Genomic DNA, 57,671 nt, shown 5'->3' on the forward strand with positions numbered 1-57,671 from the left:
GCAGGATGACGCTGCTCACCACGCTGGTCTCGGGCAGCACGTGCGAGGCCAGTGCGGACAGGCCGGTGGCGGCGCCGACGCAGGAGATGGCGAGGGCCACGGGCACGCCGGCGGCGATGATCGCGCCGAAGACGACCAGCAGGATCAGCATGGTCAGCGGAAGGCTGATGAACTCGGCCTTCTCGAAGTCCTTGCCCAGGGTCTCGGTGAGCCCCTTCGCGGTCGAACCCGTGCCGACCTGGTCGATCCGCAGGCCCTGGTGGGCGTTCTGGACCGCCGCGCTCTCGCGCAGGTAGCTCGCGACCTTGGTGCGCTGGTTCTCGTACACCCCGCGCAGCTCACCGTCCAACACCGCACGCATCTCCCGCAACGCCTCGGCCTGGGTCGCGAAACCGCCACGACGGCGGACCCGACGCCGGCCCTCGTCCCTCCCGAGATCCACGGCGTACGTCCACGTCCCGTGCTTCGGATCACCGGCCAACCGGGGGCACCACGGACGCAGCTGCTTCCGGTTCTCGTCCGAACAACCACACCGCCGGTAGACCCGGCCGCGCTGCGCACGCTGTCCCATGTGTTCTCCTCTTGAACTCGGTGAGCTTGAGTCCAAGGTTGTCGTCCGCGTGGGTGTGTCGGCAGAGCGCGCGGGGCGGGGCGCGAGGCATGTCAGACCCAGTCGGGGAGGACACGCTCAAGGCGACACACCGCCTGGAAGGTCACGCCGCTGGGGGTCAAGGGGTCGCAGGTTCAAATCCTGTCGTCCCGACTGTGAAGTCGGTTGTGAGAGCCGGTACTTGGGAAGCCGAGTGCCGGCTCTTTCTGTTGCCCGGTCAGCTGGTGGTCGCACGGTGGTCTCCGGGCCACATCGGCCAGGTGTCTGAGGGTTCTTCTGTTCGTGTCTGCTGGTGTGCGGGCAGTCGCCGGTGCGGGCGCGGGTTCTGGTGCCAGGGGCGCCGGGCGCGGCAGGCGGGTCGGCCGAGGGCGGCGCGGTCGGCGTTGTCGAGGATCCAGGCGACGGCGTCGACGGCTGCGCGGGCGGCGAGGAAGGTCAGGTCCGTGTAGATGTTCGCGCTGGTGGACAGGGTGCGGTGGCGCAGGGTCTTGGAGACGACGGTCAGTGGGACCCCGGCCGCGGTGGCGAAGCTGGCGGTGAGGTGGCGCAGGTCGTGCGTGCGCCGTGAGGCGCTGTGGTTCGAGTGGAGGTGAGAGACCTTCGCCGCTGATCCTGTCGCAGCAGGGCGGTGGAGCTGAGGGCAGCCGGATCCGGGTGACGCCGGGGAGGATGGGAGCGGCCCTGACAAAGCCGGGACGGGCCAGTACTGCCAGATGGTTCGGGTCCGGCGAGCGGGACGGAGAGGAGTACGCGAGGAACCGGCGTGTGACACCCCCTTTATGCGACGCCAGCTCGAACCTGGTGGATCTGGGCTGGAAGCGGTGCGCACCCGTCGCGGGTTGGGCGGGGAACTTCCGAGGCAGTGGGCACGAGCTGTCAGGGAGGCTGCGAGGAAGGTCTGCGGCGTACTCGCAGCGATGCCGCAGGGGCATAGTCGGGCTCCTACTTCGTTGAGCGAACCACAGTGAACACGGGAACCGTCCCGGGTCTTGCCCTCCGCGTCGCGTCCAGCGGCGATGGTGGGGTTGGGCGCGTCGACCGCCGATCGGTCCGGGACGGGGCGGAGCCGCCGTAGTACTCCGAGGTCGGGAAAGCCGGCCGCATGGGGAAGGGCGGCAGCGGTTTCGAGAAGGGAAGGACGCTGCAATGCCGGAAGACGCGTCGCCGAATGGCGATGCTCCTCGTTCTGGTCCGCCCGGGCCGGGGGCGAGGGTATCGGAGATGCAGGCCAAGCTTCACCGTTGGGCGGTGGCCGATCCTGGCCGCCGGTTCGATGACTTGTTCAACTTCGTGTGTGACCCGGCGACGTTGATCGTGGCGTTCGACCGGGTCGCGGGGAACCAGGGTGCGCGCACCGTCGGCGTGGACGGCTTGACGGTCGCCGACGTCGCGGAGCAGGTGGGTGTGCCCGGGTTCCTGGACGACCTGCGGGCTCGTCTCAAGGACGGTTCATTCCGACCGTTGCCGGTGCGGGAGCGCAAGATCCCGAAACCGGGCGGGTCGGGGAAGGTCCGCAAGCTCGGGATTCCGACGGTTGCGGACCGGGTCGTCCAGGCGGCGCTGAAACTGGTGCTGGAGCCGATCTTCGAGGCGGACTTCGCTCCGTGCTCGTACGGTTTCCGGCCCAAGCGGCGTGCCCAGGACGCGATCGCCGAGATCCACCACTTCGGCTCCCGCGGCTACCGCTGGGTGCTGGATGCGGACATCGAGGCGTGCTTCGACTCGATCGACCACGCGGCCCTGATGGACCGGGTGCGTCGGCGGGTGAAGGACAAGCGCGTCCTGGCGCTGGTCAAGGCGTTCCTCAAGGCCGGGATCCTCACGGAACTCGGCGAACACCGGGACACCATGACCGGCACACCGCAGGGCGGCATCCTGTCTCCGCTGCTGGCCAACATCGCCCTGAGCGTGCTCGACGAGCACGTGATGGGGTCGTGGAAGCCTGGCGGGGCAATGTCGACCCACGGCAAACGCGACTACCGGCGCGCCAAGGGGCGACCGACGTGGCGGCTGGTGCGCTACGCGGACGACTTCGTCATCTTGGTGCACGGCTCGCGCGAGCACGTCGAAGCGCTGCGCGAAGATGTCGCCGTCGCGCTGGCTCCGCTCGGGTTGCGGCTGTCACCGGCCAAGACCCAAGTGGTCCACTTGGGCGACGGGTTCGACTTCCTCGGCTTCCGCATCCGGTGGAAGCGCAAGAGGGGGACGGACAAGTGGTACGTCTACACCTTCATCGCGGCCCGGCCCCTCCGGACCTTGAAGGCGAAGATCCGTGCCCTGACGCACAAGACATCGCAGCAGGACTTCGCGTCGGTTCTGACCAGACTCGGTCAGATCATGCGCGGATGGGCCAACTACTTCAAGTACGCCGTGGCCAAACGCACCTTCAGCAAACTGGACGACTTCACCTGGTGGAGGCTCGTCCACATGCTGCGGGCGCGCCACGGCTGGAACTGGGGACAGGTCCGCCGACACCTCGCCGCCTCCGGGCGGTGGAGGATCGCGGCCGACGGGGTTGAGTACTTCCGGATCGAGGGTGTGTCGGTCTCCCGCTACACCTACCGGGGCAACAAGATCCCGTCCCCGTGGCCTCCTGCGAACCCCGCCTGACGGCAGGAACCGTGGAGAGCCCGTTGCCGAGAGATCGGCACGGCGGGTTCGGAGAGCGGTCCGGGGAAACGGACTGGGAGCAATCCCGGCACCGCGCCCCGGGCCGACTCACCAAGCCGATTGTGGGGAGGGCGGCTTCGGTGGTGCCTTTGCGGAGCTGGTCGAGGACCCACTGCGGGCGTAGGGGCAGGCCGCTTTGGTGGGCGAAGACGAGGCCTTCCAGCCGGCCGTCGGGGTGGGCGGCCATTTGGAGGGCGGCCTGGCGGTGGAGGGCGGCCATGACTCTGGGGGAGAGGCTGATCCAGGCGCGGCTGGCCTCGGTCTTGGGCTCGCGGAGGTGAATCTTGCCGTTGTTGACGGCGGAGAGGGTCCAGCGGACGTAGAGCTTGCGGTCCATGAGGTGCACGTCGGACCAGTGAAGGGCGAGGATCTCACCGCGGCGCATGCCGGTGCCGAGCCTGACCTCGAACAGGTCGGTCAGCCGGTCGGCATAGTGCTCGGCGTTGTGGCGCAGGAACGCTGCCGCCTCGTCGGGCGTCCAGCAGACGCGCTCGGCGGCACGGGGCTTGGGCGGGACCGAGTGCTTGGCCGGGTTGTAGCGAAGCCGCCACGAGCGCACCGCGTGGTTCAGCGCGTTGCGCAGCGTGGTCACGACCCGGTAGATCGTGACCCGGCCGCGGCCGGCCTGCTGCTGGGCCGTGACACAGGCGTCGACATGCTTGAGGCGCAGGTCGGGGAGCCGGTAGTGACCGAACGCGGGGATCAGGTCCCGCTGGGGGTCAAGGGGTCGCAGGTTCAAATCCTGTCGTCCCGACTGTGAAGTCGGTTGTGAGAGCCGGCACTTGGGAAGCCGAGTGCCGGCTCTTTCTGTTGCCCGGTCAGCTGGTGGTCGCACGGTGGTCTCCGGGCCACATCGGCCAGGCCGCTGAGGGTTCTTCTGTTCGTGTCTGCTGGTGTGCGGGCAGTCGTCGGTGCGGGCGCGGGTTCTGGTGCCAGGGGCGCCGGGCGCGGCAGGCGGGCCGGCCGAGGGCGGCGCGGTCGGCGTTGTCAAGGATCCAGGCGACGGCGTCGACGGCCGCGCGGGCGGCGAGGAGCGTCAGGTCCGTGTAGATGTTCGCGCTGGTGGACAGGGTGCGGTGGCGCAGGGTCTTGGAGATGACGGGCAGCGGGACGCCTGCGGCCGTGGCGAAGCTGGCGGTGAGGTGGCGCAGGTCGTGCAGGGCGATGCGGGGGACGCCGGCCTTGTCGCAGAGCAGGTGGAAGCGGTCGAGGACGCTCTTGGGGTGCAGCGGGCGGCCGTGGCGGTGGAAGACGTAGCCGCCGGCGGGGGTGATCTGGCCGAACGCTCGTGTGCCGGCCCGGTCTTCGAGGGCGTCGACGACGCGGTCGGACAGGGCGACCCACATCCTGCTGCCTTTGGTCTTCGGCGTGGTGAGCAACACCTGGTTGTTGTCGACGACGGAGAGGGTGGAGCGGACGAAGAAGACGCGTTCGGGCAGGTGGACGTCGTCCCAGTGCAGGGCGAGCGCCTCGCCCTTGCGGATGCCGGAGCCGATCATGAGTTCGGCGAGGTCTGCATAGAGCGGGTCCGTGACGTGGGTGAAGCGCAGGAAGCGGGCGGTCTGCTCCTCAGTCCACAGGTGCCGCGGGGCGGAGGCGGGGCGGGCAAGGAGCGGGGGCTTGGCGGGGTTGCGGGCCAGGCGGCCGTCGTAGACGGCGCTGCTGAGGGCGCTGGAGAGGGTGGCCATGATCCGGTGGACGGTGACCCTGCCGCGGCCCTGGCGCAGTTGGTCGGTGACGTAGGCGCTTAGGTGCTGGCGGCTGAGGTCGATCAGGGGGATGGCGCCGAGGGCGGGGATGAGGTCCTGTTCGACGTAGGCGCGGTAGCGGGCCATGGTGGTGGGCTTGAGGCGGAGCTCTTTCTCGTCCAGCCAGTCCCGCAGGTGCTCGGCGGCGCGCTGCCTGGGGTCGGTGATGATACAGAGGGCGAGGCCCTCGTTGAAGCGGCGAAGTGCGATGCGGGCGTCGATTTCGTCGGGGAAGCCGGCGCGGTGGATGGTGCGGCGGTGGCCGTCGGGGGATGGGGTGTCGACGGCGAATGCCCAGGTGCCGTGGCGGGGGTCGGCGGCGAGGTGTGGGCAGTTGGTGCCGCGTTGTCGGCGGTGGTGGTCGCGGCAGCCGCAGCGCCGGTAGACGCGTCCTCGGTCGTTTCCCGGGTTCGGTGAGCAGCGCATGGTGATCGCCTCGGAAGGGCGAGCGCGCGGGTTCTGCCTCCCATTCTGCTCCTCTGGGGGCGACCACCGTGCGACCACTAGGCCCGGAGAATGGTTATTGACCTGCGGGTCTCCCTTGGCCAACGACAAGGGGAGTGAGCCGCAGGCCGGGCTCGGCCGCGTTCGCGGCTGTTGGGTCTTGTGCTCCTCTTCGTCGTCCCGGTCTTCGGCGTCGTTGCTGAGGTCTCCGTCGATTCGTCGTACTCGCTTGGGGGAGTCAGCAGCCGTGGATGCCGGCGAGGAGCTCTTCGGGGAGGTTGCGGGTGGGGCGCTTGGGTCTAGGGAGCCGGTGGTGCAGGCGGGGTGGATGTGGGTGCGCCGGGCGGTGTCGGACGGCTGCGCGAGAGCACAGGCCAGGTTCAGCAGTGTGGAGGTGCCGGCGTTTGTCGAGACAGTGGTGATGCGGGCCGGGTGGTCACACTCGCCGCAGCCCCCGCGCGGTGATCAACCCGCGCTGGTCGGGGTCGACGCCGCGTACGTCGCGCCAGGGTGGCGCGACACAACTGAGGGAACCGGTCTGCGACCTCGACCGTACGAGAGGCCCCCTCGACCGGAGCGCAGTCAGACAGCATCGGCGCGCCGGGGTCGCCGGCGTCAGCAGTAGGGCCTGGCGCGGACGCAGGTTCACGCACCGAACGACGGGGGCAGCGCTGTGTAGTGCTCGCCCGCCGCCTTGACGGCGGTGTCGACGTCACTCGGGTGCCCCGGAAATCCGCCGATACGGGCGGTTGGTGGCCCAGTCTCCGAGCTGGGCCCGGTCGGCTCCGGGCCGGGACTCCCAGGCCAGAGATCCGAGCCGCGTACCCGAGAAACGCCTCCCTGCTGCGGTCGGAGTACCGTGGGAGGAGTCGGGGCGGTCGCGCCGCGCGCGCTGCTCGCAGGCATTCTGTCGAAGTACTCGACCGGGGGCCCCGGTGCCCCCAGGAGGGGTGCCGCCCGTGGCTGTCCGTGTTCCGTCCGCCCACCGCCCCGTCGTGCCGCACGGCACGAGGTGTCATGTACGTGGCCGATGACTCCCAGCAGAGCCCGGTCGGAGCCGTCGGGAGGGTGACGGTGCCGATCCCGACGGACGGGCCGGGCGAGGTGCTGGTCGGCCTGCGCGGCGGGTCGGAGGTGTTCGCGGCGTGGTCCGCCGGGCCGATCGCGGTCAACACCCGGGTGGTAGTGATCGACACGGTCTCCGCCCGGTCGGTGCTCGTCGAGCCGCTGCCCCGCTGAGTCCGGCGGCCCCTGCGGCCTCGTCAATCTGTTGTAGGTCAGGCTGTTGTAGGTCAGGCGGTTCATCATGTTGTTCTGGCACGTGCCCGCGCCCAACGAGGCCATGCTCATCTCCGGTTCCAAGCGGCAGTCGCAGGACACCCAGTTCCGGATCGTCACGGGCCACGGGAGCTTCGTCGTTCCCGTCAAGCAGAAGGCCCGCATGCTGTCCCTGGCCTTGCAGGAGGCGGAGATTGCCGAGGACTGCGTCACCCAGCAGGGCATCCGGCTCACCGTCCGCGCGGTCTGCGTCTTCAAGGTCGGCGACGACGCCGTGTCGATCGCCAACGCCGCCCGGCGCTTCCTGTCCGAGCAGAACCAGATGCAGGAACTGGTCGGACGGATCTTCGCGGGCCACCTACGCTCCATCATCGGCGGGCTGACCGTGGAGCAGATCATCAGGGAACGTAGCCGGGTCGCCCAGGAAGTCATGGCGGGCAGCCACAGCGAGATGGAGAAGCTCGGCATCGTGGTGGACGCCCTGCAGATCCAGGAGATCGAGGACGCCACCGGCTACATCAACAACCTGGCCGCGCCGCACGCGGCGGCGGTGGCCAGTCAGGCCCGGATCGCCCAGGCCAAGGCCGATCAGGAGGCGAGCGAACGGGAGCAGCAGGCCGCCGCGCTGAAGGCCGAGTACGAGCGGGACACCGCGATCAAGCGGGCCGGTTTCCTCGCGGAGACCGAGCAGTCCAGGGCGCGCGCCGCACAGGCCGGGCCGCTCGCCGAGGCACGGGCCACCCAGGAGGTCACCGAGGAACAGACCGCTCTCGCTCAGCGCAATGCGGCACTGACGGCGCAGCGGCTGGAGGCGGAGGTGCGGCGCCCGGCCGACGCCGAGGCCTACCGGAAGCGGACGCTGGCCGAGGCGGACCGCGACCGGGTGAAGTTCGAGGCCGACGCCGGCGCCTACACGGAACGGACCCTGGCCCAGGCGCAGGCCGACGCCAACGCCGCCCGCGCGGCGTCGCTGCGGGACGGCAACCAGGAGCTGATCGCGGCCAACCGGATCGTGGAGAACCTTCCCGCACTCGCCGACGCGGCGGCCCGGGGCATGGCGGGCGCCGATCTGACCGTCCTGAACGGCACCGACGGGGTGAACCAGATCGCGGCCGGCATCGCCAGCCAGGGGCTGGCCATACTGCGGTCCCTCCAGCACTCCACAGCGACCTCGACGACCGGCGCATCGGCCGCTGACCCGAACGTCAACGGCCGCCCCGCGCCCCGGCTCCCGGACCGGAGCTGACCCGGATCCTCCGCCGCGAGAGTCGTCGAGGACAGCTCGCAGTGAGTCGGCCAGGCTGGGTACGGTCAGCGCGGCCGCCTCGAAGCCCGCCCCGATGGCGGTCTGTTCGTCGAAGCGGTGAGGAAGTCCTCGATGAGGCGCTCGAGCGCGCGTGTAGACATAGGCCGGGCGGCGCAGGGCGCGTCCGGCTTTCGCGTGGCGGGCAGAGTGGTGACGCCACCGCTCGCTTGCGGTCGGGACTCAGACCGAAGCAGTGCGGTGGGGTCCGGGCGGGTAGCCGGCTGCGTCGTCCATGCCGGCCTGGTGGACCTGCGGGACGACTACCCCGGCTTGCGCGGGGGCGGACAAGAGGAGCGCGGCGCCAGTGTCGCGGCGGTGTGATCGTGGACAGTTCTTGTCGCCGACTCGTGCGAGCGCCACCCGAGGAACGGGTGCCCACTTGCCGGGTCGCCGCTGACTACAGCGGCAACGACGCGTGCCGCGTACCTGGAAGGCGGGTCCATCGCCGCCCTCGCTCGCGAACACCGCGTCAGCCGCGGCGCCATCCGCACCGCCGTCGCGGACCTGCACGAGTACACGGCCGCCGACCCGGGTGCCCCGGCCCTGGACCTGCCGGTTGTCCTCGACCTGCCGGGCAAGGTCGCCGGCTTCCTCCGCGCTCGCCGAGCTGGAGCCCGGCGAGCGCGCCGCACCGATGGTCCCCGAGGCCGGGGGAGAAGCCTGCGCCCCGAAGATGGAGACCAGGGTGGGGGCCGTGTACGGGAGGGTCTCGATGTCGTCCGCATCCCGGACCGCGTCGGTGGGCGCGTGCGGCGACCGCTCCCGTAGCGAAGACCAGGGCCCTGGGTGTGTCGAACGTACGGGAACGGGATCCACATGGCCATGGCGGGCGTCCTCCCGGCCGGCCAGCGCCCCTGTGCTGCTGAGCGTCAGCGTGCGGCGGGGGGTTCGCCTTCGAAGCCGGTCGCCCAGTAGCGGCCCCTCAGCGAGAGGTCGAGCAGCATCTCGGTGACCGCCTCGGGTGACAGGGGCCGCGGGTCGGTCTCCAGCCACCACTGGAGGACGGAGATCTGCTCGCCGACCCAGGCGCGGGCAAGGACTTCGACGTCGATGCGGGGAGTCACCGCGAAGTGCTCGGCGCGGGTGCGGAAGACGGCGGCTGCCGCCTCCGTCCGTGCTGCGACGAGTCGTCGCAGGGCGCGCCCGTCGCCCTCGCCGCGAAGCACGACCCGGTAGGCGTCCCGTTCCTCGTCGGCGTGGCGGAACATCTCCAGGATGGGCTTGCCGGTGAAGCCCTTGGCGTCGGCGGCCAGGAGCGGCTGGATCCGGCGGTCCAGCTCCTCCTGGAGATCGGTCACCACCTGGCCGAGCAGGTCGTCCTTGTCCGTGTAGTGGCTGTAGAACGTCGCGCGTCCCAGGTCGGCGCGCTCGGTGATGTCCTCCACCTTGACGTCGGCGTAGCCCCGCTCAAGCACCAGCGACACCAGTGCGTCTCGCAGCAGGCGCCGGGTGCGCCGTACTCGGCGGTCCCCCATCTCGGCCGGCATTGGCCCTCCTCACGGTTTCGAACCGCATGTTACACGCCCATTGACACATTGAAAATTTCTGGACACGCTGTCCAGCATTGGTCGTCATGGCGCAAAGCAGCGTCACGGACAGGGATGAGATCCAGCAGTGAACCTGGGCAGTTACCTCAGCCGTAGCAGGACGTTCTGGCCCGACCACGAGGCCCTGGTCTGCGAGCAACAGCGTTGGACCTATCGGGAGTTGGACGACTCCACCAGCCAGCTCGCCGCCGCCCTGCTCGCACGCGGCATCCGGCCGGGGCAGGCCGTCGCGACCTTCGCAGGCAACTGCGGGCAGCTCGTCGAAACGGAGATGGCCCTCTGCAAGGGCGGCTTCCTGCGCGTACCGATCAACTCGCGGCTCGCCGCCGATGAGGTCGAGCACATCCTCGACTACGCCGCCGTACGGGTCCTGTTCACCGACGCCGCGCACGCCGAGACCGCTCGCCGCGCCGTCGCCCGGGCCGGCGCCGACTGCCTCGTGGTCGACTACGACAACGCCGTCGAAGGCGTCACGCACTACGACGCTCTGCTGGCCGAGGGCACGGCCACCCGGCCCGTCGCCGTCGACGTGAGCGAGGACGACCCCGCCGTACTGAACTTCACCTCGGGCTCGACCGGCAAGCTCAAAGCCGCCGTTCAGACCCAGGGCAACCGGCTCGCCAACATGCGCAAGCTTCTGATGACCCCGGGCGGTGGCCCCTCCACGGCCGAGCGCTACCTCGCGGCCGGACCCATCACGCACGCCACCGGCATGGGGCTCCTCGCGTCCCTGTCGCGAGGCTCGACCGTCGTGGTCCTGCCCAGGTGGGACCCGGAGCTGTTCCTGCGCACCATCGAGGCCGAACGGATCACGACGACCTTCCTGGTGCCCACCATGCTGAACATGGTGCTGGCCCACCCGAACCTCGCCGGGCACGACCTGTCGTCCCTGACCTCGGTGCTGGTCGGGGGCGCCCCGGTGTCACCGCAGCGCCTGCGGCAGGCGGTCGAGGCGTTCGGCCCCGTCCTCATGCAGGGCTACGGACTCGGCGAGACCACCAGCGGCATCACCCTGCTGACCGCCCAGGACGTGGCGGCCGGTGTCAGCACCGACCCCGACCTCCTGATGTCGTGCGGGCGGCCGCTCTTCGACACGGAGGTGCGGGTCGTCGCCGACAGCGGCGAGTCGGTGCCCGCCGGGAGCCTCGGCGAGATCGTCGCGCGCGGGCCGGACTGCGTGCGCGAGTACTGGAAGGAGCCCGAACTGTCCGCGGAGACCTTCCGCGACGGCTGGGTGCACACCGGCGACATCGGCTACCTGCGCGAGGACGGCTACCTCTTCATCGTCGACCGCAAGAAGGACATGATCATTTCCGGCGGTTTCAACATCTACTGCAGCGAGGTCGAAGCCGCACTCTACGAGCACCCGGCCGTCGCCGAGGCATGCGTGGTCGGCGTCCCCGACGAGGAGTGGGGCGAGGCCGTCAAGGCCGTCGTCGTACGGCGCGCCGGCCACGCGCTGGACGAGGCCGAACTCATCGCCTTCTGCGCCGAGCGACTGGCCCGGATCAAGAAGCCCAAGTCGGTCGACTTCGTGAACGCCCTCCCCGTCAACCGCAACGGCAAGACCGACCGGCGTGCCGTGCGCGACCGCTACTGGGCCGGCAGTGCCCGCAACGTCCACTGACCTACGACCGGAGCCGATCCCGCATGCCTTTCTCCCTGACCCCCAGCTACGACGACAACCCCCGCCTGGCCGATCTCGTCGGCCGCCTGCGCGAGTACCTCGACGGTGAACTCGCCGCCTACGAAAGCGATCTGGGCCTCACCCACGAATCCGTCTACACCCGCTCCGTCCTCGAACCCGTCTGGCGGCGCAGCCGCGAACTCGGCTTCTACGGCATCCACCTGCCCCCGGAACACGGCGGCCAGGGTCTGACCTTCACCGAACTCGCCGCCCTGAAGGAGGAGGTGGGCGCTTCCGGGCGGGTGCTCCAGCACAGCGTGCTCGGCGACATGGGCGGGCCGCTCCGGGCCGGCTCGATCCTCCAGTACGCCACCGACCGGCAGTTGGAGACGTACCTGCTGCCGGTCATCCGCGGCGAACGTGCCTGCTGCTTCTCGCTCACCGAGACCGACGCGGGCTCCGACGTCCGCGCGATGCGCACCACCGCCACACCGGACGGCGAGGGCTGGCGCCTCACCGGCCACAAGGTGTTCTCCTCCGCCGGGCCCTTCGCCGACTTCTCCGTTCTCATCGCGCGGATGGCCGAGCCGGAGCCCGAGGACGGCACCCCGCCGGGCAAGCCGAGGTTCTCCGCGTTCCTCGTCGACCTCGACGCGCCCGGCGTCACCGTCGAGGCGGGCGACACCCCGATGTCCGGTGAGCACATCGAGAGCGACATCATCCTCGACAACTGCTACGTCGGGCCCGGGCAACTCCTCGGCGGGGTCGGCGACGGCCTGCGGATCGGTCTGGGTCGCGTCACCACCAACCGCCTCCTGCACTGCCCGACCGCCCTGGGCGGTGCCCGCCGCGCCCTCGCGCTCAGCGTCGACTTCGCCCGGACCCGGCAGGTCTTCGGTGCGCCGCTCGGCGCCCTGCAGTCCATCCAGCACAAGCTCGCCGACATGGCCACCGCCTACTACGCGGCGCGCGCCATGACGTACGACGCGCTGGCCGCCCTGGACGCCGGCGCGGAGCCGCGCACCGAGGCGTTCATGTGCAAGCTCCAGGTCGCCGAGAGCGCCTTCCGGATCGCCGACGATGCGGTGCAGATCCACGGCAAGGCCGGACTCGTGCGCGGCGCCGAAGTGGAGCTTCTGTTCCGGCAATTGAGGATGTTCCGGATCCTCACCGGGTCCTCCGAGATCCAGCGCAACGCCATCGCGGGCTCGCTGCTGCTCGGCGACCGGCGCTGACCCCTGCGCCCCGCTCCGGTACCCGAAAGGCCCGATCCGCTCCACCCACCCCCCAACTCCGCACCGGAGGCCAGCCCATGGTGGACAGAGTCGTCCCCGTCCGAAGCGTGGGAGACCGGCTCGACCGGCTCCCGCTCAGCTCCTTCCACCGCAGACTCGTCGTCGCGCTGGCCGGAATGATCCTCTTCGAGTGGATCGAGACCTACTCCTTCGCCTTCGCCGCACCCGTCCTGAGTGAGCAGTGGGACCTGCCGCTCTCCGGGCTCGCCGCGGTCGTCGCGGTCAGCTCGCTCGGCGCGTTCACCGGCGGCGTCCTGGGCGGCTGGCTGGCCGACCGGGTCGGGCGACGGCGCACGCTGCTCGCCTTCGCCGTCGTCTACTGTCTGGCCGCGCTGTCGGCCACCCTGGTGCAGTCACCGCACCAGCTCCTGGTGGCACGCACCGCCGTGCAGTTCGGCGCCCAGGGCACGGCGGTGGTCGCCATCGTCGTCCTGTCCGAGTTCGTGCCGGCCGCCGCCCGCGGGCGCATGCAGACGTACAAGGTGGCACTCGGATCGCTCGGCATCCCGATCGCCGCCTGGTCCGGCTACTTCCTCCTGCCCCAGTGGAGTTGGGGGTGGCGACTGCTGTTCGGGCTGGGAGCGATCGGGGCCGTCTTCGCCGTGCTCGTGTGGCGGTGGGTGCCGGAGAGCCCCCGCTGGCTGGCCGCTCAGGGCCGGACGGAACGCGCGCACGAGATCGTCTGCGCCGTCGAGCGCGCCTGTGGGGTGACGCCGTCGGATCCGGCTCCGTCCGGGGGCTCCCCGGACGGAGCCGGTGCCGGGGTGGCTGCCCGGGTCCGCGCGGTCAGCCTGATCACCGGCGCGTACCGGCGCAGGTTCCTCGTCGTGACGACCCTGTGGACCACCGGACTGCTCGCCTTCTCCGCCTTCAACACCTGGACCCCCACCCTCCTCAAGGACCACGGCCTCACGCTCGACGACACCCTGCTGGTGTCCGCCGTCCTCGCCACGGCGGCTCCGTTCGGCGCACTGGCCGCCGCACCGCTCATCGACCGCTGGGACCGGCGCACCACGCAGCTGCTCCTCGGCCTGCTCAGCGCGACCGTGCTGCTGCTGTTCAGCGTGGCCTGGTCCTACGCGACGATCCTCGTCTTCGGAGTCGCCGTCAGCCTGCTGTTCCAGATGGCCGTCCCCTTCATGCAGGTGTACTCCGCCGAGGTGTTCCCCACCCGGATCCGCGCCATCGGCTCCGGCACCGCCAACGCACTCTCACGGATCGTCAACTTCGGCGGCCCGGTCCTGGTGACCGCCGTCTACGCGGGTCTCGGCTACACCGCCGTCTTCGCCGTGCTCGCCGCCCTGGCCGCCACGGGCGGATGCGCCGCGTACCTCTTCGGGCCGCGCTCCACCGGCGTCAGCCTGGAGGACGCCGCCTCCGCCTCCGCAGTGCCGAGCCCGCCGGTCCCTCTCATCGACAGCGAACTGGAGAAGACATGACCGCCCCGAAGGCCGTCCCCGCCGGTGACGACGCGTGGAAGCAGGTCGGCCCCGCGGGCCTCTTCGACCTCGGCGAGCTGTACAACACCGACAGTCTCGACACGGTGATCGAGAAGGACTCGGTCGAGGAGAGCGCCGCCCGGCTCGGCGCCCGCGTGCGGAAGATCGTCCTCACCTTCACCAGCCAGCGGTGGCACGGCATGACGTGGCGTCATCCCGTCCACGTCTACGCGCCCGCTCTCGCATGCGCGCCGGAGCACGGAATCGCGGGCATCATCGGCACCGAGGCCGCCTTCTGGAACGATCCCGGCAACGAGCGCCGCGTCATCCCGGAGACCAGCCGCGAGACGGAGAGCGAGTACGCGGAAGGCGTCGCCGTCGACCTCGGCATCCCGGTCATGATCTTCGCGAACCCGCCCGAACTCCCCGTCGACATGAACGAGTCGGACCTCAACGGCTACAGCAACCGGAAGTTCTTCGAGACCGGCGACTTCACCTGGTACGGCTACTACCCCGTCGCCACCGCCTACCTGCGCGCCATCACCCTCCTGGCGACCCTTCCGGGACTCGGCGTACGCAAGGCCGTGCTGTTCGGCCACTCCAAGCGCGGCATCGGCTCGAGCATCGCCACCGGCGTGGACCCCGACCGCCTGGCCGGCATCGTGACCACGGGCACCAACGGGATGAACATGCTGGAGGCCACCGCCCGTAAGACCGGCCAGCTGGGCATGGATGTCGCGGGCCCCTCCGTGCGCAGGGAAGGCCTCGGATTCCTCTCCGCCGACACACAGTTGAGGATGTTCAACACCCCGCTCGGCTTCGAGGCGCTCAAGCGGTTCGACCCCTACTTCTGGCGCGACTCGATCACGACGCCATGGCTCGTCGTCAACGGTACGAACGATCCGTTCTTCGCCGTGGACGTCGCCCAGAGCATGCGGCACGCGCAGGGGCCGACCACCCTCCTCGCCGTCGACAACCTCGCCCACACCTGGGTCTCGCAGAAGATCCTCACCGCCTGGCGGATGTGGCTGGGCCATCTCGCCCACGGACACCCGCTCCCCGCCCTCGACGACCTGACGGTCGAACGGTCCTCCGAGCACCTCACCGTGACCGTACGCACAGACATCCCGATCACGGCGGCCCACCTCGCCACCGCCGTCGTTCCCGGTACGGACTGGCGCCACGCCCGGTGGTCCCTGACCCCCATGACCCGGGCAGCCGACGGGACGTACCGGGTCAGCGTCCCGTTCCTCGCCGGCCGGAGCCTGGCCTGGTGCGTGGAGCTGCGCCACGGAACCCCGTCGGATCCCGGCCTCGTCACCTCGGCGGTGAGCGTCGAACGAGTTCGGTAGCCAGGACGGCACGCATGTGCTGAGGCAGACCGGTTGAAAAGTGCGTCGCAGCACTCGGCGATGGCGGGCGTGACCTGCCGTCGCTGCAGCGCCGGTAACGCCACCTCTTGTCGGCGCCTCTCGGGCACCGCATCCTCGGGCCCGGCGGCCGACCAGGCCGCCGGGCCACTCCCGCGGCGAACTGCTACCGGGCGGGTCGTTGCGGGACGCCGCCCGCCCCGGTCGACACGTCGGCGGGGAGTGCTTGCGCGTCGGGCTGGGCCCTGCCGCTCTGCGCCGTCGTGGCAGTCCGGGTGAGCCGTTCGCCCTCGATGTCGAGGTCGGGCAGGAGCCGGTCGAGCCACTTCGGCAGCCACCAGGCGGCCCGTCCGACCAGGGTGAGGATGGCCGGGACCAGGGTCATGCGGACCACGAACGCGTCGATGAGCACGCCCAGGGCGAGAGCGAAGGCGATCGCCTTGAGCATCGAGCTGGCGCCGGGCACGAAGCTCGCGAAGACCGCGAACATGATCAGCGCGGCGGCGGTCACCACACGGGAGGCGTGCCGGGAGCCGGACAGGATCGCCTCGCGGGGCCGCGCGCCGTGGACGTACGCCTCACGCATCCGGCTCACCATGAACACCTCGTAGTCCATCGCGAGGCCGAACAGCACGGCCATCACCAGGATGGGCAGGATGCTGACCACCGGCCCGGTCTGCTCCACGCCCAAGGCGCCTGCCAGCCAGCCCCATTGGAAGACGGCGACGACCGCGCCGAAGGTGGCCGCCACCGACAGCAGGAAGCCCAGGCTCGCCTTGAGCGGGACGACCAGCGAGCGGAAGACCAGCAGCAGCAACAGGAGCGACAGGCCGACGACGACCAGCGCGAAGGGCACGAGCGAGCCGGCGAGCCGGTCGGAGACATCGATGCCGACAGCTGTGGCGCCGGTCACGGAGACGGCGGCGCCGGTCTGCTGCTGCCAGTCGGGAGCCTGGTTGCGGATGCGCTGGACGAGGTCTTTGGTCTTCTCGTCGTCGGGCCCGGTCTTGGGAACCACCTGGAGGACGGCCGCCCTCCCGTCACGGGTGGGTTGCGGCTTGCCGACCGAGGCGACACCGGAGGTGCTCTTGAGCTTGTCCGTCAGCGCGGCCGTGGCCTGCTGGGGGTCGGTCGCGCCGGAAGTGTCGGCGAGGATCATCAGCGGGCCGTTGAAGCCGGGCCCGAAGGCGTCCGAGACGATGTCGTACGTCTGTCGCTGACCGCTGCCGGCGGGAGCGGATCCGTTGTCGGGCAGGGCGAGTTGCATGTCGCGCGCGGGTGCGGCGAGGACGAGCAGGCCGACCAGGACGGTGACCACGGTGATCAGGGGCCGGCGGATCGCGATGCGGCCCCACCGTTCGCCGAAGGAGCGCCTGCCGCCGTGGCCGCCGTCGTGGGCCGCCCGCTCGCGGCGGGCGGTACGTGAGCCGGGCTTCGGGCGCAGCCGCTCGCCTGCGAAGCCCATCAGTGCCGGGAGCAGGGTGACTGCGAGGGCGACCGCGATCAGAACGGCGGCGGCTCCGGCGATTCCCATGACGGTCAGGAACGGGATGCGGACGACGCTCAGTCCGGCGAGCGCGATGACGACGGTCAGCCCGGCGAAGACGACCGCGCTGCCGGCGGTCGCGGTGGCAGTGGCCGCCGACTCCTCCGGCTCCATGCCCATGGCGAGTTGGGAGCGGTGGCGGGAGAGGATGAACAGGGCGTAGTCGATGCCGACCGCGAGTCCGAGCATCGAGGCGAGTGCAGGGGCCGTGCTGGAGACGGTGAACACTCCGGTCAGGGCGTGCAGGCCGAGCAGGGTGGCGGCCACGCCGGTCACGGCGGTCAGCAGGGGCATGCCTGCCGCGAAGAGGGAGCCGAAGGTGATGGTCAGCACGCAGAGGGCCACCGCCAGGCCCATCAGTTCCTTCGAGTGCCCGCCGCCGGAGCCGGCGCCGCTGCCGTACGCCGATCCGCCCACCTCCACGGTGAGGCCGGCGTCCTTCGCCGCCTGCGTGGTCTCCTCCAGTGCGGTCAGGCTCGCCTTCGCCAGGTCGGCGCGAGCGACCTCGTAGCGCACCTGCCCGAGCGCGGTCGTGCGGTCGGGCGAGATCGTCTTGCTCTGGATGGGATCGGTGGCCCCGGCGACCTGGGCTGCCGCGTCCGCCTTCGCCATGGTGGCGGTGACGACGGCGGCGTACCGCGGCTCGGTTATCTCGTGGCCGGCCGGCGCGACGAACACGATCTGCGCGCTGGTTCCGGCCGCGGAGGGCAACGACGCCCGCAGGGTGTCCATGGCCTGCTGTGACTCCGAGCCGGGTACCCGGAACTCGTCGTCCGTCTCGGCGCCGAAGGCGACCAGGCAGGCGATCAGGGCGGCCAGGACGGCCAGCCACGCGGCCAGTACCGCACGTCGGCGACGATAGGCGCCGCGGCCGATCCGGTAGAGCAGGGAAGCCATAGGTGGTGCTCCTTGAAGAGGGTGCGCAGGCGGGCAGCACATCGGTGCTCGAGATCGGAAACGGGTACCGCGACGCCCGCCGGGTCAGGTGTCCACGGTGGTGGGGCCGCCGCGCAGGGACAGGCTCAGTCCGTCCTCCGTGACGGCGAGCCGTTGCGGGCTCAACTCCAGCGGGAGGTCGTCCAGTTCGACGGTGCGCCGGACCTTCTCGGTGATCTTCTTTGACATGGCCTCGGGCAGCGGGCTGCCGTTGAACGTGGGCTGGGCGGGGGTGATCCGGATCGTGGTGCCGTCCATGGAAGGGGTCAGCGCAATGGTGATCGCGCCCCCGGGGCCGGCCCGGACGATCAGCCGTCCGCTCGTCGGATCAGCCGTGATCGTCCCGTTCAGCTGCTGAAGCCGCTCGCCGGCGAGCGATTCTGCGCGGATCTCGACGTCCACGGTGCTCGACCGCACGGTGACGGCGCCCGCTACTCGGCGCACATCGTGCAGATGGGCGTCGATGTCGAGACCCTTCCTCTCCTTCACGGTGGCTCCGTCCGCCCTCAGCTCGACGTCGGGAAAGGCGCCCCGGGCAAGCTGCCACAGCGTCGGCGTGCTTCCGAGCGCGACGTCCGGCGGCTTCCCCAGCCGCTTCTCGGCCGCGCTCGCGAACCGGTCGGTAATCCGGTTCCGCGCCACCAACTCGGCCGCTCCCGCCACGCCTGTCAGGGCGAGGGCGGCGACCACGACGACCGCACCCCTTCGCCGCGGCATCGAACCACGCGGCGACCGGCGAAAAAGTGTCATGACTGACACGATACACAAAGTGTCATGGCTGACAGTTTTTGTGAACGCGACAGGACGACCCGTGGCAGGATGACGACGTGAACGAGGAGGACATGCCCGAGGAGGGACGGCGCGCTCGCAAGAAGGCCGCCACCCGCCAGGCCCTGCAGCAGGCGGCGGCTCGGAAGTTCGCGGAGCGCGGCTACCAGGAGACAACGGTCAGGGACATCGCCGCCGCGGCCGGCGTGACGGAGCGCACCTTCTTCCGGTACTTCCCCTCGAAGGAAGACCTGATCTTCGCCGAGGTCCTCGACCTGGTCCCGCTGATGCAGAAGGAGATCCCCCGCCGCCCCGCCGACGAGCCGCCGCTGCCCGCCGTCCTGAACGGGCTGCTGACCGCCGCCGCCGAACTGGACGGCGGACTCGCCATCCTCTTCGTCGGCGCCCCTCCCCGCTCGCTGTCGGGCAACGCGCTGCGCACGCATGTCCTGGCCGACTTCGAGGACGGCATCGCCGAGGCACTCGCCACTCGCTTCGCCCAGCAGGCCCCCGACGAGCCGCCGCACTCCCGCGCGCTGCGCGCCTCGGTCCTCGCCCGGGCGTCGGTCGCCGCCGTGCGCAGCGCCCTGATCGCCTACTCCTCTCCCGACGCCACGGACTCAGACCCCCACTCCGGTGATTTCACGGAACTGCTCACGGAGGCGTTCGACGTCCTGCGGGGCGCCGCGTAAGGCGCGCCGCGGTGAGCAGGCCCGGCGCCGGTCAGCCGTTCGGGTAAGCCTCGGCGATCAGCTTGGCGCGCAGGACCGACCACTGGGCCAGCACGTCGTTGACGAGGTAGAGGTCGCGGCGGCGGGTCCACGCCTGACCCGATTGCGGGTCGTAGGTGTGCGGCATGGCGAAGCCCCGAGGGGCGTATGCCTTCATGCCGCGGTCCCGGGTGGTCTGGACGCACCGCTTGTGGTGGTCGCGGAAGCCGATCACGCAGGCGGTGCCGGCCCCGCCTGCCGCCCTCTTCCTGGCCTCCGCGACCTGGGCCGCCACCCCGTCCGTACTCAGGTACGTGATCGTGCCGTCGGGTGCGGTCAGCGGTTCGACCGAGATCACGTCCGTCATCCCGTGCTTGGACACCAGGAAGCGGGCGATCTCCCACTGGGCGTAGACCGGGACTCGGCGCTGTTCCCGGACCTTCGCGACGGCGTCCGCCAGTTCCTCGTTCACCGGTCCCGGCTCGTAGCGGACCTTGGCCGGGTCGCCGCCGCCGGCCGGGGGGCGGTTGCCGAAGCCGTACGCCAGGATGAAGTCGCAGTCGGCCACCGGCGCCGTCTCCGGGTGCCAGTCGAAACCCACGTCGAGGAGCAGGGGCGTCAGCGCCTGCGCCGAGTCCCGGTCCCCGAGTTCCGCGGCCAGGACGGCGCGCATGTGCTGCGCAAGACCGGTCGCGGACCGGTCGGCCGCGTTCGCCGGGGCCGCGCCCAGCAGCGCGGGAGTCGCCATGCCGGCGGCCAGAGCGGCGGCGAAGTCGCGTCGGTTCATGGGGGGTGGTCCTCTCCTGGAGCCAGTCGGAACGGAGATCGCTGTGCGGTGGGCACGGCCGGGGCCACGTCGTCCGAGCCCGGCCCGGGGCTGCACGGCGGCGGGAGGGGTGTAGTTCGGCCGTTGCCTCAAGCTGTGGATCTCATCGAAGACGATCTCCGTGCCGTGAATGCTTCGGCCCTCGGAAGACCGGGAGATGAACAGGACCTGGCGTGCTGCCGCTGATCGGCTGTCACAGCGGTGGTCGCCGGCGGCATCGGACGGACGCTTCCCTGACTCGGGGCACGCCTGATAGCCCTGCCACCAGACCTGCCTGACGGTCGGTCACTTGTGGCGGCCGGGCTGAGGGGGTGGGCGGATCAGGCGGACTCGCGGATCACCAGTTTTGGCCGGGCTGCGGTGGCGTCCACGCTCAACGGATCCCCTCGGAGGAGGGATTCGATCGCCGCGGCCACGGCGGCCGCCGCAGGAGAGAGGTCGAGATAGGTCGTGGTCAGGTGCGGGCGGAGCGCGGAGCCGAGGGGGAGGTTGTCGGAACCGATGACGGCGACGTCCTGGGGAACGCGTAGCCCGACGTCCTGGAGTGCCTGGATGAGGACCAGGGCGTACTCGTCGTTGTAGGCGTAGACGGCGTCGGGGCGCCGCTGCGGATCACGCCAGGAATCGACGGTGCGGGCGAGGCTGGCGGGGTCCAGCGTGCAGTCGACACGCTGGACCGCCACTCCTTCCCGGCCCGCGGCGGTGGTGACGGCGTCGAACCTGGCGCGTGCAAGCGCGCTGATGTCGCCACCGGGCACGAGGCAGGCCAGCCGTCGATGGCCCCGGTCCAGCAGGTAGCGGGTGGCGCGCTCGGCCACGTCGGCGCTGTTCATCACGATCGTGGGGGCATGGGGCTGGGGGTGCGGCCCGCAGAGCAGCACGGCGTCGACGCCGGACCGGCCGAGCAGTTCGGCGGCCTCCTGCGGGCACCGGTCCGCCTCGGTGAACACCGCCGCGGGTCGCAGCTCCGCCCAGGCGCGCGCACCGCTGAGTCCGCCCGCGGTGCGGTCGCCGTGGATGAGCAGACTCAGGCCCCGTTGCGCGAGTTCGCGGCCGAGCTCCTCCAGGAAGTGGTGGCGGGTGGGGGCGAGGGGAAGTTCGGGCATCGGGACCAGGACGATGTTGCTGCGACCGGAGCGCAGGGCGCGGGCGCTGCTGTGGGGTGCGTACCCGAGCTCGTGGACGGCGGCCATGACCCGGCGGCGGGTGTCCTCGTTGATCGGCCGGTCGCCGGGGTTGTTCAGCACGTAGGAGACCGTGGTCCGTGAGACGCCCGCGAGGCGCGCCACGTCGGTACTGGTCGGGTGGGCCTTGCGGGCTCCGGTGGACATCACCGCTCCTGATCGCTGTGCCGTGGGTGGCAGGGCTACGAGAATAGCGGGCCGACGGACACGTGTCACAGCGTTGCGCCGACGGATGTAGCAGGAGCGTGTCGCGGAAGTTACTGGGGGGTTGCGTTGGGGGGATTCCCGTGCCACGGTGTCTGCAGTCGCGATGTGACACGTGTGCACCTCAAGCATGATTCAGGTTTGTCGCCGTGCCGGTCTTCCCTCCTCCGCCCTCGGGGCGGGTTCCCTCGCTGAGACTCGGAGGTGTCCTCGACGGGCACGATCGATCCCGCCCCGCCGGCCGCCGCGGCTCTCCGGGCGGCCGGGCCGTATACGGCGAACGAGGAGGCCACCGAGCCCGCCCCGGTGAGCGGGCGGTTCATCGCCGCGCTCACGGGTGCGTTCTTCTGCAGCCTGGGCTTTCTTGCCGCGGCCGACATCCTGCTGCTGCCGGCGTCCTCCCGCGTGCCGGGCACCGCCGCCGCGGTCCTCGGGGTTCTCTGGGCCACCGGGGCCATCAGCGCGCGGCTGGGCGGGGCGCCCCCGGGGAGGGCGATCCTGCGCAACGTCCTCGGCGGAGCGCTGGCCATGGCCGTCACCTACGCGGTGGGTATCGCCCTCGCCGCTGCCGGTATCTGAACCCGTCCCGTCCCCCGGCCTCGGATCCGGGAAGGCCGGCGGGGCAAGCGGTCACCCGAGACGGGAGTAGGTCGCGGCGGAATCCGCGCTCACCCGCAGTCCACGGGCTCCATGGGTGCAGCCGCATGTTTTCGGCCGGATGGGAGCCACTCGGGAAGAGCTTGGGAGCCACGTCCTCGGCGGGCGGTGGAGCAGGTGGAGGAGATCTCCGCGTCGCGCCGGGCCGGTGAACCTGGCGCGGTTGCCGGTGAACAGACAGTCCACGCTGGCCCGGTACGGGCAACTGAGCAAGGCGCAGACCATCGAGCGGCCGCCCGAGCCGGCGGGGCGCGGGGCAGCTAGCAGCTGGCTCCGGCGGAGGTGTGGCGGCTGTCGTGGCGGGGGCCGTGCCAGTCGAGGCACAGCACGGTGGCGTCGTCGTCCAGGTGGCCGCTGCCCGCGTCGGTGACCGCCGCTGACAGGACGCGCACGACCTCGCGGGGATGCTCGGAGGCGGTGTCGCGGATCAGGCCGGCCAGGTCGACGGACTCGGCTTGTCGTTCCTGCATGCCGTCGGTGTACAGCAGGAGGCGGTCGCCGGGGCGCAGGTCGAGGTTCTGCACGTGGTAGGGAGCGCCTCGAGGGACGCCGAAGAGCACGTCGGCGTCCAGGCGCACCTCGCTCACCGCGCCACCGCGTAGCAGCAGCGGCCGGGGATGCCCGGCGTTGACGAGCTGGGCGCCAGTTCCGTCCAGGGCGATGCGCAGGAGCTGGCCGGTGGCGAGGGCGTGGTGGCCGTGGTCGAGGAGGGCCTGATGGATCCGGCGGGCCTGTTCGGCCAGGTCGGCGCCTTCGCGGCGGGCGCCACGCGAGGCGTTGACCAGCAGGGTGGCCATGAGGGCGGCTTCGACGTCGTGGCCCATGGCGTCGGTGATGGACAGGTGCAGGGTGTTGTGGTCGAGGGAGTAGTCGTAGGTGTCCCCGGCGGCGGAGTCGGCGGGTACCAGGGTCGCGGCGAGCGCGAACTGTTCGGCTTCACAGGAGGGAGCGTCGGGCAGGAGCTGGCGCTGGATCTCGGCGGCCAGGGTGAGCGGGGTGGTGCGCTGGCCCCAGCGGTAGAGGTCGGTGAAGCGGCGGTCGGTGACGATGATGTACGCCAGCGCGTGCGCGGCCTCGCGGACCTCCTCCAGCATCTCCTGACTGACGTGCGGCAGGGACAACTCCAGGACGCCGATGGTGTCGCCGCGGTTGGTCACCGGGACGAGCACCCGCTCTCCGTGCCCGGTGCCGGGAGCCCGCACTGGTTTCTGGGTACGGAGCACCCGCTCGTAGACGCTGCCGGTCAGCTCGATCTGATCGGTGTGGTGGCCGGCCTGCGAGGTGATTCCCTCGTCAACCCGCACCATCCGCCGGCCGACGGTGTCGACGAACAGGAACGACACCGCCCGCGCGTCGAAACGGTCGCGTAGATTGCGCGCCACCACGGGGAGAGACGCCGCCGGCATCGCGTCCTCCGCAGCGGCGAGCATCTTGGCCAGCCCGAACGGGCCACCCGACATCATTGCCTCCCAAGCGTCCCATGGGTATGCCCCCAACTTGATCGCGGGCACTGCCCGCACCCGATCTCACACCGGTTCCACCGTGCGCGGCGGCTAGGCACGCCCAGTCCCTCGCATAAATGACCAGGTGCGAGAGCTGTGCGGACACCCGGAGCCGCTTCCGAATCCGCAGGCCGCCTTTCGCGGAACTCCACTCGAAACCGGCGTGTGGTGCGAGACAGTCCTGTACGGACCGTGCGGGCGGATCTGGCACCCGATCAAGCAGCAAACGCGGTAGAACGAAACGACTGTCCAAGGGCGTCCCCGTTCCCGACATCGCGAAGAAGCTGACGATCAAGACGGGCAAGAACGCGGGATACCGCCCCTCGGTCGCCTCGTTGTACCGGCGCCGAGGCCGACGAAACCGCCACGTCCAACGACGCGCGGCTCACCGGCCTTCGCCGACCGGTCCGCGCCCGCGTCACCGGGCCCGGGAGCGGCACCGACCGGGAGCTGAGGGAACGGCTCACCGCACAACTCCTCGACGGCCACACCGCGCTGGACGACCTGGGCCCGCCAGGCTCAGGACGGCACCGACGGCGTGGTGGCCCACTGCTCGCGCAGGCCCAGGACGGAGACGCCCAGTGATCCCCATCCGTCTCACCGCTGGAAGGGCCCCGGCGTCGGTGCCACCGGCCCCGGAGAGGCACGGTCCACCTCGTGGAGCTCCCACCACGAGAGAACGGGGCGCCCGCTGCTCCCGGCCCTCAACCACGCGCAGAAGCTTCCGGGTGCTCGCCCCGGTGGACCAGCTGACAGTCGCTGGGGAGCCGCTCCTGTCGGTCCTCCTCAGCGACGGCCGCAGCGAGTCACTGCAACTCCACCGCGCCGTCGCGGAAAGGCTCGAACGAGCCCTCCCCGGCGACGATCCCGCCCTTGCAGACCACCTCGAAGCCGCCATCGCTGAACTCCACCACCTGTGGCGGCATCGCCGAGAATCGGGCTGGGCTGCCCCACTGGCCGGCGTCGGCGATCGTCGACGCCCTGGTCGTCGTCTGGACTGACCGTTGTCCAGATGATGTGCGGGCGTCGGCCGCATTCTCTTCCGCCTTTCCTAAAATGAGCGCATGATCGCCGAAGACACCCAGCCGCCGGGACACGGAGGAACGTCCCGGCCCAGCCCCGGCACCACGTCCGGCACCCTCCACACCCCTGCTATTGATCCGCCCGCCGGTACAACCGGCCGGCAGACAGTCGCCGACCCGGCCAGCGGCGCGCAGTGCGCGGCGGTAGCGCTGAAACCGAGGATGCGGGGTTGGCTGCACGCCGGCATCTTTCCCCTCTCGCTGGTCGGCGGCATCGTCCTGATCGCCCTTGCGCGCCCGGCTGCGGCGGTGGGGGCCTGCTCGGTGTTCGCGCTGTCGGCCTGGCTGCTGTTCGGTACCAGCGCCGTCTACCACCGGGGAACATGGGGCCGGCGCGGGGAGGCGGTCCTGCGGCGGCTCGACCACGCGAACATCTTCCTGATCATCGCCGGCACCTACACCCCGCTGGCGGTGCTGCTGCTGCCCGCGCGGCGCCAGACGGTGCTGCTGACCGTGGTGTGGGCGGGCGCCCTGGCCGGCATCGCCTTCCGCACACTGTGGATGGGGGCTCCCCGGTGGCTGTACACCCCGTGCTACATCGCCCTGGGCTGGGCAGCCGTCCTCTACCTGCCCGACTTCGCGCGCACCGGCGGCATCGCGGTCGTCGTCCTCGTCATCGCCGGCGGTCTGCTCTACACCGCGGGCGGCGTCGTCTACGGACTCAAGCGCCCCGACCCGTCACCGTCCTGGTTCGGCTTCCACGAGGTCTTCCACGCCCTCACCATCGCCGCCTTCAGCGCGCACTACACCGCCGTCTTCCTGGCCGCCACATGACTGGTCGTCGAGCGCACGCGGACACGGGTGCACCGGGCGGCTGCGGGCCCCGGCTTGTGACCCGTGCGGGCTCTCGACAGCCAGCGCACACAGCCACGCAGCCGCACGTCGGCCGACGCGGACGGACGTCACAAGAGGTCAGGCAGAGGCACCCGGTCCGATGCGGCGGGCAGCAGCCCCGGCCGAGAAAGGGCCGTCCCCGCATCGCTGCGGGGACGGCCCTTCCGGCCCGCGTAAATGTAACGCCGACCGGGGCAACAGGATCTGAATCTGCGCCCCCCTGTCCCCCATCACCCTATGATCTTCCCGCCGAAAAGGGCGGACATTTTTGCGATCACGAGTCGCAGAGTCAGGGATCCTGCCTCACTGATCTGCATATTCGCCTCCTCGCGATCGTCCTGCCGGTTACTTCTCCCGGCACTTTCCAGGATACTCCGCACTGCGAGAATTCGACCCCGCCATGCATGTGAATCAATATAAAAATTCCAACGCGTGACGCTCGACCAGAAAAGTCAGTCCGAGAGATGCCTTGCGTCGGCCGCACCCCACGGCGACAAGATCCGTCCTGGCTGAGGTGTCGCAGGGTGAGGGCCGGTGCCATGCTGGGACAGGGGAAATGCCGGTGAGGTGCGCCGAGCTACGTGGAGGCAAGGCGGGAAACCACGGAGACGAAGGTCGACCGACGGCGACCCACGGACCGCCCCCTGCGCGCCCCGGCGGCAGCACCAGGCCGTCCACAACGAGCCAAGGGCAGGTATTCGACATGACCGCGACCTCGGATCCCACTGCTGCCCAGCCGCCGGGGCCGGAACCGCCGGTCCGACTCTCACTGACACCCGAGGGCGCCACCCCAGGGCGGCTGGACGGAGCCTGGTGGCCTCGCTCGCACGACCTCCTGCGCGAACTCCCCCCCGCTGGCGGCGGCACTGGACCCCACGTGGGGGAAGATCACCCGTGTCACCGTGAATCCGACGCACAGGCCGGTCATCCCGCGGCGCGTCCCGGTCGCAGGCCACATCATCCACGTCGGGTGGTTCGAACAGGAGCAGGACGCGGACGAGGTGATGGTGTGCTCCTTCACCCCTTTGCGCCTGGAGCTCCTGGTGATTCCCCCCGAGGCTGAGGCCTCCGCCGCCGAGTGGCTGATGACAGCGGCGTCCGACCCGGCCAACACGCACACCGGCACCGACCTCCTGACAGCCGCGGGTGTGCCGACCGCAGACCTACGGACCGACGGGTGACAACGGTCAGCAGCGGACGACACCATGCCGTTCGCCGCCGGCCCCGACACTGACCGGAGCCGTCCCGCACGGAGGGACGTCCGGGCGCAGGTAACGGTGATGCGGCGAGCCGCAGTGCGACGTCGAGGAGTGGCACTTCAAGATCGACGACATCACCATGGCCCGCGCCAATATCGCCGCCACCCGCGCCGTCCTGCCCCACGCCCCCCCGAAGGTATCGACTGGCCGGCCGTACGACTCGCCCTCGCCGCGACCACCCGACGACTCGCCGACGGCCAGGGTCTCGCCGTCATCTTCGAAGAGGGCTGGACGCCCATCCTCACCTCCGTCCACCGCGAGATCGACCTCTGGCAGCAAGCCGACGAGACGCTCGGCCCCGAAGCCGTCCTGCGCATGCTCAGCCTCCACGGCTCCCGCACCGAGTCCATCGGCGAATGGTGGAGATCCGGCTGGTACGAGACCGCCGCCCGCGCGCCGTCGCCCGCGCGGCGAGCAACGGCAGCCTCCCCGCCGCAGTGTCCGCGGTCTTCCCCGACACCGAGCACCTGGCCGACACCGCGGCCGGCCACCCCGACCTCTTCGACGACGACACCTTCGCCTGGATCACCGAAGCCGTCTTCGAGGAGGGATCCCTCCTGCGCGAAGCCCGGCTGCCGGTCCCGCCGGCGATGACCTTCCCGGACTGGGCAGCTCACGACCTCCTCGACATGCTCCGCCCGGACTCCGACGAGCACGAGGCCCCAGCTGCCGACGCCACGCTCGGGCGTCCCTGACCGGAGGCACGGCCAAAGACGCCCCACCCCGCCCCAGCCGCTTCCCCTTCTCCCGATCGGGTGATCCTGGGACCAAGCGTCGCTGCTTGGTCGGGCGTGGCGGCAGAGCGTGAGGGGCAGTGCGCGAGGCACGTCAGAACCACACGGCGACGACACACTCAAGACGACACACCGCCCGGAAGATCACTGTCCGCAACCGGTGGGTAAGCGACCATGATCCGCCCGCAGGCGCCGGTCCCGTGGGCCGGCTGACGGCATCGACGCAGGGGCAGTCGGGCAGGCGCGATGTCGCTTGCTGAAGGGCCGACAGGTACCGGTCACGGGCCGTAGCAATGGCGGGGCGGTCGGCCTTGGGACCACTTTGGGACCACACCTGATGAGCGCCCATGGGCGCCGATGGTTCGAAACGGACACTTCTGTACGAAGTAAACACTGAGCCACTGTCAGCTCTCTGCATCATCGCATCCTTCGGAAAGCCCCAACCTGCTTGTACGCAAAGTTAGTTGAGCATAAGAAAGGGCCGGGGCTTTGAGGCTTCGGCTGCCGACAATAGTTGAACCCCTTAACTGGGGGTCAAGGGGGCGCAGGTTCAAATCCTGTCGCCCCGACTTGCTTAACTTCAGGCCGCAGGCCGTTGCCGCTTCTGGCGGGAGCGGCCTTTTTGACGTTCCGTCGGCTGGTGGTGGTCGCACATGGCTGCGTTCAGTTCCTGGATGGCGTTGGCCGGGAGTCAACCGTCAGCGCGCATAGTGAGCTTGACCCCAGTCGGATCTTTCTGGCCTCGGTCGGCGTGGTCGCGGTGTGTTCGCAGCCAACGGGTCCATCGCCGATGCGCTGCGTCTTTGTCGGCCTGGGTGGTGCGGTGGCCGTAGATGCTCGCGGTGGTGGACAGGGTGGCATGCCGCAGGGTCTTGGAGACGGCGGTGAGGGGTACGCCGGCGGTGGGTGTGGGCGAGGGCGGACACGGCCGCCTGGTCGGCGAGACCGACATGCCGGTCGCCACCCCGGTCGCCTTCAGCCCCGGCGGCATGGCCTGCGGCGCCCGCCCCGGTTGTGCGAACTCCCGTCAACGACGGCAGCTTGGGCGTCGGTGCGGGTGCGTCAGCCCGGTCCGAGTCGGTCACGGCGCAGTCCCCTGGTCGTGGACGGCCCGCATCTGCCGACCGGGCGGCGTGCCGCAGCCGATCGCCCTACCGGCTGGTGAGGCGGCAACGGGCCGTCCGGCCGTGGGTCAGGGCGGGCGCGGACTCGCAGGTGCAGGCCATGATGGCCACTGACGACCGCGACCAGGCACTGTGCCGGCACGAGGGCCCTGTGGACGTCCGCGTCGAGGGCATCGTCGCGCCACGGGACGTGAGAGCCGGTACGCCCCAACGGCTTGTCGCGCACCCCCGTGGGACTCTCGGGGCCTGCGGATCGGGCTGCGGGCGCGTGGTAGCGCTCCGTAGAGATGGCATGTACGCTGCGTGTCGCTGGTTGGACAGTATGCGGGCCCGGTTGCTGCTCCGTGGGGGGAGTCGCGTCCAGGCCCGGCCGTCGGCCAGGGGTCCGGTTGTGCTCGTGGGGGAGTCTCAACCGGACCCGCCAGCGGCGGTATCGACGGTATGCCCGGACGGACAGGGCTCCAGTCGTGACAACTGTCCAACAGGGCAGCGGTTCCAGTCGCGTTCGTCCATTGGCCGCCTCGTGCGGCAGGCTGCCGCTGGGGCTCGGCTTTCCGAGCGGCACGGCGCACCCATGTCGATGAGGCGGCGCACCGATCGTGGGCGCGCGCATCGCCGGGGGTTGGCCTACTTCGTCCGGGGTGGGAGGCGGAGGATGAAGCGTGCGCCGCCGCGCGGGTTGGTGCCGACGTCGAGGGTGCCGCTGTGGGCCTGGGCGACCCAGGAGGAGATGGATAGCCCGAGGCCGGTGGAGCCGGAGCCGCTGTGGAAGCGCCGGAAGAGGGAGTCGGCGAGAGCCGGGGGGATGCCGGGTCCGGCGTCGTCGATGGTCACCGTTCCGTCGGCGGCCACGGTGACGTCGACTTCTGCGGGCTGGCCCGGGGCATGGCCGTGGAGGAGCGCGTTGCCGAGCAGGTTGGCCACCGCCCGCCGCAGCAGGTCGGGGTCGGCGACCACGACGACCGGTTTGGTGTGGACGCTCACGCGGTGCCCGCCGGTTTGGATGTCGTCGACGACCACCTCGACGAGCTGGTCCAGGCGTAGCGGCTGGCTGGCCAGGGTGCCGACACCGGCCATCAGCCGGGCGCGGGTGAGCAGGCCGTCGATCAGGTCGCCCATCCGGGAGGCAAGGCGCACGGTCCGTTCGAGCGCGGCGGTGCGGTGCTCGTCGTCGCGCAGCGCGGTCTCCGCGAGGCCGCGCAGCGATGCGGTGGGTGTGCGCAGGTCGTGGGCGGCGTCGGCGAGGAACTCCTCCTGTTGTTGCAGCGCTGTCAGCGCCGGCCGGATCGCCCGCCCGGAGAGCAGGTGCCCGGCCACGGCGGACAGGGCGACCAGGACCGCACAGCCGGCCACCAGGAGCAGAGCCAGTTTGCGGTGCGCGGCTCGGTCGCCGGTGGTGTCGTCGGCTGCGACCACCGCGCCGGCCGTCGACTGGCCATCGGCTCCCGGGTAGGGCTCGGCGAGTAGCCGGATCCGGTGGCCGTTGTCGCTGCGTGCGTCGGCCACGACGGCCGATCCTTCCCGCATTGCTTCCGCGGCCGCCGCTTCCAGGTCCTCGGTGTGGGCTCGGACGCATGGCTTGCGCGGGGTGTAGGAGACGGTGGGCTGGTCGGCCGTGCCGGTCACCACGGTCACCGGCGGGCAGTCGGTCTCCGTCCCGTCCTGCAGGTACTGCGTGTCGAGCCGGCCGTTGTCGTCGAAGCTCAGGAGCAGGGTCGCCTGGCGGGTCTGCAGGGTGAGTGCGTCGTCGAGCCGGTCGCTCCAGGATTTGTCGTCGGTGCGGATGGCGAACGCCGCCAGGCCGATCAGTCCGATCGCGCTGGTGAGAGCGAACAGTGCGGTGAGTCGCCAGCGCAGCCGCCGGATCCGGGCCGCGGCCGTCATCATCGTCCGCCGTCGCCGCTGCCGGGTGGTGCCAGCCGGTAGCCCACGCCGCGGACCGTGTGGATCAGCGGCGGGTCGCCGAGCTTGCGGCGCAGCTGGGAGACCAGTACCTCGACGACGTTGGAGTTCGGCTCGGTCATCTCGTCCCAGCATTTCTCGATCAGGTCGGCGCGGGGTACGGCCTCGTCCGCGCGGGCCGCGAGCAGTTCCAGTACGGCGAACTCCTTGCGGGTCAGCATCAGTAGCACGCCGTCCCGGTGCACCTGGCGGCGGGCGGTGTCGATCTCCAGGTCGGCGATGTGCTGCACCGGGGGCCGGACGGTGCCCGCCCGTCGGCACAGGCTGTGCACCCGGGCCGCCAGCTCGGGCACCGCGAACGGCTTGACCAGGTAGTCGTCGCCGCCGACGGCGAACCCCTCGACCCGGTCGGCGACCGTGTCCCGGGCGGTGAGGAACAGCACCGGGACGGTCCGCCCGGCTCGGCGCAGCTCGCGCACGTACTCGACGGCGTCCCCGGAGGGCAGCATCCGGTCGAAGACCACGCAGTCGTACCCGGTGACGAACAGCGCCTCGTCGGCGGCCGGCAGATCGGCCACCTCGTCGACGGCCAGCCCCTCGCTGCGCAGTGCCGCGGACACGGCGAACCGCAGGTCATCGTCGTCTTCGGCCACCAGTACTCGCACGGCGGTCAGGATAGCCCGACGTGCGGCCCGGGCCGCCCTCACCAAATCCTCAGCTTGGCTCGGCCATCATCTGTGAGGTCACAGCGGAGCGAACCGGCAGGAGCCGAGCAGCGCGGCCGTTCGCCCGGGAGATACGTGGGCGGACCGGTACGCGGCGCCGTGAGACACCCCCGGGCGCGATCCCCCACGCGCCCGGGGACCGCCACCGGCCCGGCGGCTGGAGCCCCCGGCCCAGCCGCCCCGGCCGCCGAGGTGGTACCGGTGCCGCTGACCACCGCGGGCGCCGCGCGCAACAACCCTGCCGAGTCCCTCTGGAGCACCCCCATGAAGCACCCGACGAGCAAGCGTGCCGGCCTGATCCTGGCCCTGGCCGCACTCGGCGTCACGGCACTTGCCGGATGCCTCCCGGCGTACGGGGACACGGCTGCGGAGCGCGCCGACACGGCGCCGACCGATTCCGCGCAGCAGAGCGCTCTGCAGACCTTCTACCGGCAGAAGCCGACCTGGACCACGTGCGGCGAGCTGCAGTGCGCCACGTTGACCGTCCCGGTGGACTACGCGCACCCGGAGACCGGCCAGACCTTCACCCTGCCGCTGGCCAGGTCCGTCACGGCGGACCCCGCCCAGCGCATCGGATCCCTGGTCTTCAACCCCGGCGGACCGGGCGAATCCGGGGTCGAACAGCTGAAGTCCGGCGGCCTCTCCTCCTTCAGCGAACGGGCGCGCGCCCGCTTCGACATCGTCAGCTTCGACCCGCGGGGCGTGGCCGGCAGCAAGCCGGCCATCGACTGCGGCCCCTCCGACCCCGCCGACCAGGACCAGCCCGAATCCGATGTCGCCTCGACGAGTGCGTATCCGAAGACCGGTGCCGAACGCAGCGCCGCGCTCGCGGACGCCGAGAAGCAGGTCGCCGCCTGCAAGGCCCGCAGCGGAGCCATCCTGCCGCACGTCGGGACGCTGGACGCCGCACGGGACATGGACGTGCTGCGCGCGGCCCTCGGCGACGAGAAGCTCAGCTACCTCGGCTGGTCCTACGGCACCTACCTCGGCACCGTCTACGGCGAACTCTTCCCGCACCGGGTCCGCGCACTGGTCCTCGACGGCGCGGTCGACCCCTCACTCGACTGGTCCGAGCAGGCCATCCAGCAGAGCAAGGCCTTCCGGAACTCGGTGGACGACTACGCACAGCAGTGCGCCACCGTGGTCCACGACGCCTGCCCCGCCACCACCCCGGACGGCATCCACAAGGTGATCACCGACCTGCACCGACGGACGGCCAAGCACCCGCTGCGGATCAAGGGCACCACCGAGCGGCTCGACCAGAACATGCTGCTCGCCGCCCTCACCAAGTCGATGTACTCACCCGAGTCCCAGTGGCAGGACCTGTCCGAGGCGCTGCGCGCCGCGCGGGGCGGCGACGGGACGAAACTCGCCGAGATCGCCAGCCCCGGTATATCCGGCAAATCCGCCACGCACGTCCGGTCCGCCCAGGGTGACAGCTCCGACACCGGATCCGACCCGAACACCGCCCCGGAGCAGGCCCCCGACAACTCCTCCGTCGCCATCACCGCTGTCAACTGCCTCGACCAGCCACACCCGAGGGACCCGCAGTCCTACTGGGACCTGCTGGAGCGCGCCAACCAGGAGGCCGGAGTCTTCGGCACCTCCGCCGTGCTCGCCGAACTCACCTGCAAGGACTGGCCCGCAGGACACCAGCAGCCGCACCGCGTGAACGCCAAGGGCCTGCCCCCGGCCCTGGTCGTCGGCACCACCGGCGACCCGGCCACGCCCTACCAGTGGTCGCAGGGCCTCGCCGCCCAACTGCCCGGCGGTATGCTGCTCACCTTCAAGGGGACCGGCCACACCGCCTACGGCCGCAGCAACGCCTGCGTCAACGACGCCGTGGACGCCTACCTCAGCGACCTCAAGCCGGTCCCGAGCGGCACGGCCTGCTGAACTGCCGGCACTCCCGTCGCGCCACCCTCGCCCCCGCTCACGGCTCGCACCACTGGAGACCTTCCACATGCCCATCGACATGTCCCTGGACTCCTTGCCCGCGTCAACGCTTTACCAGCCCCTGCGGCCCGACGATCCGGCCGAAGTAGGCGGCTACCGGTTGCACGCCCGGCTCGGGGCAGGCGGCATGGGGCGGGTCTACCTGTCCTACACCCCCGGTGGCCGGCCCGTGGCCCTCAAGACGGTCCGGCCGGAGTTCGCGCAGGACACGGAGTTCCGGGGGCGCTTCGCCCAGGAGGTCACCAACGCCCGGCGGATCCATGGGCTGTACACCGCCCAGGTGATCGACTCCGGCGCGGACGACGACGTGCCGTGGCTGGCCACCGCGTACGTTCCGGGCCCGTCGCTGCAACAGGTGGTCCGGGAACACGGCGCGCTACCGGTGCGCACGGTCCTGCTGCTGATGGGCGGGATCGCGGAGGCGCTGCAGGCGATCCACGGCGCCGGAGTCGTGCACCGGGATCTCAAGCCCGCCAACGTGCTGCTCGCGGCCGACGGTCCGCGCGTGATCGACTTCGGCATCGCCCGCGCGGCCGACGCCGTCGCGCTGACCGGCACCGGTTTCCGGATCGGTTCGCCCGCCTTCATGGCGCCCGAGCAGGCCCTGGGCAGGCCTGTCACGCCCGCGACGGACGTCTTCGCGCTGGGTTCTCTGGCGGCGTACACCGCCGGCGGCACCCAGCCGTTCGGCGAGGGACCGGAGACCACGGTGCTGTACCGGGTGGTGAACGAGCAGCCGGATCTCGGCCGTGTCCCGGGCGACCTGCACGCGCTGCTGCTGCGCTGCCTGGCCAAGCAGCCCGAGGACCGGCCGACCCCCGCAGAGATCATCGAGGCCGCCCGCAACCACCCCGCTGCGGGCGGCGGGCTGCGCTTCGCCGACGACTGGCTGCCCACTCAGGTCAGCACCGACATCACCCGCCGCTCCGACCTGCCGCAGGACTTGGCCGCCGCGTTCTCCCCCGACGTCGTCGCCGCCCAGGCCCCGCCCGGCTCCTACGGCGCTGCGCAGCCCCTGCCCGAGGTGCCGACCGCTCTGCTTCCGCCCCCACTGCCGACCGTCGCCGCTCCCGCGATACCCGCGGTGGGCAAGCCGTGCCGCAAGGGCGCGACCTGGAAGACGGTACTGCTGCTGTCGGCGTTGGTGGTGGCTCTCGGTGGCACGGTCGGCGGCGTGCTCCTGGCCCACAAGCTCGACCGGATCCTCGCAGCCACGGGATTGGCCGGCGACAGCCCGACGGCCGGTGACACCGGCCCGGACACGCCGGCACCGGCGGCCGACGGCCCGAGGCCGACCGACCCGGCGAGCCCGGCCACGTACACCGCGGCGTACACCGATGCAATCCTGACCGCACCCGACGACTCCTACGACTTCGACATCGAGACCGGCAAGTTGATCCCCGCGCAGTCCACCGAGTGGTCCGTAGGGCACAACGCCAACGAGTTCCTGATCCCGACGGGAAGCGACGCCGCCATCACCCCCAGCGGGCGGCCAACCCCGGCCGATTGCTCGACGGCCATCGACCGGCAGCCGGCGACGGCCCTCGACTTCAGTGACCTGCCGGCCGGCCGAGCCTTCTGCGTGCGATCGAGAAGCACTCACGCCATCGCGATCGTGCGGGTCGTCTCCGTGACCGGCAACGGCCCGGTGAAGGTCTCGATGGACCACTACCGCAGCGACAGCTGACCTCCGCTCCCAGCCGGCGGCCGTCGCTGGAGCATGAGCGCCGCGAACGCGGCGGGCGTGTGCAGTGAGGAGGCTCCCGTCCTGAGAGGACTCCGGTCATCGGTTGCTCGGCCGCCGAGGAGCCGGGCTTCATCCGGGCACGCGGCGGCGTATTCCGGGGTGATGTCCGCGCAGCTATCCGCCGGATCAGGGGTGCCGTCGGGTGCGGGAGCCGACGGCGGGAAGTCAGGGTCGGGGCCGGCGGTGAACCACTTGGCCTCGGTGGAGGGCACGAACGCGTTCGGATGAGGTGTCACGAGATGTCACGGCTCTCACGCGCCTCTCACGGACCGTCATGAGCTGACATCAGGCATCATGCGGGGTGGACGAGATGGGCCCCGACCTGCGTCATTCCGACTTATGAACACTGGTCGCACATCCTTTCGGCCGCTGGGGGTCAAGGGGTCGCAGGTTCAAATCCTGTCGTCCCGACATTGTGTCGGAAGGCCGTTGGCCGGGAGAGATCCCAGGTCAGCGGCCTTTTTGCTGATGGTCCGACAGGCGATGGGCGGCTGCGGCGCCGCCGTCTTGCGATCTTGCTGGGGACCAGCCGGGGACCGCAGTCGTCGGCCGAAGGGCTGCTGCAACCTGCGGCGGCGGCCCCGCGTTCGCGCCTACAGGGGGTCGTCGGTCTGCCAGCCCGGGGGACCTTGGGCGGCCCGATCAGGGCGTCGATGCTCAGGTGCTAGGCGAGCAGGGCCTTGAGCCTGCGGCCGGCGATAGGCGTGCGACAAGCGCAGCGCCCTCCGTGGTCAGTACAGCTAGGCGTGCTGAGGTGTACGGCCGAACGCTTCTCGCAGCAGATCGACTTCGGGTGAGTTCGAACCCGCGAGCGCTCGTCTGCCAGAGCCTCTCGCGTCAGCGCTGCCGCGGGATAGGCAGGGGCTCATGGCGGTGCCAGATCAGTGATCGATCTTCGCGGCGAAGCTCCGCAGATCCCCATTCCAGGCGGACCACGCCTTCAGCCAGTGAGCAGGCGTAGGCGACGAGAACAAGCTTGGTGTCCGGCGAGAGGCGTGCGAGATCGGCATGAGGCTCGTCGTCATCCGGCAGTTCGATGCCGAGATCCAGTTCTCCCTGACGTGGGTCGGGGCCGTGCCTGCGGATGAGGTCAGCGCGAAGCCCTGACGCGCTGCGGAGCCTGGCGGCAGTCACGGGCACGTCCTTCTTCGCGTACCGGTAGGGGTAGACGACATGTCCGGCGACCACGGCGACGGTCCGCGCCTGGAGACGCACCAGCTCAACGCCGGGGAGCTGAGAGAGGCCGACCGACAGTTCCTCGTACTGGGCAGCGTAGAGCCCGTGTCCGTACGCTTCGAGCGTCTGCGTGTGGACGCCTTCGTGGCCGCCTTGAGCGCGTTCGTGGGCCCGGACAAGGCATGCGGGCACGATTGCTGTGACCTCGGCGGCGAGGGAGCCGAAGACCGTACGTGCCCACGGACTGGCGGAGTGTGCGTCCGACATGAGAATCCCCCGATCGATCGTCCTATGACCAACTCAGGGTCTGACAGTCCGCTCATCGGCGCGGTGGATCAAGGGCGCACTGGGGGATCTCAGGGTGCACGGAGCAGGTAGTACTGCCTGGTGAGGCTGCGGATCTTCGGGGAGAACTTGGGACCACCCTGTGTACGACGGCGACGGCAAGCCGATCTTCTGCGTGGAGGATTGAGGCTGCGGCGGTGTCGGTGTCCCGGAATACGCTGTGCGGTCATGGACTGGCTGGAGCGGGTGGCGAAGCTGAGACGGTGGACGAACAACGATGTTCGGGCGCCGCACAAACCGCTGTTGCTGCTGTACGCGCTGGGCAGCTTCCAGCGCGATGCCGACGGTGAACTGAGGTACAGCGCCGTCGAGGAGGAGCTGAAGCGGCTGCTCGAGGAGTACGGGCCGTCCCATCCGACGACCCCTGCGTACCCGTTCCACCATCTGGTCAGTGACGGCGTGTGGGAGGTCAGGACCGACCAAGGGCCTGGGAGCCCTGGAAGCGGGGTGCGGGTCCTCCGTGCCAGCGGCGCGACCGGAAGGCTCGCGCCCGAGTTGCGGACGGCGCTGCGGAGGGAGCCGGCGCTGCTGGGGCGGCTGGCTCGGGTGCTCCTGGACTTCCACTTCCCGCCGTCACTGCACGCCGACCTGTGCGAAGCCGTCGGCCTCGACCTGGACCTGGTCGGGACCGAGGGCGTGACCGGAAGCGGCCCGGGCGGGCGGGAGCGAGCGGCGCGACGGCAGCGGGACCGGCGCATGCGTGAACTCGTCCTGACCGCCTATGAGTTCCAATGCGCCTTCTGCGGCTACGACGGCATGCTGGGCGCGAGCACGGTCGGCCTGGAGGCGGCGCACGTGCGCTGGTGGTCGTACGACGGGCCGGATGAGGTCGACAACGGCCTGTGCCTGTGCTCGCTGCACCACAAGCTGTTCGACAAGGGCGTCCTGGGCCTGGGGGAGGGGCGCCGGATACTCGTTTCGCAGCGCTTCGTCGGGCGTAGCGAGGCCAGCAGGCAGCATGTGCTCGCCTTGGCCGGACGGCCGGTCATCGGCCCACAGGCAGGGGTTCCTCCGGTCGCGGGCCGGCACCGGCAGTGGCACGCCGAACAGGTCTTCCGGGGTGGGGCTCGGGAGCCCCTGGTCCCGGCGTATACGGGCTGACGGCGGCGCACGGTCGCTGACTTATCAGCGACCGTGCGCCGTCCGACTCCATTTCGGGCGGTTCGTTCCCGACCGTGCAGACCGGACGACACCCGTGTGCCTCGCCTGGAGTCAGTGAGTTGTCATCGGCCGTGGCGGCTCTGCTCCACCGCGATCCGTCCTGCCTGCTGCCCGGTGACCAGCTCCCGCAGTTTGGCGCGCGTCTCCGGGTCCGTCGAGTACACCACCGTGCCGATCATTCCTCGCGTCAGAAGCACCTTGTAGGTGTGGCGGATCAGGCGGTCGATATCGGCGTCGGTGGTGGACCTGCGGAGACAGGGTCCTTGGACGCCGTCCGGTCGGGGTCGCCCTTCGGGTGGCCGAGGGGCGCAACGCGGCCAGCGACAACCCCATGATGCTGGGCCTGGCGGCGGAACAGGCCGTCCTTCCAGGGCTCCTGCTTCGGCTCGGCGACCGCGGCCAACTCGCTGTCCGCGACCCGACGATCTACGACGGCAGGCCGTTCAAGCAGGCCGGCACCACCGGTGAAGCGACCAGCTCCCAGGCCCTCGACCACTTCGACGCCTCTGGCAACCCGTAGTCCGGGGCTGGATCGGACGATTGAGAAGCGGAGGACGATGATGGGGTCGGGTCCACGGACCGCCAACGGGCGGATGCTGTACACCTTCACCCGACGGGATGATGAGGGCTACCGGCGCTGGTCCTCCGAGGCTCTGCAGGACACGAAGGAGCGCGAAACCGGGCAGGACTTCCTGGAGGAGGCTTTCCGCCGGATAGTGGAACGAAGGTTCGGACGGCCTGCGCGTCGCTGGCGGATCCTCAAGTCGGCCGCCAGGAAACGCCCGTGGAGCGTCAATCCCACCGGCAAGTCCGTCAAGTATGCGGCTTACAAGGCGAATTCCGTCATCCTTCGGGCCGCCGGCGAGGCGGGAGCCGCAGCGAAGCTCTCGCATAGGGAGATCGTCACGTATGAGCTCCACCTGTTCGAGGACATCGCCGACGACCTGAAGCTGTCGGACGCGGAGCTGATCGGCATCATTACCGAGGCCGAGCGGTTCGCAGCGCACCGGGCGGGATTCCCGTACCCGATGTGCCCCGGCGGCGCCGACAGGGCGGAGCCCGGGCGGGGAGCCGCCGAGCGTGGGATCTCCTCCGGGCCATGGGACGTCACGGAACTGACCGGGCCCCACCCGGGCCGGCTGGACCTCGGCGGCGTGGTGGAGGAGGGAGGCCTCGGCCAAGCCGCAGCGCTGGCGTACTATCCGGCAATACTTTGGACCTTCCATATGAATGAGGTGACATGGCGGATATAGAGACCGAGCAGCCGTCCGAGAAGCCCAGCGGCCTCCAAGCGATCTGGGCCAGTACCCTGGAGCCGACGGCCCCGCTGCCCTGGTACCGCAGGGTGCCCCGCAAGGCCTGGATCGCGGGTGCAGTGGTCGTCTCCCTGTTCACTGCGCTGACCGTGGCCACCGTGACCGGCGCGGGAGCCCCGCTCGCGCACCGGATCGTCCTGGCGGACCGGATCGGCGACCAGGAGCGGATGCCGGACGACGGGGTGGTCGCGGCCGAACGCGGCCGCCTCCAGAAGAACCTGACTGCGTTGAGCCCGTACCGGGACGTGTCGGTGGCGGGCTACGGGCTTGCCGGGTCGGGCCGGAGCACACTGCTGGTGGCCGGGATGACCGGGAGCTTCCCCGACGCCCGGGAGGAGTTGGACCGGCAGTTCGGTGCGGTCTGGGGGGCCGACGTGTCCAGCGAGACCGGTGAGACCCTGAAAGGCCGCCAGGACTACCCGGCAGGCCCGCTGGGCGGCGCGCTCGACTGTGCGGTCCTGGCCGGTCCGACCGCGTCCCGGACCATCTGCATCTGGGCGGACGGAACAACGGTCGGTGGCGTCATCGACGGGAAGGGCGACAGCCGCCCGGAGGATCTGGCCCAGCGCACCCTGGAGATCCGCGGGGCCGTCGAAGTCAAGGTCCAGGACTGACAGTGGTGGCTTCTCCGCAGGGTCTGACTCACGGACTGACCGACGCGCCGGATGTGAAGGTGGTCGAGCCGGTCCGGCTTGGGGATCGGTTCGGGGAGTGGCCGCGGCGGCGCGGCGTTGTGCAGGGCCCAGTGGGGCCGATGCTGGTTCTGGAAGGACTCGAACTCGGCGAGTGCGTGGAGTGGGTGGGCCTGGTTCTCGCAGCCACTCCCACGACTCCCTGCAGGCCCGTACCGGGGGATGACGAATAGTCAATAGATCGAGTGCCGGCGCGGTGACCTCGGAGCCGCGGCCGAACAGGTGCCCGCCCCCCGGGCCGTCAGTTCCTTCCGGCCCCTCCGTGACGCCCGGCCCCTCCGTGATGCCCGGCTCCTTCCCGTCGACCGCGGCCAGCACCGCCAGGACGCCGCTGAACATCGTGGCGAGATGGCGCTGACCGGTGTCGCGGGCGATCTCCAGACCCTCGACCGCCGTCGTGTACGCGTCCCGGTGCCGCCCCAGGAACAGCCGCAGCCGCGCCAGCCGCAGCAGCACCCGCGGCAGCACCCCGACGGCACCCTCCACCCGGCACTCCCGCTCCAGGGCCACGGCCTCGTCGTGCACCGCGCGGTACTCGCCGAGCAGCACGTCCCAGCCGTGCAGCCGCACCTGATCGGTCAGGCTGCGCCCATGCCGGGTCCGCAGGACGTACTGGGCGAACTCCCGTACCGCCGCCGCCCCGTCCACCAGATCACCCGCCAGCATGTCGAGAACCCCGGCCGCACCCCGGTGCACGGGATGCTCACCGAAGTCCAGACCGGCCACCCGCGCGCGGGTGTCCCGGGCCGCCGCGACCGGGTCCGGCGCCTCCCAGGCCATCGCGGCGGATTCGAACAGCAGCCACGCCCCCATGGCGGGACGGTCCGCCGTCACCTCGGAGGTCGCCTCGACGAGCAGCAGCCGTGCCGACTCCGCGCGGCCCTGCTCGTGTTCGAGCGCCGCCCGGACGCTGGCAAGCCGGGCGACCGCCGGCGGACTGCTCACCGGCCCCGCCTCGTCGGCGAGCATCCCCGCGAGTTCCGCCTGTCCTGCCTCGGCTGCGGCGGCGGCCGCGGCGGCCAGCCGCAGCGACCGGGCCTCCTGGTCCCCGGTCAGCCGTGCGGCCCGCCGATAGGCGGCGGCGACCGCCGCCCGGCCGCCCCGCGAGCGGAACAGCTCGGCGCTGCGCTCCAGTTCGGCGCCCGGCGCGCCGTCGAAGGCCGCCGCATCCTCGTGCGCTGCGACCACCATGGCCACCCGCCCCCTGCCGAGCCGGCGGGCCGCGAACAGCAGGGCGTCCACGGTCTCCAGGTCCAGCCAGTGCGCGTCGTCCACCAGGACCACGACCGGACGTTCCTCGGCGAGTTCGTCGAGCAGGCCCAGCGTCGCGGCCCCGACCAGGAAGCGGTCCCCGGCGGGCACGTCGTCCGGTGTGATCGCCCCGCGCAGCGCCGTCAACTGCCGCTCCGGCAGGCTGCTGACCAGGTCCAGGGTGCCCCGGAGGAGCACCTGCAGACCGGCGTACGGCAGCGAGGCCTCCGACTGGACACCCGTACACCGCAACAGCCGGGCTCCGGCTGCCGCCGCGGAGGCGCACCGGTCGAGCAGTGCCGTCTTGCCCGACCCCGCCTCACCGAGGAGCACCATGGCGCCGCCCCGGCTCTCCCGGGCTCCCCTCAAGAGCCCGTCGAGCACCTCCCGTTCGTGCTGCCGGCCGCTGAGACCGGCGGGCCCCCGATCGGCGCCGCTTGCCCGGACCGCGTCGGTCATGTGGTGCTGTCCCCTCCTTCAGTGAGCGTGGCTGACGATGTCATCGGTCCAACGGTGGTGCCCCCCCCTCCGGTCCATGGTGCGCTCAACAGCGCGGTGCGGATGCGCCGTTCCTGTTTTGTGATGAGCGGGCTGACCTCGCTGACCGGCCTGACCTGGCCGACCTGGCGGACCTCGCTGTCCCGAGTCCGACCAGGCCGGACCGCAGAACGCCGGGACACTAGCCGGCGCGGCCCCGGATCAGTGTTCTCGACTCGGCGGCGTCGCGGGGTTCGGGCGGCACGGCCGCGGCCGTCGTCGTGTACACCGCCTCGGCCGGCAGGCGCCGCTCCAGGGCGAGCAGCATGGCGGCCCCCGCGGACGCGGAGGGCTACGAACTCACCCCGTCGCTACGGCTGATCCGCACCCCCGGCCACAGCCCCGAGGACATCACGCTGCTGGCGGGCACCGACTCGGGCGTGGTGGCCTTCGCCGGCGACCTGTGGTGGCACGCGAACGGCCCGGCGGACGACCCGGTGGCCCCGGACCGCGAGGTACTGCGCGCCGCCCGACTGCGGGTGCTGGCCGCGGCGGACCTGATCGTGCCCGGCCACGGTGGCCCGTTCAAGACCGACGACCCCACTCCGCGCTAGGAGCGCTGTCCGTCCGGCCGGGGTCGAGGGGCGCAGATTCGAATCCTGTCGTCCCGACCAGCATTTCCGCAGGTCGTAGGCCGCTTTCACCGAACAGTGGAGGCGGCCTTTTTGATGTTCGGTCGGCTGATGGTCGCCGTGTGGTCCAGGCGGGCCGGCCGGGGCGCTGGTTGGCGACGCTGCGAACCGGGCGTTGTCGATCACGTCGAGCCGGTGACCCGGGCTGCGCGCTATTCCGGAGATCCCGAAATGATGGCTGGTGAAAGCATTCCGTTGCTGATTCCTCGTCAGGTTCTTTCCTTCCAAGAGGTTTCGGCGGCGCGCGCATCCTTCTTTTGCGTTATCCGTTGACTGAGGCCTGTCACCGCTGCTTTTCTTCCGTTCACGCCCCGCCGGAGCCTCCGCAGGCCGGCCACCGGGCACTGGTTTCCGCTGCTCCACCACCGCTCCGCAGCTCTGCCGCTGACACGGCGTCGGCCGACGTCCGTCAGCCCCCACGGCACTGCCGGTAAGCACGGGCCACTCCACCGTTACGCCTCGCGCCCGTGTCCTCGCCGGCAACCGCCCTGCCACGAGCCGTCATCCGAGCCGACCGGCACCGGAGACGGCAGGAGAGAGGATCCCCCCACACATGGGCATTCCCCGCATCCGTGCGACCAGACGAGTGGCCCTGGCCGCCGTCGCGTCGCTGTCCCTCGTCACCGCCGCGTTGACCACCACCGGTGCCGCCGCCCAGGCGGCGGACGAGCCGGCGTCGTCGCCGAACAGCTCCGTGACCAACCCGTACAGCCCGGCCTACCAGCACCCCTACCGGCACGGCGCCATGCCCACCATCGCTCAGAACGACAAGATGAAGCAGTGGGCCTCCAGCCACCAGGAGTCCACCGCCGGCGCAGCCACCGGACCGCAGACCCTCTCCTACGGCGGCGGGATCGACGGGATCGGTGTCCAGAGCGGGCACTCCAAGGTCTACCTGGTCTTCTACGGCAACCAGTGGGGCACGCAGACCACGGACGGCAACGGCAATGCCAAGTTCTCGGGCGACTCGGCCGGGGCGGCGGGCGCGGCGCAGCAGATGTTCAAGGGCATCGGCACCGGCAACGAGCTGTGGTCCGCGGACCTGACGCAGTGGTGCGACGGGCCGAACGTGGCCACCGGAGCCACCAGTTGCCCCTCGAACGCGAACTTCGTCCCGTACCAGAGCGGCGGGGTGCTCGCCGGCGTGTGGTACGACAACGCGGCGGCGTCACCGAGCGCGGCCACCGGGCACCAGCTCGGCCAGGAAGCCGTCAACGCGGCCGCACACTTCGGCAACACCACGGCGGCGTCCAACCGGGACGCCTACTACGTGGTCCTGTCGCCGCACGGCACCAACCCGGACAACTACCAGAACCAGTACTGCGCGTGGCACGACTACAACGGTGACACCACGCTGACCGGCGGCGCGGTCAACTCCCCGTACGGCGACATCGCGTTCAGCAACCAGCCCTACAACATCGACTCGGGCGCCGGCTGCGGCGTGGGCTTCGTCAACTCGCCCGGCACACTGGACGGCTGGACCATGACGCTCGGCCACGAGTGGCACGAGATGATGTCCGACCAGAACCCGGCCGGCGGCTGGACCAACCACGTGTCCGGCAGCTCCTACAACGGCCAGGAGAACTCCGACGAGTGCGCCTGGCTGTCCCCGGGCACCGCGGGCGGCGCGGCCAACATCACCTTCGGCAGCTTCGGCACCTGGGCCGAGCAGGCCAGCTGGTCCAACGACACCAACTCCTGCGCCATCTCCCACCCCATCGTGGGCGGCGGCTCGACGGGCAACACGGTGACGGTCACCAACCCCGGTGACCAGACCACCGCGCAGGGCTCCTCGGTCAGCCTGCAGCTCCACGCCAGCGATTCGGCCTCCGGCCAGAGCCTCACCTACTCGGCCACCGGCCTGCCGGCCGGTCTGGTCGTCAACTCCGCGACCGGCCTGATCACCGGCACCGCCACCACCGCCGGCAGCTACAGCGTGACCGCCACCGCCAAGGACACCACCGGCGCCACCGGCTCCACCAGCTTCGGCTGGACGGTCACCGGCGCCGGCGGCTCCTGCACCCCGGCACAACTGCTCGGCAACCCCGGCTTCGAGACCGGCTCCGCCGCGCCGTGGACCTCGACCAGCGGCGTCATCGACAACTCGGCGTCCGAGCCGGCCCACAGCGGCTCCTGGAAGGCGTGGCTGAACGGCTACGGCTCCGCGCACACCGACAGCCTCTCGCAGACCGTCACCATCCCGGCGGGCTGCAAGGCCGCCCTGAGCTACTGGCTGCACATCGACACGGCCGAAACCACCACCACGGCCCAGTACGACAAGCTCACCGTGACCGCCAACGGCACCACGGTGGCCACGTACTCCAACCTCGACAAGAACACCGGCTACGCCCAGAAGACGGTCGACCTGTCGGCCTACGCCGGGCAGAGCGTCACCCTCAAGTTCACCGGCGTGGAGGACTCCTCGCTCCAGACCAGCTTCGTGATCGACGACACCGCGATCCAGACCAGCTGACCCTGGTCCGCGTCCCGACACCGGGCCCGGCGGCCTTGCCGCCGGGCCCGCCCTTTTCGTGGCCGGCCGACCATGACGGCACCCGGGTGGCGACGAGGCGGAGGAGGTCCGATCGTGGCCTGAGCAGGACCCCACCGGCGTCGGCGCCGGCGGCGCGGCGGTTACCTCCTTCTCTGCAGGCAAGGGATGCGCGGCCGGTTGCCTGGCCCGGCCGCGCATCCCGTTTCGGGCACACGATGGGAAAGGCCTTCGCCGCCGCTCTCGCGGCCGCCCACTGGCCGTCGACGAGGACAGCAGCACCTTCGTCCCGTACCCCGCGCTGCCCGATCCCCAGGACTGACGGACGGGAAGCCCCGGGCTCCTGGTAGGCGAGCCTGATCGACGGCGCCTACGCCCCCGGGGCCGGGTAGGTGCGGAAGGTCGAGGCGGTCTCCGGCCAGTTGGCCTGCTGCCAGCTCCGCAGTTCCGGGTAGGTCGCGTGGGCGGGCACGACCACGAGGCGCTCGTCGAACCACCGGGTGAGGAACTCGCGCCGGTCACGCACCTCTTCGCGGGTGCGCCCGCTCAGCATGACCTGTCCGACGCCCTGGGTGGTGTCCTCCACCGCGTCCCCCGTCCGGAAGCCGTACGGGAGGTCGAGCCGCACGTGCTCGACCCCGGGCAGGGCGCGGATCTCCGCCGGTGCGGGGTAGCCGACCAGGACGCCGGGCCGATTGGCGAGGAAGATGGTGCTGACGCTCTCCGGGCGGACGGCGGGCTCGATCCCGGGGTCGATCCCCTCCGCGCACCGGATGGCGGCCTCGCCCAGGTCCACGCCGAACTTGAACTCCACCGACTCCGAGATCAGCCCGCCGCCGGTGCGGGCGCCGCACTCGCCGAACAGCAGCCGTCCGGTGTCCGGCTGGTGGAAGAGCTCCATGTGGAACACGCCGCGCCGCAGGCCGAGGGCCCGGAGTGCCGCCGTCACGACCGGCCGCGCGAGGGCGAAGGCAGCCGCGTCCTCGGTCGGGTCGAAGCGTTCCAGCTGGAGCACCCGGTTGGCGTCGACGGCGGTCAGGCACGGCTCCAGATAGGTGCCCACGCTGAGGAACCGGAGCTCCCCGTCGAACACCACGCCGTCGGCCATCCACTCCTCGCCCGGGGTGAACTCCTCCAGGACGAAGGTGCGTTGCGGAACGCCGCGGCGCCGGTACTCCGCGCAGGTCGCGATCAGCTCGGCCCGGCCCCGGACGACCGAGGTGTTCCGGGTGCCCGCTCCGGCGATGGGCTTGAGCACGGCCCGGTCGAAGTCGGGAACGGCGGACGGGTCCAGATGGTGGATGTCCTCGATGACCCATGAGCCGCCGACGTCCAGGCCGGCCGCCGCGACGAGCTGCTTCTGCAGCCACTTGTCCCGGAAGTTCGGGGCGATGTCGGCCTCCACGGCCGTCGGAAGGCCCAGGACCTGGGCCAGCGCCGCGCTGGTGACCAGCGCCTCCTCGTCCGAGGTCTGGAGGAACCGGAACCGGCGGTCGGCGACTCCGGTCCGGCGCAGACCGAGGAGGATGCTCTCGATGCTGCTCGGATCCTCGGCGAACACCCCTACCGCCCCGTCGGGGAGCTTCAGGTAGCCCCAGTCGTTCAGGTGCGGGCCGTGCACCACGTACGGGGTGATCCCGTTCCGGAGGCAGGCGCGGATCGCGTACGCGTCCGTACCGACGAGCAGGGCCGAGGGCTGGTCCTGGGGCAAGACTTCTCCTTCGTTCGTTGGGGGGCCGGGAGGCGTGGGTTCGAGGACGGGCCGAGGACGGCGAGGACGGCGAGGACGTGCCGAGGACGGGCCTGAGGGCGGACCCTAGAGGTCCGCGATCCGCCACACCCCGATCGACTTGTCGGCGAACCGGTGCTCGACCCGGGTGCCGTTCTCCTCGGTCAGGTAGACCTCGGTGCACTGTTCGTCGATCACCCGGAACGGCTCTGGCAGCAGGAACGGCGCCTGCCGGAGGTTGAGCGGGCGCCAGCCGCCCGCCTCGGTGGCGGCCTCGTTCCCGGCCCGCCCGGTGAAGGTGGTCGTCGCGAGGTAGGTCGAGCCGCTGCGGCGGACGTTCTCCAGCACGCGGTGCACGTCGTCGTCGCCGAGGTGCACCAGGCAGTCGCGGGAGAACACCAGGTCGACCTCGGGCAGCGGGTCACGGGTGAGGTCGAGGACCCGGAACTCGCGGTCGGCGCGGGCGAAGCGCGCCCGGTTGCGCTCGATCACTGCGGGGACGATGTCCGCACCGATGTAGCGGTCGACGCCGAGGTCGACCCGGGACATCCAGAAGAAGTCCCCGCACGGCGCGTCGAGCAGGCTCCGGACCCCGAGCTCGGCGAGCAGGGACGGCAGTTCGGCACGGAGCGCGGCGGTCTGGGTCAGGTTCGACCCCAGGCCGGAGCGGGACTCCCCGCCGTCCCCGGTCCCTTCGCGCCCGATCCCGTCGCGCCCGATCCCGTCGCGCCCGGCCCCGTCGCGCCCGGCCCCGTCGTCCTCGGCCCTGTCGTCCTCGGTCAGGGTCCAGGCCCCGCTGGCGTAGATCCGGGCGAAGGTCTCCCGGAGCGAGTCGCGGGGCGGCCCGGCGGGTTCCGGCATCGCCGTGGAACCCCGTCCGCTCGGCTGCTCGACGGTGTCGGTCATCGTTCCCCCTCGGTTGTTCGGATGGATCCCGGCACGGCTGCCGGGGCTGGTCCCGGACCGCCGGGACCGCCCGGGGCGGTCGCGGCCGCCGGCTCGTACGGCAGGGCGCGCACCCCCGGGACGGTGAGGACGGCGCACGCGGTAGCGGCGATCAGGCAGGCCGCCCCCAGGAAGACGGTGCCGGTGCCGACGCGGTCCGCGATCGGGGCGGCGACCGCCAGGCCGAGCGGGAGGAAGACGAAGGAGCCGAAGGCGTCGTAGGACATCACCCGGGACATCGACTCCTCCGGCACGTGCTTCTGCAGCGCCGTGAGGAAGGTGACGTCGTTGAGGCTCATGCACAGGCCGGTGAACGCCATCGCTCCGGCGGTGACGGCGAGCGGCGCGGCGCAGGCGAGGCTGAGCAGGGCGGGCACGATCCCCAGGGTGCAGAGCACCGCCGTCCGCAACGGCCGCCTCGGCCGCAGGCGGATGGCCAGCAGGCTGCCCGCGACGAAGCCCACCGCCTGGGCGGTGAGCACCGCGGCCCAGGCGGACGCGCCGCCGAGCCGCTCCTCGGCCACGACCGGTCCCAGCACGACGAAGCCGCCGCCGATGCACACGTTCACCAGGGCGAGTTGCGCCACCGCGGTCCACAGCCAGGTCCGACCGGTGAACTCCAGCCATCCGTGCCTGAGTTGGGAGAGGATGCCCTCCTCGGCGGCAGGCTCCCCGGACCCCCCGCCGGACCTGCCGTCCGCCGCGCCGGCCAGCCGGACGCCGGCCAGCAGTGCCGCGGACACCAGGAAGGTCGCCGCGTCCACCACCAGCGCCCAACCGGCGCCGAACAGCGCGACCAGCACACCGGCGAGCGCCGCGCCGCCGATGCTGCCGGCGTTCATCGACAGCTGGACCAGCGCGTTGGCCGACTGGATCCGCTCGGTGGGCACCAGCTGGACCGTGACGCTCCGGGACGCCGGGGTGAACAGCGCGCCGGCGGCGCCGCCGACCAGCGACAGGCCGACCAGGCTCGCCACGGAGGCGGTCCCGGTCAGCACCAGCACCGCGATCGCGCCCTGGGACGCGCCCGCGACCAGGTCCGCCCAGACCATGACCCGGTGCCGCGGCAGGCGGTCGGCCAGCACGCCGCCGTAGAGCAGGAACGCGACCTGGGCGGCGAGTCGGGCGGCGGTGACGATCCCGAGGGTGGTGCCCGAGCCGCCCGGCATGCCGAGGACGGCGAAGGCCAGTCCGACCGGCGCGATCGCGTCCCCGAGCAGGGAGACGGAGCGGGCGGAGAACAGCAGCAGGAACGAGCGCTCCCGGAGGAGGGAGAGATCAGTGCGCAATGAATGCCTTTCGCTCTTCCCCGACGGAATCGGGGAACCCGACGGAAGCGGGGGATCCGGCGGAAGCGGGAGCCGTCACGTCCGGTCCCGGCCCGGCTGGTCGTCTGGCAGCAGGGAGAGGCGGGCCCGGGTCGCCGCGAGCCGCTCCAGCGGTACCGGGGAGGCCGTCCAGGGGCGATGGAGGTGGTCGCCGGCGGTCCGCGGCACCAGGTGGACGTGCAGGTGGAACACGTCCTGCCAGCCCGCGGCCCGGTTCGCCTGGAACAGCGTCAGACCGTCCGGTGCGAGCACGTCGCGGATCCGCCCGGCCAGCCGGTGGACGGTGGCCATCACCGCGGCGGCGTCCGCCGCGGTGATCTCCCAGAGGTCGGCGGCGTGGCGCTTGGGGATCACCAGGGTGTGCCCGTCCATGACCGCGGTGATGTCCAGGAAGGCGAGGGTGTGCTCGTCCTCGTGGACGATGGCGGCGGGCTGGCGCCGCTGGACGATGGCGCAGAAGACGCAGTCCGCGGGCCGTGCCGTCATCGTCGGAGCCGCCACGGTCGGATCCGTCACCGTCGGATCCGTCACGGTCGGACCCGTCACCGTCGGAGGCGTCAGCGCCGGACGCGTCATCGCCGGATCCCGCGGGACAGGTCGGCCAGCGCTCCAGCAGTGCGGGACAGCGGGTAGCGCCCGCTGTTGACCAGGCCGGCTGCGGCCAGCTCGTCCAGCCGTCCGGGGGAGTGCGCGAGCGCCTTCAGCCGGTCCCGGACTGCCGCGAGGTCCCCGAAGTCGACCGGCAGCGCGGAGCGGCCGAGCACCTCGGTCAGGCCCGGCACGGGCTGGTAGGCGACCGGCAGACCGCAGGCCTGCGCCTCGATGGTGACCAGGCCGAACGCCTCCAGCCTGAGCGAGGGCACGATCAGGAGGTCCTGCCGGCCGAACTCGCGCCACAGCTCCTCCCGGGACAGCCAGCCGAGGTAGCGCGCCCGCGACAGGTCGGACCGCGCGGCCAGCGCCGCGAACTCCGCCCGGGGAGCCGCCACCGAGAGCTCGACCCCGTCGAAGCCGGCCACCGCCTCGATCAGGCCGGAGGTGGCCTTCTCGGCCGTCAGCCGACCCGCGTACAGCACCCGCAGGGCGCCTGCTCCGTGCTCGGCGCGCGGGCGGGGCAGGGTGGGACGGTCCGCGAGCAGCCGGTCGGGGACGCCCCAGGGGATGTGCACGATCCGGTCCGCCGGGACCGGGGTGAGCCGGCGCAGCCGGTCCGCCATCGCCGTGGTGGGGACGACGACGGCGTCGGACGACGCCGCGGTCTCCCGGAGGACGACGGCCTGGGTGGGGTGGTCCGCGGCGAACAGCAGGTCGGTGCCGTGCACCAGCGCGATGCTCGGGCGGTCCGGGAAGACCCGCTGCAGCGCGGCCGTCGCGCCGAAGGCCAGGTGCTGGAGGTGGAGCACGTCGTGGTCGGCGGCGGCGAACCGCTCGCGGACGGCGGCGCCGAGCCGGTCCACGTAGGACCAGAAGTCGGGGCCCGACACGGTCTTGCCGGCCACCGGGAGCAGCACCGGTGCGTCCGGGCCGTCGGTCGTCCGCACGGGCCCTTCCGTCGGCGCTTTCGTCGGCGCTTTCTTCAGCGCTGTCGTCGGCGGATTCCCCCGGGCGAGCATGAAGACGTCGGCGGGGATGAGCGGGTCCGGCCCGCCGTAGAGGTCGCGCAGCAGCTCCATGCTGCCGCCCGGGCTGTCCGGCGGGAGGTCGATCCCGGTGAGGATGTTCACGCGAGCTCCTCGTACAGGCGGGAGGTGTCGATGCCGCTGGTCCGGGTGTACTTCCGGCCCATGTGCTGGTAACTGGCCGCGGAGCCGAGGGTCTTGAGGAAGATGATCTTTCCGAAGGTCATGCCCGGGTAGATCCGCACGGGGCGGACGACGCGGATCTCCAGCGTCCATCTGATGGCGTGGCCGACGTGGCCGAGCGGCGCCGAGACGTGCACCCAGACGCCCAGGGCGCCCACGGTGCGGTCGCCGTTGATCATCTGCGCGAAGCACTCGGAATGGGTGCGCTCGTGCGTCACCCCGAGATAGAGCTTTCCCGGCACCAGTACCATTCCGTCCGCCGGGATGGTGTGTTCGACGAATTCCGAGGAATGTGCCGCGTCGAGTTCCGAGTCGCACACCCGAATGGTGTCGCCGAGCCGCCAGTCGTAGGCGTTCGGGGATATTCGGAGCGGATCGAACGGCTCGATGACGATATCGCCGCCGGCGACCGATCTGGCGATCTCCGCCCGGGTGAGTATCACGTCTGCCCCAACTTGTCCCGCCAGTAGCGCGATTCCTGGGGGCCGACCGCCCCCTGGTACTTTCCGGAGTACGGTTCGATCTCGCCGAGCGTGTCGAAGAACATGATCTGCCCGATCTTCATGCCCGGGTACACGCGCAGCGGCCGGACCGACGACAGCATCAGCGTCCACTGGCCGTGGAAGCCGATGTCCCCGATCGGGGCGGTGATCTCCACGAACAGACCGAGCCGGCCGACCGAGGAGCGCCCGAACAGCAGCGGCACGAAGACGTCGGATCCGACCTCCTCCACGGTGTGCCCCAGGTACAGCTCGTCCGGCTGCAGCACGAAGCCGGCGGAGTCGATCTTGACGGCGTCCGTCGGGTTGGGCCGGTACGCGTCGATGACGCCGCCCGAGTAGGTGATCAGGGTCTCGCCGAGGCACACGTTGTAGCTGTTCGGGTTCACCTGGTCCCGATGGAAAGGGGATATGGAGATCCTGCCGTCGTGGGCGGATTCGATGATTTCTGGTCCGGTCAGGATCACTGGCTGCTCCCATTCTTCCAGCAGGTTCGGGAAATCGGCGGACGGATCGGCGGACGGATCGGCGGACGGATTCCGACGGGCGTCGTCCGGGTCGTTTTCCAGAATTCTTGCCAGTCCGTCCGGGCAGGCTTCATACTCGTTCCCCATGAAACACGTCATAGCCCTTGATGTGGGCGGAACCGGAATCAAGGCCGCGCTGGTCGGAATCGACGGCGAGCTGCTGCACCGCACCGGCCGGGAAACGCGTCGCGAACGCGGTCCGGCCGCCGTCGTGGCGTCCGTCCTCGACGTCGCCGCCGAACTGCGCACCGAGGGCGAGCGCCGCTTCGGCGAGTCCGCCCTGGCGGCCGGCCTCGCCGTGCCCGGCATCGTCGACGCCGCCACGGGCACGGTGGTGTACGCGGCCAACCTCGGCTGGCGCGACCTCCCGCTCGGCCCGCTGCTGGCGGAGCGCCTGGACGGCCTTCCGGTCGCCTTCGGCCATGACGTCCGCACCGGAGGGCTCGCCGAGCAGCGGATCGGGGCGGGCCGGGGCGTCGACCGGTTCCTCTTCCTGGCCCTCGGCACCGGCATCGCCGGCGCGATCGGCCTCGGCGGGCACATCGAGCCCGGTGCGCACGGTGCCGCGGGCGAGATCGGCCACATCGCGGTCCGCCCCGGGGGCGTCCCCTGCGCCTGCGGCCAACGCGGCTGTCTGGAGCAGTACGCGTCGGCGTCCGCGGTCGGACGGGCCTGGGCCGCCGCCTCGGGCCGACCGGACGCGGACGCGGCCGACTGCGTCCGGTCGCTGGCGGCCGGTGACTCCCGGGCCCGGCGGGTCTGGGCGGACGCCGTGGCCGCGCTCGCCGACGGCCTGGTCGTCGGTGTCACGCTGCTGGACCCGGCCAGGGTGATCATCGGGGGCGGGCTGGCCGAAGCCGGGGAGGCCCTGTTCGGTCCGCTGCGCGCCGCGGTCGAGGGCCGGCTCACCTTCCAGCGGATGCCGGACATCGTGCCGGCCGCGCTCGGCGAGGCGGCCGCGTGCCTGGGGGCCGGCCTGCTGGCCTGGGACCTGTTGACCCGGGACCTGCTGGACCGCCCCGCCGGTTGACGGCCGCCGCTCCCTCGCTGTCGGCCCGACCCGGGAGGGGCAGGCCGACGGCGTTCCCGGCGAGCCGTGCGGAGTGCCCATCAGGCCCCCGCCAACGCGGAGACCTCGGACCGTACGGACTCCTGCTCCCAGGCCTCCCGGTCGCGGAGGTAGCGCGGCCGCTCCGCGGTGATGGAGCGGGTCTCGGCGCCGCCCGGGGTGAGCCGCCAGCGGACCGACCCGGTCACCGGACGGGCGCAGTAGTCCATGAACGACTGGACAGCGGACCGCAGTTCACCGAACCAGCGGCCCTCCAGCCCCTCCCGCAGCCACAGCTGCTCCAGGTGCATCTTCTCGCGGATGGTCTCGGCCGAGAGCACCGCCGTCTCGAGGTGCCGGTAGCTGCGGAGCAGGAGCCATGCGGCCGGCATCTCCCGGATCTCCAGGACCTTCTCACCGCCGTCGAGGTGCTCCAGGCCGCTGTACCGGCCGAGGCCGAACGCGCCGACCCGTCGGTTCAGTTCGCCGACCAGCTGCACCAGGGGCAGCTCGACGCCGTCCACCGCCACCGGGGTCCCGCCCGCGAAGCGCACCTCGATGCCGTCCTCGACGGCCCCGGGCCGGCGCGCGCTCCACCGGAACATCTGCTCCGGCACCGCGTGCTGCTCGGGGTCGTCCAGGATCCCGGACTCGAACTCGCGGCACCACAGGTTGGAGTCGCCGCTGACCACGCGCTCGCTCATCCGGGCGAGCCCGGCCTCCTTCAGCTCCTGGGCCTTGACCTCCCGGCTCACCGGGTCGAGGTCGTACGGGCTGCCGTAGGCGCCGTCGAAGCCGAGCAGCTCCAGCGCTCCGTTGAGCCTGCGCATGGTGTTCTGGGAGCGGTTGGCGGTGTGCAGGACGGCCGATGCCTCCAGCCGCCGGGCCAGCTCGACGGCGAACCGCGCGATCAGCGGACGGCTCAGGGTGGAACTCACCGGGTGGGTGCCCAGGTAGACGGCCTGGCTGATGACGGCGGCCCGGACGAACTCGTCGGCGAAGGCCTGACGGCCGTCCACGATGTGCAGCCGGACGCCGAGTCCGTCGGCGATCTGCCGCTTCTGCTCGCTGGTCTCGTCCTCGCCGAGGTCGACGCTGAGCGCGTGGACGTCCCGGAAGCCGGCGTTCCTCAGCCGGAGCAGGAGGAAGCTGCTGTCGAGCCCGCCGCTGAAGAGCGTGACGACGGGGGTGTCCGCGGGCAGGGTGTCGGTGGTGAGGTGGCGGAAGGAGCGGATCAGGCGGTGACGGCGTTGCATGCTGGTCCTTCAAGACGTGGTGCCGGGGAGCGGTTCGGTGCGGGCGGCGGCCGTCGGGCGGTCCTCAGCCGTCCGAGAAGGTCGAGAAGGTGCTGAAGGAGGAGACGGATTCCGGCCAGTTCTCCTGCTGCCAACGGCGCAGTTCGGGGTAGCCCGCGTGCGGGGGGACGACCCGCAGGCGCTCGTCGAACCACCGGGTCAGGAAGTCGCGGCGGCTGCGGAACTCCTCCCGGGTGCGGCCGCTCAGCACGACCTGGCCGACGGCCTCGGTGGTGCTCGCCAGCGCGTCCGACATCCGGAAGCCGTACGGGAGTTCCAGCCGCAGGTACTCGACGCCCGGCAGGGCCCGCACCTCGGCCGGGTTCGGGTAGCCGACCAGGACGCCGGGGCGGTTGTTGAGGTAGGTGGAGCCGATGGTGTCGGGGCGCACCTCGGGCTCGATCCGCGGATCGGTCCCCATCGCGCAGCGGAGTGCGGTCACCGCGAGATCGACACCGAACTTGGCTTCCACCAGCTCGGGTTGGAGCAGGCCGCCGGTGCGGGCCGCACACTCGCCGAACACCAGGCGCCCGGTGTCCGGCTGGTGGAAGAGCTCCATGTGGAAGGTGCCGCGCCGCAGGCCGAGTGCCCGCAGGGCCGGCTCGACGACCGAGCGGGCGAGCTCGTAGGCACCCGCGTCGGCGGTCGGGTCGAGCACCTCGACCTGGAGCGCCCGGTTGCCGTCCACCGTGCTCAGGCAGGGTTCGCCGTAGGTGCTCACGCTCAGGAAGCGGAGCTCCCCGTCGAACACCACTCCGTCGGCGATCCATTCGTCGCCCGACACGAACTCCTCGAGCACGAAGGTGCGTTGGGGCGTTCCGGTGCGCCGGTGCTCGGCGCACCGGGCGATCAGGCCGGCCCGGCCCTCGACGACCGAGGTGTTCCTGGTGCCCGCTCCGGCGACCGGCTTGAGGACGGCCTTGCCGAACTCCTCGACGGCCGCCGGGTCCAGGTGGTGGACGTCCTCGATCAGCCGGGACGCGGTGACCTCGATGCCCGCCTCGGCGAGCGCCCGCTTCTGCAGCCACTTGTCCCGGAACCGTACGGCGGTGTCCGGATCCACGGCGACCGGGGCGCCCAGGACCTGCCCGAGGGCGGCCACCGTGACCAGCGCGTACTCGTCCCCGGTGTGGACACAGCCGAACTCCCGGTCGGCCAGGCCGGCCCGGTGCAGGCCGAACAGGACGCTCTCCACACTGGTGGTGTCCTCGGCGAAGACGGTCTCGACCCCGTCCGGGATCTCGATGAATCCCCAGTCGTGCAGGCCGGGACCGTACACCACGACGGGCTTGATGCCGGTCCTGAGGCAGGCCCGGATCAGATAGGGATCCGCGCCGATGATCAGGGCCGAGGACTGGTTATCAGACATGGGGCTTCCTTTGGAATCGGGCCTTCCAGCCCCGAGGGATCACGCATCGGTTCAGAGGCGCGGTGCCAGGGCTGCCGTCGTGACGGGGAATTCGCCAGGGGGGGTGCGGAATCCCTCGCCAATAACCGGGCGAGTGATTTCAGGAGCGCGCGGGAGCCGTTTCTCGTGGCAAGCCCGGCACGATGCAGCGGACAAGCGAACCCCCCGGTCGGCTTCGGAACTGTGGCGTCGCAGCTCTTGATCCATAGTCCATGACAAGCCGCAGATGTGCAATGGCACATTGCACTTCGCGCCGATGGTGGGGGTATCTGGTGGATTTTGGTCCGTTTTGACACGCGGAGCCGACCGGTGAGCCCGAGGCCCGGTGGGCTCGACGACCCCTCGTCGACGCGCGGTTGACGGGCCGTCGGATCGCCTCCGCATGCCGGGTGGGAAGTCCGACGATCGGGGTGATCGGTGCGAAACAGGCATAGCGCATGATTGCCGGTATTCCCCGGGAGAGGGTGGCGGGAGATCGTCGGATTGCTTAGGCTCCTGGGGGTTCCGGCATCGGAGGCAAGTTCCGGCGGTAACGAACGCCGATGGAATTCCCGGGTTTTCCAGGGACGGCGCCGCTCGGGCCCGGGCCAGAACAGGACATCGGAGTCCGACGATTCCGCTCCGGGCGCCCCGAACCTCGGCGAGAGCGGTCCCGAGCAATCCTTTCCGTCGCTTTCCGGGATTCACCGACAGCCGTGCAGCGCCGCCATCGGACTCATCAGCAACGAATTCCGCGGTGCCGTGTCCACCGACCCGGTCACCGCACGAGAGGACGGAGTCAGCCAGTGATGCAGCGGAACGACGGACCGACCGGGGCGGGGTCGACCACCGTGCACGCCCGGTTCGAAGCGCACGCGGAGCGCGCTCCCGACCGGACGGCCGTGGTCGCGGACGACAGGACCCTGAGCTACGGCGAGTTGAATGCCCGGGCGAACCGACTGGCCTGGCGGCTGCGCGAGCTGGGGGTCGGCCCCGACATCCTGGTCGGGATCTGTGTCGAACGGTCCGCCGCGATGATCGTCGGGCTGCTCGGCATCCTGAAGGCGGGCGGCGCGTACGTCCCGATCGACCCCGGGTACCCCCCGGAGCGGCTCGACTTCATGCTGCGGGACAGCGCCGTCCCGGTGCTGGTGACCCGGCGCCGACTGGTCGGCCGGCTCCCCGCGCACGAGGCGGCCGTCGCCCTGCTCGACGAGGACCCGGCCGGTCCCGCGGACAACCCGCCCGTCGTCGGCCGACCCGATCTCGCCAACGTCATCTACACCTCCGGATCCACCGGAACGCCCAAGGGCGTGCTGGTGCCGCACCGGAGCGTCGTGCACCTGGTCACCGACCAGAGCTACGTCACCATCGGCCCGCAGGACCGGGTCGCCGCGCTGGCCACGCTCTCCTTCGACGCCTCGACCTTCGAGATCTGGGCGCCGCTGCTGAACGGCGCGGCCTGTGTCGTCCACAGCTTCGGGGGCACCGACCTGGACGCCCTCTGCCGGCGGGTCCGGGAGGACGCGGTCTCCGTCCTGCACCTGACCAGCGCCGTCTTCCGGCTCCTGGAGCCGGGCCACCTCGCCGATCTCTCCGGCGTGCACACGCTGCTGTTCGGCGGGGACTCCGTCCGCGCCGACGTGGCGGACCGCGTGCAGCGTTCCTTCGGGGGGCGGCTGGTCCACCTCTACGGGCCGACCGAGACCACGGGCTTCGCCACCCACCAGGACGTGCGGGCGATGGCGCCGGACGCGACGACGGTCCCGATCGGCGGACCGATCGACCGGGTCAGGGTCCGGGTGCTCGGGCCGGACGGCGAGGACGTCCCGGACGGCGGGACGGGCGAGCTGTACATCGGCGGAGCCGGGATGACCCGCGGCTACCTCAACCGCGCCGAGCTCACCGCCCAGCGCTTCGTCCCGGATCCGCGCGGCGGGGCCGGCCGGCTGCTGTACCGGACCGGCGACCTCGTCCGGCGGGGCCCGGACGGGACGCTGCGGTTCCTGGGCCGCGCCGACCGGCAGATCAAGGTGCGCGGCTACCGGATCGAGCCGGGCGAGATCGAGGCCGTGCTCACCCGGCACCCCCGGGTGAACGACGCGGTCGTGGTGGCGCGTGACGACGGCACGGGGGACAAGCGCCTGGACGCCTATGTCGTCTGCTCGTCCGCATCGACCGGAGAACCGGGAGCGCCGACCGGAGCCGGTGCGCAGGGCGGGCCGGAAGGCGCGGTGGACGTCCCCGGGCTCACGACCGAGCTCCGCCGACAGATCGCGACGGTGCTTCCGCCGCACCAGCACCCGGCCTCGATCACCGTGATCCCGGCGATCCCGCTCACTGCGAACCTCAAGCTGGACCCGGCGGCACTGCCGGCCCCCGCCGAGGAGCGAGGCGACGCCCGCAACCCCGCGACGACCCCCCGCGACGAGCTGGAGGCGGAACTCGCCGAGCTGTGGCGCGAGATGCTGGGGCTCGC

The 57,671-nt window shown here is 71.2% G+C and carries 44 protein-coding genes and 4 pseudogenes (1 of these 48 running past the window's edge); 22 read left to right on the forward strand and 26 right to left on the reverse strand.

The annotated features are described in order from the left end of the window. Together AC0B61_RS31840 and AC0B61_RS31845 are read right to left on the reverse strand one after the other, a co-directional pair. A partial coding sequence (locus AC0B61_RS31840) for an MMPL family transporter (protein ID WP_471745127.1) occupies nucleotides 1–571 on the reverse strand: 571 nt, incomplete at its 3' end. Between the two features lie 256 nt (nucleotides 572–827). Then, nucleotides 828–1,298, reverse strand: coding sequence for a hypothetical protein (locus AC0B61_RS31845; RefSeq protein ID WP_471745128.1), 471 nt, complete (start codon nucleotides 1,296–1,298; stop codon nucleotides 828–830). A gap of 458 nt (nucleotides 1,299–1,756) precedes the next feature. On the opposite strand from AC0B61_RS31845, the gene ltrA reads away from it, so the two are divergent. After that, entirely contained in the window at nucleotides 1,757–3,220 is a 1,464-nt protein-coding gene (ltrA, locus tag AC0B61_RS31850) for a group II intron reverse transcriptase/maturase (protein WP_471745130.1), read from the forward strand. Between the two features lie 208 nt (nucleotides 3,221–3,428). Here ltrA and AC0B61_RS31855 read toward each other — a convergent pair. Together AC0B61_RS31855 and AC0B61_RS31860 are read right to left on the reverse strand one after the other, a co-directional pair. Continuing rightward, nucleotides 3,429–4,115: pseudogene (locus AC0B61_RS31855) on the reverse strand (site-specific integrase); the annotation flags it as partial. Continuing rightward, nucleotides 4,099–5,454, reverse strand: a complete 1,356-nt coding sequence (locus AC0B61_RS31860) for a tyrosine-type recombinase/integrase (protein ID WP_471745132.1) — start codon at nucleotides 5,452–5,454, stop codon at nucleotides 4,099–4,101. The gene AC0B61_RS31860 and the pseudogene AC0B61_RS31855, both read right to left, overlap by 17 nt. A gap of 1,041 nt (nucleotides 5,455–6,495) precedes the next feature. Here AC0B61_RS31860 and AC0B61_RS31865 point away from each other — a divergent pair. Both AC0B61_RS31865 and AC0B61_RS31870 read left to right on the forward strand, forming a co-directional pair. After that, nucleotides 6,496–6,711 (forward strand): hypothetical protein, encoded by a 216-nt coding sequence (locus tag AC0B61_RS31865; RefSeq protein WP_471745134.1) that lies wholly within the window; start codon nucleotides 6,496–6,498, stop codon nucleotides 6,709–6,711. A gap of 67 nt (nucleotides 6,712–6,778) precedes the next feature. Next, on the forward strand, nucleotides 6,779–7,996 hold the full coding sequence (locus tag AC0B61_RS31870; RefSeq protein ID WP_471745135.1) for an SPFH domain-containing protein: 1,218 nt from the start codon (nucleotides 6,779–6,781) through the stop codon (nucleotides 7,994–7,996). A 929-nt stretch (nucleotides 7,997–8,925) separates the two neighbouring features. On the opposite strand, the gene AC0B61_RS31875 is transcribed toward AC0B61_RS31870, so the two are convergent. Then, complete coding sequence (locus AC0B61_RS31875) at nucleotides 8,926–9,543, reverse strand: TetR/AcrR family transcriptional regulator (protein ID WP_471745137.1); 618 nt, start codon at nucleotides 9,541–9,543, stop codon at nucleotides 8,926–8,928. Between the two features lie 127 nt (nucleotides 9,544–9,670). Here AC0B61_RS31875 and AC0B61_RS31880 point away from each other — a divergent pair, with 127 nt between their 5' ends. The 4 genes from AC0B61_RS31880 (at nucleotide 9,671) to AC0B61_RS31895 (ending at nucleotide 15,316) form a co-directional block, all read left to right on the forward strand. Continuing rightward, nucleotides 9,671–11,230 (forward strand): acyl-CoA synthetase, encoded by a 1,560-nt coding sequence (locus AC0B61_RS31880; RefSeq protein ID WP_471745139.1) that lies wholly within the window; start codon nucleotides 9,671–9,673, stop codon nucleotides 11,228–11,230. 23 nt (nucleotides 11,231–11,253) lie between these two features. Beyond that, the gene (locus AC0B61_RS31885) at nucleotides 11,254–12,465 is read left to right on the forward strand and encodes an acyl-CoA dehydrogenase family protein (protein ID WP_471745141.1); all 1,212 of its coding nucleotides are present in this window, start codon (nucleotides 11,254–11,256) and stop codon (nucleotides 12,463–12,465) included. A gap of 77 nt (nucleotides 12,466–12,542) precedes the next feature. After that, nucleotides 12,543–13,964, forward strand: a complete 1,422-nt coding sequence (locus tag AC0B61_RS31890; RefSeq protein ID WP_471745143.1) for an MFS transporter — start codon at nucleotides 12,543–12,545, stop codon at nucleotides 13,962–13,964. Next, the gene (locus AC0B61_RS31895) at nucleotides 13,961–15,316 is read left to right on the forward strand and encodes a PhoPQ-activated protein PqaA family protein (RefSeq protein ID WP_471745145.1); all 1,356 of its coding nucleotides are present in this window, start codon (nucleotides 13,961–13,963) and stop codon (nucleotides 15,314–15,316) included. The genes AC0B61_RS31890 and AC0B61_RS31895 overlap by 4 nt, the downstream gene beginning before the upstream one ends. A gap of 184 nt (nucleotides 15,317–15,500) precedes the next feature. Here AC0B61_RS31895 and AC0B61_RS31900 read toward each other — a convergent pair whose 3' ends face one another. Next, complete coding sequence (locus AC0B61_RS31900) at nucleotides 15,501–17,777, reverse strand: MMPL family transporter (protein ID WP_471745147.1); 2,277 nt, start codon at nucleotides 17,775–17,777, stop codon at nucleotides 15,501–15,503. 84 nt (nucleotides 17,778–17,861) lie between these two features. Further along, nucleotides 17,862–18,566 carry an LmeA family phospholipid-binding protein gene (locus AC0B61_RS31905; RefSeq protein WP_471745149.1) on the reverse strand — a complete coding sequence of 235 codons (705 nt, stop codon included), beginning with the start codon at nucleotides 18,564–18,566 and terminating at the stop codon, nucleotides 17,862–17,864. A 77-nt stretch (nucleotides 18,567–18,643) separates the two neighbouring features. Here AC0B61_RS31905 and AC0B61_RS31910 point away from each other — a divergent pair, with 77 nt between their 5' ends. Then, entirely contained in the window at nucleotides 18,644–19,276 is a 633-nt protein-coding gene (locus AC0B61_RS31910; RefSeq protein WP_471745151.1) for a TetR family transcriptional regulator, read from the forward strand. Between the two features lie 31 nt (nucleotides 19,277–19,307). Here AC0B61_RS31910 and AC0B61_RS31915 read toward each other — a convergent pair whose 3' ends face one another. Both AC0B61_RS31915 and AC0B61_RS31920 read right to left on the reverse strand, forming a co-directional pair. Then, complete coding sequence (locus AC0B61_RS31915) at nucleotides 19,308–20,081, reverse strand: hypothetical protein (RefSeq protein WP_471745153.1); 774 nt, start codon at nucleotides 20,079–20,081, stop codon at nucleotides 19,308–19,310. Between the two features lie 359 nt (nucleotides 20,082–20,440). After that, complete coding sequence (locus AC0B61_RS31920) at nucleotides 20,441–21,451, reverse strand: LacI family DNA-binding transcriptional regulator (RefSeq protein WP_471745155.1); 1,011 nt, start codon at nucleotides 21,449–21,451, stop codon at nucleotides 20,441–20,443. Between the two features lie 261 nt (nucleotides 21,452–21,712). Between AC0B61_RS31920 and AC0B61_RS31925 the strand changes: the two genes are divergently transcribed. Then, the gene (locus AC0B61_RS31925; RefSeq protein ID WP_471745157.1) at nucleotides 21,713–22,087 is read left to right on the forward strand and encodes a VIT1/CCC1 transporter family protein; all 375 of its coding nucleotides are present in this window, start codon (nucleotides 21,713–21,715) and stop codon (nucleotides 22,085–22,087) included. A 338-nt stretch (nucleotides 22,088–22,425) separates the two neighbouring features. Here the strand turns inward: AC0B61_RS31925 and AC0B61_RS31930 are convergent, their stop codons facing one another. Further along, the gene (locus tag AC0B61_RS31930; protein WP_471745159.1) at nucleotides 22,426–23,625 is read right to left on the reverse strand and encodes a PP2C family protein-serine/threonine phosphatase; all 1,200 of its coding nucleotides are present in this window, start codon (nucleotides 23,623–23,625) and stop codon (nucleotides 22,426–22,428) included. Between the two features lie 1,106 nt (nucleotides 23,626–24,731). Between AC0B61_RS31930 and trhA the strand changes: the two genes are divergently transcribed. The 3 genes and pseudogenes from trhA to AC0B61_RS31945 all read left to right on the forward strand — a co-directional run bounded on the left by trhA (nucleotide 24,732) and on the right by AC0B61_RS31945 (nucleotide 26,764). Next, complete coding sequence (gene trhA / locus AC0B61_RS31935) at nucleotides 24,732–25,523, forward strand: PAQR family membrane homeostasis protein TrhA (RefSeq protein ID WP_471745161.1); 792 nt, start codon at nucleotides 24,732–24,734, stop codon at nucleotides 25,521–25,523. A 763-nt stretch (nucleotides 25,524–26,286) separates the two neighbouring features. After that, a pseudogene (locus AC0B61_RS31940) lies at nucleotides 26,287–26,391 on the forward strand (DUF5994 family protein); the annotation flags it as partial. Between the two features lie 94 nt (nucleotides 26,392–26,485). After that, entirely contained in the window at nucleotides 26,486–26,764 is a 279-nt protein-coding gene (locus tag AC0B61_RS31945; RefSeq protein ID WP_471745163.1) for a DUF5994 family protein, read from the forward strand. A gap of 6 nt (nucleotides 26,765–26,770) precedes the next feature. On the opposite strand, the gene AC0B61_RS31950 is transcribed toward AC0B61_RS31945, so the two are convergent. After that, nucleotides 26,771–27,172: a hypothetical protein gene (locus AC0B61_RS31950; protein ID WP_471745165.1), complete on the reverse strand. Its 402-nt coding sequence runs from the start codon at nucleotides 27,170–27,172 to the stop codon at nucleotides 26,771–26,773. A gap of 26 nt (nucleotides 27,173–27,198) precedes the next feature. Here AC0B61_RS31950 and AC0B61_RS31955 point away from each other — a divergent pair, with 26 nt between their 5' ends. Continuing rightward, nucleotides 27,199–27,537 carry a hypothetical protein gene (locus AC0B61_RS31955; protein WP_471745167.1) on the forward strand — a complete coding sequence of 113 codons (339 nt, stop codon included), beginning with the start codon at nucleotides 27,199–27,201 and terminating at the stop codon, nucleotides 27,535–27,537. A 1,790-nt stretch (nucleotides 27,538–29,327) separates the two neighbouring features. Here the strand turns inward: AC0B61_RS31955 and AC0B61_RS31960 are convergent. Next, entirely contained in the window at nucleotides 29,328–30,584 is a 1,257-nt protein-coding gene (locus AC0B61_RS31960; protein ID WP_471745169.1) for a sensor histidine kinase, read from the reverse strand. Further along, nucleotides 30,584–31,267 carry a response regulator transcription factor gene (locus tag AC0B61_RS31965; protein ID WP_471745171.1) on the reverse strand — a complete coding sequence of 228 codons (684 nt, stop codon included), beginning with the start codon at nucleotides 31,265–31,267 and terminating at the stop codon, nucleotides 30,584–30,586. Before AC0B61_RS31965 ends, AC0B61_RS31960 begins: the two co-directional genes overlap by 1 nt. A 261-nt stretch (nucleotides 31,268–31,528) precedes the next feature. On the opposite strand from AC0B61_RS31965, the gene AC0B61_RS31970 reads away from it, so the two are divergent. Both AC0B61_RS31970 and AC0B61_RS31975 read left to right on the forward strand, forming a co-directional pair. Further along, nucleotides 31,529–33,223: an alpha/beta hydrolase gene (locus AC0B61_RS31970; RefSeq protein ID WP_471745173.1), complete on the forward strand. Its 1,695-nt coding sequence runs from the start codon at nucleotides 31,529–31,531 to the stop codon at nucleotides 33,221–33,223. Nucleotides 33,224–33,290: 67 nt separating this feature from the next. Next, a complete protein-coding gene (locus AC0B61_RS31975; protein ID WP_471745175.1) occupies nucleotides 33,291–34,970 on the forward strand; it encodes a serine/threonine-protein kinase in 1,680 nt (559 codons plus the stop codon). 897 nt (nucleotides 34,971–35,867) lie between these two features. On the opposite strand, the gene AC0B61_RS31980 is transcribed toward AC0B61_RS31975, so the two are convergent. Further along, nucleotides 35,868–36,473 (reverse strand): hypothetical protein, encoded by a 606-nt coding sequence (locus tag AC0B61_RS31980; protein ID WP_471745177.1) that lies wholly within the window; start codon nucleotides 36,471–36,473, stop codon nucleotides 35,868–35,870. Nucleotides 36,474–36,719: 246 nt separating this feature from the next. On the opposite strand from AC0B61_RS31980, the gene AC0B61_RS31985 reads away from it, so the two are divergent. Beyond that, nucleotides 36,720–37,652, forward strand: coding sequence for a phosphorothioated DNA-binding restriction endonuclease (locus tag AC0B61_RS31985; RefSeq protein ID WP_471745179.1), 933 nt, complete (start codon nucleotides 36,720–36,722; stop codon nucleotides 37,650–37,652). A 122-nt stretch (nucleotides 37,653–37,774) separates the two neighbouring features. On the opposite strand, the pseudogene AC0B61_RS31990 reads toward AC0B61_RS31985, so the two are convergent. Further along, a pseudogene (locus tag AC0B61_RS31990) lies at nucleotides 37,775–37,992 on the reverse strand (DNA/RNA helicase domain-containing protein); the annotation flags it as partial. Between the two features lie 15 nt (nucleotides 37,993–38,007). Here AC0B61_RS31990 and AC0B61_RS31995 point away from each other — a divergent pair. Continuing rightward, on the forward strand, nucleotides 38,008–38,232 hold the full coding sequence (locus tag AC0B61_RS31995; RefSeq protein WP_471745229.1) for a hypothetical protein: 225 nt from the start codon (nucleotides 38,008–38,010) through the stop codon (nucleotides 38,230–38,232). A gap of 73 nt (nucleotides 38,233–38,305) precedes the next feature. Then, nucleotides 38,306–38,965 carry a hypothetical protein gene (locus tag AC0B61_RS32000; RefSeq protein ID WP_471745180.1) on the forward strand — a complete coding sequence of 220 codons (660 nt, stop codon included), beginning with the start codon at nucleotides 38,306–38,308 and terminating at the stop codon, nucleotides 38,963–38,965. Here the strand turns inward: AC0B61_RS32000 and AC0B61_RS32005 are convergent. Then, nucleotides 38,911–41,430 (reverse strand): AAA family ATPase, encoded by a 2,520-nt coding sequence (locus AC0B61_RS32005; protein ID WP_471745182.1) that lies wholly within the window; start codon nucleotides 41,428–41,430, stop codon nucleotides 38,911–38,913. The genes AC0B61_RS32000 and AC0B61_RS32005 overlap by 55 nt on opposite strands. 220 nt (nucleotides 41,431–41,650) lie before the next feature. Continuing rightward, nucleotides 41,651–41,776 (reverse strand): hypothetical protein, encoded by a 126-nt coding sequence (locus AC0B61_RS32010; protein ID WP_471745184.1) that lies wholly within the window; start codon nucleotides 41,774–41,776, stop codon nucleotides 41,651–41,653. Nucleotides 41,777–41,789: 13 nt separating this feature from the next. Here AC0B61_RS32010 and AC0B61_RS32015 point away from each other — a divergent pair. Next, nucleotides 41,790–42,062: pseudogene (locus tag AC0B61_RS32015) on the forward strand (MBL fold metallo-hydrolase); the annotation flags it as partial. Nucleotides 42,063–42,693: 631 nt separating this feature from the next. After that, nucleotides 42,694–44,613 carry an Ig domain-containing protein gene (locus AC0B61_RS32020; protein WP_471745186.1) on the forward strand — a complete coding sequence of 640 codons (1,920 nt, stop codon included), beginning with the start codon at nucleotides 42,694–42,696 and terminating at the stop codon, nucleotides 44,611–44,613. 388 nt (nucleotides 44,614–45,001) lie between these two features. On the opposite strand, the gene AC0B61_RS32025 is transcribed toward AC0B61_RS32020, so the two are convergent. From AC0B61_RS32025 to dcd, 7 genes are all read right to left on the reverse strand, one after another. Further along, nucleotides 45,002–46,342 carry a hypothetical protein gene (locus AC0B61_RS32025; RefSeq protein ID WP_471745188.1) on the reverse strand — a complete coding sequence of 447 codons (1,341 nt, stop codon included), beginning with the start codon at nucleotides 46,340–46,342 and terminating at the stop codon, nucleotides 45,002–45,004. Nucleotides 46,343–46,447: 105 nt separating this feature from the next. Then, the gene (locus tag AC0B61_RS32030; RefSeq protein ID WP_471745190.1) at nucleotides 46,448–47,266 is read right to left on the reverse strand and encodes a class I SAM-dependent methyltransferase; all 819 of its coding nucleotides are present in this window, start codon (nucleotides 47,264–47,266) and stop codon (nucleotides 46,448–46,450) included. After that, nucleotides 47,263–48,594: an MFS transporter gene (locus tag AC0B61_RS32035; RefSeq protein ID WP_471745192.1), complete on the reverse strand. Its 1,332-nt coding sequence runs from the start codon at nucleotides 48,592–48,594 to the stop codon at nucleotides 47,263–47,265. Before AC0B61_RS32035 ends, AC0B61_RS32030 begins: the two co-directional genes overlap by 4 nt. A 75-nt stretch (nucleotides 48,595–48,669) precedes the next feature. Next, complete coding sequence (locus tag AC0B61_RS32040) at nucleotides 48,670–49,149, reverse strand: HIT family protein (protein WP_471745194.1); 480 nt, start codon at nucleotides 49,147–49,149, stop codon at nucleotides 48,670–48,672. A 56-nt stretch (nucleotides 49,150–49,205) separates the two neighbouring features. Further along, a complete protein-coding gene (locus AC0B61_RS32045; protein WP_471745223.1) occupies nucleotides 49,206–50,306 on the reverse strand; it encodes a glycosyltransferase family 4 protein in 1,101 nt (366 codons plus the stop codon). Between the two features lie 47 nt (nucleotides 50,307–50,353). After that, on the reverse strand, nucleotides 50,354–50,878 hold the full coding sequence (locus AC0B61_RS32050) for a dCTP deaminase (RefSeq protein ID WP_471745195.1): 525 nt from the start codon (nucleotides 50,876–50,878) through the stop codon (nucleotides 50,354–50,356). After that, nucleotides 50,875–51,402 (reverse strand): dCTP deaminase, encoded by a 528-nt coding sequence (gene dcd, locus AC0B61_RS32055; protein WP_471745225.1) that lies wholly within the window; start codon nucleotides 51,400–51,402, stop codon nucleotides 50,875–50,877. Before dcd ends, AC0B61_RS32050 begins: the two co-directional genes overlap by 4 nt. 145 nt (nucleotides 51,403–51,547) lie before the next feature. Here dcd and AC0B61_RS32060 point away from each other — a divergent pair, with 145 nt between their 5' ends. Beyond that, the gene (locus tag AC0B61_RS32060) at nucleotides 51,548–52,492 is read left to right on the forward strand and encodes an ROK family protein (protein ID WP_471745197.1); all 945 of its coding nucleotides are present in this window, start codon (nucleotides 51,548–51,550) and stop codon (nucleotides 52,490–52,492) included. 80 nt (nucleotides 52,493–52,572) lie between these two features. Here AC0B61_RS32060 and AC0B61_RS32065 read toward each other — a convergent pair whose 3' ends face one another. Beyond that, nucleotides 52,573–53,766 carry an argininosuccinate synthase-related protein gene (locus AC0B61_RS32065; RefSeq protein ID WP_471745199.1) on the reverse strand — a complete coding sequence of 398 codons (1,194 nt, stop codon included), beginning with the start codon at nucleotides 53,764–53,766 and terminating at the stop codon, nucleotides 52,573–52,575. A gap of 64 nt (nucleotides 53,767–53,830) precedes the next feature. Next, nucleotides 53,831–55,174 carry an ATP-grasp domain-containing protein gene (locus AC0B61_RS32070; RefSeq protein WP_471745201.1) on the reverse strand — a complete coding sequence of 448 codons (1,344 nt, stop codon included), beginning with the start codon at nucleotides 55,172–55,174 and terminating at the stop codon, nucleotides 53,831–53,833. Nucleotides 55,175–56,001: 827 nt separating this feature from the next. Between AC0B61_RS32070 and AC0B61_RS32075 the strand changes: the two genes are divergently transcribed. After that, on the forward strand, nucleotides 56,002–57,671 hold the 5' portion of the coding sequence (locus tag AC0B61_RS32075; RefSeq protein WP_471745203.1) for a non-ribosomal peptide synthetase. Its footprint extends 274 nt past the window's final position; 1,670 of the gene's 1,944 nt are visible here — the first part of the coding sequence; its start codon is at nucleotides 56,002–56,004; its stop codon lies beyond the right edge, outside the window.

Source organism: Kitasatospora sp. NPDC023385, assembly GCF_055664045.1.

Bases quoted from the DNA above. Each gene is read 5' to 3' on its own strand.
- AC0B61_RS32005 (WP_471745182.1), bottom strand. From the start codon at position 41,430: ATGACCGACGCGGTCCGGGCAAGCGGCGCCGATCGGGGGCCCGCCGGT.
- AC0B61_RS31860 (WP_471745132.1), bottom strand. From the start codon at position 5,454: ATGCGCTGCTCACCGAACCCGGGAAACGACCGAGGACGCGTCTACCGG.
- AC0B61_RS32010 (WP_471745184.1), bottom strand. From the start codon at position 41,776: ATGCTGCTCGCCCTGGAGCGGCGCCTGCCGGCCGAGGCGGTGTACACG.
- AC0B61_RS32065 (WP_471745199.1), bottom strand. From the start codon at position 53,766: ATGCAACGCCGTCACCGCCTGATCCGCTCCTTCCGCCACCTCACCACC.
- ltrA (WP_471745130.1), top strand. From the start codon at position 1,757: ATGCCGGAAGACGCGTCGCCGAATGGCGATGCTCCTCGTTCTGGTCCG.
- AC0B61_RS32020 (WP_471745186.1), top strand. From the start codon at position 42,694: ATGGGCATTCCCCGCATCCGTGCGACCAGACGAGTGGCCCTGGCCGCC.
- AC0B61_RS31975 (WP_471745175.1), top strand. From the start codon at position 33,291: ATGCCCATCGACATGTCCCTGGACTCCTTGCCCGCGTCAACGCTTTAC.
- AC0B61_RS31895 (WP_471745145.1), top strand. From the start codon at position 13,961: ATGACCGCCCCGAAGGCCGTCCCCGCCGGTGACGACGCGTGGAAGCAG.
- AC0B61_RS31960 (WP_471745169.1), bottom strand. From the start codon at position 30,584: ATGACGGCCGCGGCCCGGATCCGGCGGCTGCGCTGGCGACTCACCGCA.
- AC0B61_RS31955 (WP_471745167.1), top strand. From the start codon at position 27,199: ATGGTGGAGATCCGGCTGGTACGAGACCGCCGCCCGCGCGCCGTCGCC.
- AC0B61_RS32000 (WP_471745180.1), top strand. From the start codon at position 38,306: ATGCTGTACACCTTCACCCGACGGGATGATGAGGGCTACCGGCGCTGG.
- AC0B61_RS32045 (WP_471745223.1), bottom strand. From the start codon at position 50,306: ATGGAGCTGCTGCGCGACCTCTACGGCGGGCCGGACCCGCTCATCCCC.
- AC0B61_RS31985 (WP_471745179.1), top strand. From the start codon at position 36,720: ATGGACTGGCTGGAGCGGGTGGCGAAGCTGAGACGGTGGACGAACAAC.
- AC0B61_RS31915 (WP_471745153.1), bottom strand. From the start codon at position 20,081: ATGAACCGACGCGACTTCGCCGCCGCTCTGGCCGCCGGCATGGCGACT.
- AC0B61_RS31930 (WP_471745159.1), bottom strand. From the start codon at position 23,625: ATGTCGGGTGGCCCGTTCGGGCTGGCCAAGATGCTCGCCGCTGCGGAG.
- AC0B61_RS31890 (WP_471745143.1), top strand. From the start codon at position 12,543: ATGGTGGACAGAGTCGTCCCCGTCCGAAGCGTGGGAGACCGGCTCGAC.
- AC0B61_RS31875 (WP_471745137.1), bottom strand. From the start codon at position 9,543: ATGCCGGCCGAGATGGGGGACCGCCGAGTACGGCGCACCCGGCGCCTG.
- AC0B61_RS31980 (WP_471745177.1), bottom strand. From the start codon at position 36,473: ATGTCGGACGCACACTCCGCCAGTCCGTGGGCACGTACGGTCTTCGGC.
- AC0B61_RS31900 (WP_471745147.1), bottom strand. From the start codon at position 17,777: ATGGCTTCCCTGCTCTACCGGATCGGCCGCGGCGCCTATCGTCGCCGA.
- AC0B61_RS31920 (WP_471745155.1), bottom strand. From the start codon at position 21,451: ATGTCCACCGGAGCCCGCAAGGCCCACCCGACCAGTACCGACGTGGCG.
- AC0B61_RS32030 (WP_471745190.1), bottom strand. From the start codon at position 47,266: ATGACCGACACCGTCGAGCAGCCGAGCGGACGGGGTTCCACGGCGATG.
- trhA (WP_471745161.1), top strand. From the start codon at position 24,732: ATGATCGCCGAAGACACCCAGCCGCCGGGACACGGAGGAACGTCCCGG.
- AC0B61_RS31870 (WP_471745135.1), top strand. From the start codon at position 6,779: ATGTTGTTCTGGCACGTGCCCGCGCCCAACGAGGCCATGCTCATCTCC.
- AC0B61_RS31905 (WP_471745149.1), bottom strand. From the start codon at position 18,566: ATGACACTTTTTCGCCGGTCGCCGCGTGGTTCGATGCCGCGGCGAAGG.
- AC0B61_RS32060 (WP_471745197.1), top strand. From the start codon at position 51,548: ATGAAACACGTCATAGCCCTTGATGTGGGCGGAACCGGAATCAAGGCC.
- AC0B61_RS32070 (WP_471745201.1), bottom strand. From the start codon at position 55,174: ATGTCTGATAACCAGTCCTCGGCCCTGATCATCGGCGCGGATCCCTAT.
- AC0B61_RS31885 (WP_471745141.1), top strand. From the start codon at position 11,254: ATGCCTTTCTCCCTGACCCCCAGCTACGACGACAACCCCCGCCTGGCC.